We start from the raw sequence: 56999 nt of genomic DNA on the forward strand, positions 1-56999 counted from the left end.
TCGGCGGGAGCTCGGCGTGCTGTGGGCCGTCTCCACCGTGGTCCTCGTGCTCGTCTTCCTCCAGCCCCTCCCGATCGTCTTCCTCGTCATTCCGCTCGCGGTGTGGTCAGCGGCGCGGTTCCCCACGTTCTTCGCCGCCATCCACGCGCTCGCCCTGGGGGTCGGCGGACTGCTGCTGACACTCATGGGGGCGGGACCGGCACGAGCCCTGGACACCACCCCCTTCCAGGACACGCTGGTCGCGCAGGTGTTCCTCGTCTCGGTGCTGCTGACCGGACTCGCGGTCGGCACACTGAGCGATCGCATCGACCAGCTGGTGGTGCGGATGGGCGAGGCCCGGGCCAGGGCGGCCGAGCAGGCCGAGCTGCTCGCAGAGATGACCGAGAGCATGCGGGAGGGACTGATCGTCCTCGACGGCCTCGGACGCATCGAGCGCAGCAACGGCGCCAGCCGACGGCTCGCCCATCGGGTGCGTCCTGGCGCCTCCGACGCGGTGGCCCTCGCCGCACTGGTGGACCTGGTGCTCCACCCCGCGCCCGCCCACACCAGCGCCTCGCGCGCCGAGCTCGGCGTGGGCGACGTCCAGCTGCGGCTGCCCTCCGGCGACGACCTCGTGCTGGCCGTGTCGCGCGCCGACCTCGCCACCCAGCAGGGCGACGACGGACGCGCGGGCACCCTGCTGGTCCTCAGGGAGGTGACGGAGCACCGCCAGAGCATCCGGCCCCTCGTCGGTTTCGCCTCGACCGCGGCACACGACCTGCGCGGCCCCCTGACCGCGATCCGCGCCTGGCTCGAGCTCGCTGCCCTCGACCTCGATCCCGACGGTGACACCCATGCCTCGGTCACGCGTGCCGATCAGGCAGCGATCCAGATGGCCGGCCTGATCGACGACCTCCTCACCCAGGCCGTGGCCGAGGCAGGTGCCATGGACGTCAGCGACGTGCCGCTCAGCGGACCCGACAGCGCACTCGTGCGGGCCGCCGCGCTGTTGGGCCCTGATGACGCGATCGAGGTGCCTGACGAGGGCCTGCCGTCCGTGCACGCCGACGAGGCCTCCCTGCGGCAGCTCTTCGCCAACCTCGTCGGCAACTCCGTCAAGTACGCCCGCCGCGGCGTGCCTGCCTTGGTCCACGTGAGAGCGGTGCGCACGGGGTCCCGCGTGGTCGTCGAGGTCGAGGACAACGGTGTCGGCGTGGAGGAGAACCAGCGCGACCTGATCTTCGAGCGGTTCCACCGTGGTCACGTCTCGGGCGACGAGCGGCGCGGCACCGGCATGGGGTTGTCGATCTGCCAGACGATCGTGCAGCGACACGGTGGCACCATCGAGTGCCTGCCCGCCGAGCCCGGCCCGGGATCGGTCTTCCGGTTCGACCTGCCCGCCGCGGTGGGCCCCGCCGAGGTGGATCCCGTCAGCCTGCTGCCGGCGACGTCACCGGACGTCGCCGTGGCCGGCGACGAGCTGGCCACGGCCTAGCGACGTCTGCTCGGCTCAGACGTTGCGGCGGTACTGCCCCCCGACCTCGAAGAACGCCTCGGTGACCTGCTGGAGCGAGCAGACCCGGGCGGCGTCCATCAGCACGGCGAACACGTTGTCGCCGTTGATCGCGGCGTCCTTGAGGCGGGCGAGCGCCTCCTGCGCCTCGGCGCCGTGCTCGGCCTGGAAGGCGCGCACGCGGGTGAGCTGCGACTCCTTCTCGGCGTCGGTCGCGCGGGCGAGCTCGATCTCCTTGGGCTGCGCGTCGGCGGCGGACTCCTTGACGAACGTGTTGACGCCGATGATCGGCAGCGAGCCGTCGTGCTTGCGGTGCTCGTAGAGCATCGACTCGTCCTGGATCCGCCCGCGCTGGTAGCCCGTCTCCATCGCGCCGAGCACGCCGCCGCGCTCGTTGATCGAGTCGAACTCGGCGAGCACGGCCGCCTCGACGAGGTCGGTGAGGTCGTCGATGACGAACGAGCCCTGGAGCGGGTTCTCGTTCATCGCCAGGCCCCACTCGCGGTTGATGATCAGCTGGATCGCGAGCGCGCGGCGCACGGAGTCCTCGGTCGGCGTCGTCACCGCTTCGTCGTACGCATTGGTGTGGAGGCTGTTCGCGTTGTCGTAGATCGCGATCAGGGCCTGCAGCGTGGTGCGGATGTCGTTGAAGTCCATCTCCTGCGCGTGCAGCGACCGGCCGCTCGTCTGGACGTGGTACTTGAGCTTCTGCGAGCGCTCCGAGGCGCCGTACTTCTCCTTCATCGTGACCGCCCAGATGCGGCGGGCGACGCGGCCGAGGACCGAGTACTCGGGGTCCATGCCGTTGGAGAAGAAGAAGGACAGGTTGGGCGCGAAGTCGTCGATCTTCATGCCGCGCGCGAGGTAGGCCTCGACGTAGGTGAAGCCGTTGGCGAGGGTGAAGGCGAGCTGGCTGATGGGGTTCGCCCCGGCCTCGGCGATGTGGTAGCCGGAGATCGACACCGAGTAGAAGTTGCGCACCTGCTGCTCGATGAACCACTCCTGGATGTCGGCCATCATCCGCAGCGAGAACTCGGTGGAGAACAGGCAGGTGTTCTGGCCCTGGTCCTCCTTGAGGATGTCGGCCTGCACGGTGCCGCGGACGTTCGCCAGGGCGTACGCCGCCAGCGTGGCGCGCTCCCCCTCGCTCGGCTCGCGGCCCTCCTTCTCGCGGAACGCGTCGACCTGCTGGTCGATCGCGGTGTTGAGGAAGAAGGCCAGCACGGTGGGCGCGGGGCCGTTGATCGTCATCGACACGGACGTCGTCGGCGAGACGAGGTCGAAGCCGTCGTAGAGCGCCTTCATGTCGTCGAGCGTCGCGACGCTCACGCCCGACGTGCCGACCTTGCCGTAGACGTCGGGGCGCGGGTCGGGGTCACGGCCGTAGAGCGTCACCGAGTCGAACGCCGTCGACAGGCGGGTCGCGTCGTTGCCGTGGGACAGGATCTTGAAGCGGCGGTTGGTGCGCGCCGGGTCGCCCTCGCCCGCGAACATCCGGGCGGGGTCCTCGTTGTCGCGCTTGAACGGGAAGACGCCGGCGGTGAAGGGGTAGTAGCCCGGCAGGTTCTCGTTGCGCCAGAACGTCACGAGCTCGCCGTGGTCGGTGAATCGCGGCAGCGAGACGCGCGGGATCTTGTTGCCGCTGAGCGACTCCTTCGTCAGCTTCGTGGTGATCTCCCGGTCCCGGACCTTCACCACCTGCTCGTCACCGGAGTACGCCTCGACCACCGCCGGCCAGCGCTCGATCTGGTCGGCGACGTCGTGCGGCACGGCCCTGCGCGCGGCCTCGAGCAGCGCGGTCAGCCCATCGGTGGTCGAGTGCCCGGCGAGGGACGAGCCGGGTGTATCGAGACCCAGCTGGTCGGCGACGTACTGCACGCGTTGGAGGTTGCGCGCCGCCTCCGCCAGCTCCACCGTCTGCGCGTGGTAGCCGCGGACGGTCTCGGTGATCTCGGACAGGTAGCGCACCCGGTCGGCCGGGACGACCTGCCGGATGCCGGACGAGTGGCGCACGTCGACGTGCGGGAGCGTGCCCTCGACGACCGGCAGCCCGACCTCGGCGAGCTCGGCGCGCAGGTGCTGGTAGAGCGCGGTCACGCCGTCGTCGTTGAACGTCGCGGCGCTGGTGCCGAAGACCGGCATGTCGTGCGGCTGCTTGCCGAAGGCCTCGCGGTTGCGGACCAGCTGGCGGCCGACGTCCCGCAGCGCGTCCTTGGCGCCGCGGCGCTCGAACTTGTTGATCGCGACGGTGTCGGCGAAGTCGAGCATGTCGATCTTCTCGAGCTGCGAGGCGGCACCGAACTCCGGCGTCATGACGTAGAGCGAGTGGTCGACCAGCGGCACGATGCCCGCGTCGCCCTGGCCGATGCCGGGCGTCTCGACGATCACCAGGTCGTTGCCTGCGGCCTTGAGCACGTCGATCACGTCGGCGAGGTGCTCAGGCACCTCGTGGGCTCCGCGGGTCGCGAGGGAGCGGAAGAAGACCCGGTCGCCGTCGAGGGAGTTGGCGCGGATCCGGTCGCCGAGCAGCGCGCCGCCACCCTTGCGGCGGGTGGGGTCGACGGCGATCACCGCGATCCTCAGCTTGTCCTGCTGGTCGGTGCGGAAGCGTCGTACGACCTCGTCGGTCAGCGACGACTTGCCCGAGCCGCCGGTGCCGGTGATGCCGAGCACGGGCACGACGCGGCGCGTGGCGGCGGCGCGGATCTCGGTGAGCATCGCCTCGTCGAGGCGACCGCCCTCGGCGCCGGTGATCGCGCGGGCGACGGCGAACCGGTCGCCGGTCAGCACCTGCTCGACGGAGACCGCGCCGTCGGCCCAGAGATCGACGTCGCAGTCGGCGACGACGGAGTTGATCATCCCGACGAGGCCCATCTTCTGGCCGTCCTCGGGGGAGAAGATCGTGACGCCCGACTCGCGCAGCCGGGTGATCTCGGACGGCACGATCACGCCGCCGCCACCGCCGACCACCTTGACGTGACCCGCGCCCTGCGCGCGCAACGACTCCACGAGGTACTCGAAGTACTCCACGTGCCCGCCCTGGTAGGACGACACGGCGACGCCCTGGGCGTCCTCCTCGAGCGCGGCGTCGACGACCTCCTGCACGGAGCGGTTGTGCCCGAGGTGGATCACCTCGCAGCCCTGGCTCATGAAGATCCGCCGCATGATGTTGATCGACGCGTCGTGGCCGTCGAAGAGCGCGGACGAGGTCACGAGGCGGATCGGGTTCTTCGGGGTGTGCAGATCGGGGCGGGGCAGGTCGGCCATGGACAGATACTAGGACTTCCAACTATTACGCGCGAGTAGCCGGCTGGCGGCGGCTGGAGTCACCGGATATCCGGTGACCGCCATGGTTGTCAGCCCAGATCCAGGCCGCCAACCATGGAGCTGGGGTGCAAAGGTCAGTCGGAGTCGCCGAGCCCGGTCCGCAGCGCGGTCAGCCGCTCGGTCAGGTCGCGTACGTCGCCCTCGGGCAGGCCGGGGGTCTCGAAGACCTCGCCGTTGAGGGCCGCCGTCGCCTCCTCGACCGCCTCGCGGCCGGCGTGGGTCAGCACCGCGCGGACGACGCGACGGTCGGCGACGTCGCGGACGCGCTCGACGTACCCCTGGGCCACCAGCCGGTCGACGGCGCTGGTCACGCTGGTCGGGTGCACCTGCAGCAGCGAGCCGAGCCGCGACATCGGCATCGCCGCCTCGCGGGCGAAGGACAGCAGCCGCAGCACCTCGTAGCGGGCGAACGTCAGCCCGCGCGGGCGCAGCACGGTGTCGATCCGCTCCATCAGCAGCTGCTGCGCGCGCACGACCGACGTCACCATCGCCATCCCGTCGGCGGCGTCGGGCCAGCCGTGCGCCACCCACTGGCGGTGGGCCTCGCCGATCGGGTCGCGGGTCATGGCTGGACCCTAGGGCAAGGCCGCGAGCATCCCGTGCGCCTCGACCATCGCCGGGCCGTACCACGTCAGCAGCCGCCCCGACACCAGCCGCGTCGGCGTGCGCAGCGCCTCCGGGCCGTCGGATTCGGTGAAGACATACGGCTCGTCCGGCAGCAGTACGACGTCCGCGCCGGCGTCGTCGATCTCCGCCGGCGTGACCGTCGGATAGCGCCCGTCGTGCTCTGCCGGTCCGTGGGCGAGCACGTTGACCAGCCCGGCCCGGGCGAGCAGGTCGTCGGTGTAGGTCGAGGAGCCGACCACCATCCAGGGATCGCGCCAGATCGGGACGGCGACGCGGAGGCGGGGAGTGGCGGGCTCCGACCAGAGCGAGCGTGCAGCAGCCAGCCACGGCGGCTCGTGCAGCCCGAGCGCCTCGGCGAAGAGGCGCGACATCGACCCGAGCGACTCCTCGACGGTCTCGATCCGGGTGACCCAGACGGCGACGCCGGCCTCGCGCAGGCGGCGTACGTCGAGCTCGCGGTTCTCCTCCTGGTTGGCGACCACGAGGTCGGGGGAGAGCGCGCGGATGGCCGCGAGGTCGGGGTTCTTGGTGCCACGCACCCGCGACGCGCCGAGGTCGGCGGGATGGGTGCACCAGTCGGTCGCGCCGACCAGGACGTCGGGCGCGGAGGCCGCGAGCGCCTCCGTCAGCGACGGCACGAGCGACACGACCCGCGTCGCCGGCGCGGTCAGCGGGACGTCATGTCCGAGGTCGTCACGCATGACACGAAGGCTAAGCCGTGCGGGTGATGGGTGTCGGACCCGCGACGTGGTGGAGTTGCCCTCATGAGCAAGCGTTTGCGGTCCGCCGCGGTGCTCCCCGTCGACGGCGTGGAGCAGGCGACCGCCGAGGAGCGGACCTTCGCGGCCCTCGACCCGGCGACGGGCGAGGTGCTGTGGCAGGTGCCGGACGCGAGCACGGCTGACGTCGTCACCGCTGCCACCGCGGCCCGCCGGGCGCTGCTCGAGACCCCGTGGAGCACCGACACCCGGCTCCGCGTCGACGCGCTCCGCCAGCTCCAGTCCGTCCTCCGCGACCGGTCCGACGACCTGGCACAGCTCGCGGCGGCCGAGACCGGCGTCCCGGTGTCGCTGCGTGCCGAGCACCTCGACGCGCCCATCGCGCGGATGCTGGCCGATGACCGCGATCAGGCGGCGGTCGTGACCGCCGTGATCACTCCCGGGACCTCGCCGTTCGCGGTCGCCCTCGAGGAGGTCGGCCGGGTGCTGGTCGCCGGTGGCACGGTCGTCCTCAAGCCCGCTGTCGAGGCGTCGAGCGCAGCGCTCGAGCTCGGCCGCATCGCGCTCGACATCCTGCCGCGCGGCGTGCTCAACGTGCTCACGTCCCGCGACGTCGACGTCGTGAGCGCGCTCACGAGGGATCCCCGCATCGACGCGGTGTCGTTCACGGGCTCCTCGGTCAACGCCGAGCGCGTCCAGATCAGCGCGGACCGGGCCGGCAAGCACGTCCGGGTCGACGCCGGCGGTCCGACCCTCGCCCAGGCCGGCGACGACGACCTCGCCGAGGTCGTCGCGCGTGCCGCGACCACGCTCGCCGCCAACGCCGGACAGGGCTGCCGGCTCCCGGCGACCGTCCTGGTTCCCCCGCACCGCTACGACGAGGCCCTCCGCGTGGCCGTCGAGGCGATGGAGGCGGTGGTCGTCGGCGACCCGGCCGACCCCGCCACCCGGTGCGGACCGCTCCGCTCGCGGGTCGCCCGCGACCGGGTCGTGCGCTACCTGGCGCTGGCCGAGGCCGAGGGCGCCACGATCGCGCTCGGTGGCCAAGTGCCGGACCGGCCGGGGTGGTGGGTGGCGCCGACGGTGGTGGGCGGCCTGTCGCCGCAGTCACGCCTGGTGCGCGAGGAGATCCTGGGGCCCGTGCTCATGGTCGTCGCGGACGACGCATCGGCACGTGCATGACGCCGTCCTCGTCGAACTCCGGACCCGTCACCTCGAAGCCGTAGCCCTCGTAGAACGCGGTCAACCCGGTCTGCGCGTCGAGCCGGACCTCGCGGTCACCGCACAGCGCCATCGCCTCGTCCATCAGCACCGCGGCCAGGCCCCGGCCCCGCGCCGAGGGTGCGACCACGACACGGCCGATGCGCGCCCAGTCGCCGTCGTCCAGCACCCGCAGGGTCCCGATGACGGCGTTCTCCCGTTCGTGGGCGTCGTCGAGCAGCACGACGTGGCGGGTCGCCGGCTCGAGGTCGCGGCCGTCGAGGTCGGGGTAGGGACAGTCCTGCTCGACCACGAACACCTGCTGCCGCAGCCGCCACACGTCGTACGCCGTCCGCACCCCGAGGCCGTCGACGTCGGACGTGACGACCCTCATCGGACGAATCCCACGACCTGGCGGAAGGCGCGACGCGCCTCGGGGGCGAGGGGGAGGAGGCCGTAGACGTGGATCAGGTCCGGCTCCTCGATGGCCGTGAGGTCCCAGCCGGCCTCGGCGGCGCGACGGACGAGCAACCGGCAGCCGGGGAAGAGCAGGTCGCGGGTGCCGTAGAGCACCATCGCCCGTGGCAACCCGGCCAGGTCGGCGAGCGCGGGGGAGACCTCGGGTCGGCCGAGGTCGTCGGGCGAGCCCGCCCACCACAGGCCGTACGCCTCCAGCTTGCCGAGGAACAGCCACGGGTCGATCGCGTCGACCTCGCGCGTCTCGGGAGTCGAGGTGGTGAGGTCCACCCACGGCGCGTGCATCACCAGGTGCGTGGCGGGCCTCAGTCCGCGGTCGCGCATGGAGAGCGCCATCGCCAGGGCGAGGCCACCACCGGCAGAGTCGCCAGCAAGCACGACACCGCCGTCCTCGCCCGCCCAGTGGGCCGCGTCGGCGACGAGGGCCTCGTGGGAGTCGGCCCAGGTGTGCTCGGGCGCGAGGGGGTAGTCGGGCAGCACGAGGCGGGCGCCGATCGCGTCGGCGAGCCGGGTGGCGTAGCGGACGTGCATCGGGTCGATCGGGGCCATGAAGGCGCCGCCGTGGACGTAGTAGAGCGTGCGGGTGACGCGCCGCCCGCGCGGCGTGAGGACGTAGGTCGGGAACCCGATGTCCTCGACCGTGACGTCCCACCGTTGCGCGAAGCGCGGCACCGCGCGGGTCGGGAGGCTGCGGTCGAGGGTGCGGTGCCAGGCCTCCACGCGGGACCGCTCGGCCGGCTCGCTCTCGAGCTCGCGCGCGCGTCGCACCTTCGGGATCACCGTCGCGAGCAGCTGGTGGCGGACGCTGGGCATGGGCAGAGCGTAGGGGGCGGCCGGGGCCGGGCTAGGGTGGAAGCACAAGACAGGGGAGCACGCGCAGGCGTGCTGAGAGTGCGGACCAGCCGCAGACCCTACGAACCTGATCCGGTTAGCACCGGCGATAGGGAGTCACCATGCACCAGTCATCCGTCCGCGCTGCCCTCACGACGGGGGTGGCCGCGCTCGCCCTCGCCGGCTGCAGCCTCACCGGCGGTGACCCGTCGGAGCCGACGACCTCGGCCTCCGACGGAGCCGGCGGCACGACCGGCGGCACCGTCGTCCTTGCCACGCACGAGTCATTCACCCTTCCCAAGAAGCTCGTCCGCCAGTTCGAGCAGGAGAGCGGCTACACCCTCGAGGTCCGCGCCGCCGGCGACGCCGGCACGCTCGCCACCAAGCTCAGCCTGACCGCCGACAACCCGATCGCCGACGCCGCCTTCGGCATCGACAACACCTTCGCCTCGCGCCCGCTCGGCGAGGGCGCCTTCGCCGAGCTCTCGCCGTCCACCGCGCCGCCGGAGGAGTACGCCCTCGCGGACGGCGGCGACCGTCTCGTCCCGATCGACTCGGCGAGCGTGTGCGTCAACGTCGACACCGCGTGGTTCGAGGCGGAGGGGCTCGAGCCGCCGCAGACGCTCGACGACCTCACCGACCCCGCCTATGCGGGCCTGCTGGTGACGCCAGGCGCCTCGACCAGCAGCCCCGGGATGGCGTTCTTCCTGGCCACCGTCGCCGAGCACGGTGACGACTGGCCGGACTACTGGACCGACCTGCTGGCCAACGACGCCAAGGTCGTCGACGGGTGGGAGGACGCCTACTACGGCGACTTCACCGCCGGCTCGGAGAACGGCACCCGCCCGATCGTGGTGTCCTACGACTCCTCGCCGGCCTTCACCGTCACGGACGGACGGACGACCACCGCGGCGCTGCTCGACACCTGCTTCCGCCAGGTGGAGTACGCCGGCGTGCTGGCCGGCGCCGACAACCCCGACGGCGCCGAGGCGCTCATCGACTGGATGCTCAGCGACGAGGTGCAGAGCGCACTGCCGGAGTCGATGTACGTCTTCCCGGTTATGCCGGGCGCGACCGTGCCGGACGACTGGGCCGAGTTCGCGCCCCAGCCCACCGACCCCTACGAGGTCACGCCCGACGAGATCGCCGCCAACCGCGAGCAGTGGCTGACGGAGTGGACCGACGTCGTGTCCCGATGAGGTCGGGCGCTGTGAGGCGCATCGCCGCCCTCCTGCTCCTGGCCGCCGGCCCGGTGCTGGTGCTCGGCGTCCTCTTCGTGCTGCCGGTGACCGGCATGGTCGCGGAGGGCTTCGTGGCCGACGGCCGCTTCGCGCCGGGCGCGGTCCTCGACGTGCTCGCCCGCCCGCGCGTGCACCGGGTCGCGTGGTTCACGGTGTGGACCTCGGGGGTCGCGACGCTGCTGTCGGTCGTCCTCGGCCTGCCGGCGGCGTACGCCCTGCACCGGCTCGCACTGCCCGGCCGGGCCGCGGTCCGGGCGGCGCTGCTCGTGCCGTTCGTGCTGCCGACGGTCGTCGTCGGCGTGGCCTTCCGCCAGCTGCTCGGGGAGGGCGGTCCGCTCGGCTCGCTCGGCCTCGACGGGACACCGGTCGCGATCATCTGCGGACTGGTCTTCTTCAACGTCGCGGTGGTGGTCCGCACCGTCGGCGTGGCCTGGGAGTCCCTCGACCCCCGCCCCGGCCAGGCGGCGGCGGCGCTCGGCGCCTCGCCGTGGCAGGTGCTGCGGACGGTGACGCTGCCAGCGCTGCGGCCGGCGATCGTCGGCGCGGCGAGCATCGTCTTCCTCTTCTGCGCGACGGCGTTCGGCATCGTGCTCACCCTCGGCGGCGTGCGCCACGCGACCGTCGAGACAGAGATCTACCTGCTCACCACCACGGTCTTCGACCTCCGAGCGGCCGCCGCGCTGTCGGTGCTCCAGATTGTCGTCGTGGTCGGCCTGCTGGCGCTCGCTGCCCGCCTGCGCGCGGTCCCCGACCCGACGGCCCACCGCACGGTGACGCCCGTGCGGGCCGTACGACGCCCTGACGCGCCCGTCGTCCTCGCCACCCTCGCGGTGCTGGCCGCGATGCTCGTGCCGATCCTCACCCTGGTGCTCGGGTCGCTGCGCGTCGGCGGCGAATGGGGTCTCGGCAACTACCGCGCGCTGTCGGGCACCGGTGACAACCAGGCGCTGCTCGCGCCCGTGACCTCGGCGCTCGCCACCAGCCTGCGCACCGCGGTCGACGCGACCTGGATGGCCCTGCTCGTCGGCGTCCTCGTGGCCACGATCGTCACCCGCCGCTCGCACTCCCTCGCCGAGCGCCGCGTGCGCTCCACCCTCGACGGCTTCTTCATGCTGCCCCTGGGCGTGAGTGCGGTGACGCTCGGCTTCGGCTTCCTGATCACCCTCGACCAGCCCCCGCTCGACCTGCGCGACTCACCGCTGCTGGTGCCGATGGCGCAGGCGCTCGTCGCCCTGCCCCTGGTCGTGCGCACCCTCACGCCCGTGCTCGGCGGCATCGACGACCGGCAGCGGCAGGCGGCCGCATCGCTGGGAGCGTCGCCCTGGCGCACCCTGCTCACCGTCGACCTGCCGGTGACGTGGAAGCCGATGCTCGCGGCGAGCGGGTTCGCCTTCGCGGCCTCGCTCGGGGAGTTCGGCGCAACCTCGTTCCTCGCCCGCGACGACAGCCCGACCCTTCCGGTGGTGATCTTCCGGCTGCTCGGCCACCCCGGTGCGATGAACTACGGCATGGCCCTCGCCGCCTCCGTCGTCCTCGCCGTCGCCACGGCCGTGGTGATGCTCGCGGTCGAGCGGCTGCGGGTGCCGGGCGTGGGAGCGTTCTGACGTGCTGACCCTCGACGACGTGACCGTCCGCTACGGCGACACCGCAGCGGTGGACGACGTGTCCCTCGAGCTCGCCACCGGCCAGGTGCTCGCCGTCCTCGGGCCCTCGGGCTGCGGGAAGTCCACCCTGCTGCGCGCCGTCGCCGGCCTCGAGCCGCTTGCGGCCGGCTCGATCTCGTGGGACGGCACCGACCTCGCCGGCACCCCCACCCACAAGCGTGGCTTCGCGCTGATGTTCCAGGACGGCCAGCTCTTCGCCCACCTGACCGTCGCCCGCAACGTCGCCTACGCGCTCCGCCTCCGTCGTACGCCGTCCGCGCGGGTCGCCACCCGTGTGCGCGAGCTGCTCGACCTGGTGGGCCTGAGCGGCTACGACGAGCGCCTCCCCGGCACCCTCTCCGGGGGCGAGCGCCAGCGGGTCGCGCTGGCGCGGGCGCTCGCGGTCGAGCCGCGGCTCATCCTGCTGGACGAACCCCTGTCCGCGCTCGACGCGACGCTGCGCGAACGGCTGGCCGGCGACCTGCGCTCCATCCTCCACGCGGCCGGGACGACGGCCCTGCTGGTGACGCACGACCACGAGGAGGCGTTCGCGCTCGCCGACCGGCTCGCCGTGATGCAGTCGGGCCGCGTCGTGCAGAACGGCGCGATCGACGAGGTCTGGCGCGAGCCGGTCGACGAGGAGACCGCCCTCTTCCTCGGTTATGCCCGCGTGCTGCGGGACGAGTCAGCCGCCCGGGTGCTGGCCGCGGCGGGTCTGCGGTCGTCGTACGCCGTCGCCCTGCGCCGCTCCGCACTGGTCGCCGACGCCGACGGTCCGCTGCGCGCCCGCGTCGAGCAGGCCCGGGTCACGCCGGAGCAGGTGCGGCTCGTGGTCGACGTGGACGGCATCGGCACGGTCGACGCGGTGGCGCCGCTGGGCAGCCGGGTCTCGCCGGGCGACGAGGCCGGGCTCCGCGTCGATGTGACCAGGCTCGCGGTCCTTCCGATCACGCCGGGCTCTTGACCCCTCCCTAGACTGACCCCCGTGCACCGTCCGGCCTATGCCCTGCTCGTCGGCGTCGCCGCCACCATGGGCGTGCTGGCGCTGACGGCGTCGTTCGCGCTCGACCGGCCGCTCGTGGACCCCGAGGGCTTCCTCGGCCCGGCGTGGCTGAGGCTGCCGCTGCTCGTGCTCGGCGCCTTCCTGCTCGACCTGCTGCCGCGCGCCCTGTGGGGCTCGCGCTTCAAGCCGGCGCTGATGCCGGACATCGCGCGCGAGCGGATCCGCACCCACTGGGACCGCGAGCGGATCACCCTCGTGGTGCTCGGGCTGGTGTCGTTCTACATCACCTACGTCTGCTACCGGAACCTCAAGTCGTTCCTCCCCTTCATCATGGGCGAGGACAAGTACGACCGGGAGCTGCACCTCGTCGACCGGGCGCTGATGTTCGGCCACGAGCCGGCCACGATCCTCCACACCATCTTCGGCACCGGGGTCTCCGCGCACTTCCTGTCGACGATCTACCTCTGGTTCCTGCCGCTGGTGCCGCTGGCGCTCGCCGCCTGGCTGGTGTGGTCGCGCAACATCACCTTCGGCTACTGGTTCGCCACCTCGCAGTGCCTGGCCTGGAGCATCGGCACCGCGTCCTACTACGCGTTGCCGACCCTCGGTCCCGGCTTCCAGTACAGCTACCTCTACACCGACCTCGCGCCGACCGGCTCCACTGCGCTGATGGAAGCCCTGTCCTACGGACGCGACGGCGTGCTGCGGCGCGGCCTCGAGGGCTCGGTGCAGTCCGTGGCCGGCTTCGCGTCCCTGCACGTCGCGATCACGCTGCTGGTGGCGCTGATGGTGCAGTACACGCTGCAGAACCGGATCCTCCACATCGTCTTCTGGGCGAACTTCGCGATCACCGTCGTCGCGACCCTCTACTTCGGCTGGCACTACATCGCCGACGACCTCGCAGGCGTCGTCATCGCCCTCTTCTCCTTCTGGCTCGGCGGGCTCGCGAGCGGGCAGAAGTTCGATCGGCACGGGCTCGCGTCGCACCCGACGTCGACCACGTCCCAGGTCCCCGTCGACGCCGACTGAGGCGCTGCACCTGTTCTGGAGTCACCGGATGTCCGGTGACCGCCATGGTTGTCAGCCGAGATCTGGGCTGACAACCACGAGACTCGGGTGCAAACGTCGTCACGCAACGCCGCTCTTGCGTGCTGCCATCACCTTCCGGATGCGGCTGGCGACCAGCTCTGGCCGCGCAAGGTCGGCCCACGTGATGCGTACGCACGTCCAGCCGGTGAGCTGGCAGACAAGCTCCTCGCGCGCCTTCTCCCTCATCAGGAAGTCATCGAGCGTCTCCCCGTCGCGCCGGTAGCGCTCGTACTTGACCTTGCCGTCGAACTCGACGAACACGCCCAGCTCGGGCCATGCGAAGTCCACACGCGCGACGAGCGTTCCGAGCTCGTCGAAGATCTCGAACTGCGGCTCGGGCCGCACCAACCCTTGCTTGAACACGAGATAGCTGAAGCGGTCCTCGCCGACGGATTCCAGTCGTGCATCGGCGAGGTGGACCACGAGGTTGGTGGTCAGGCTCCCTGGCCAGTCGCGATGCGCGTCGGCCTGCTCCTTGAACTCGATCATCGTCATCGCCTTCGCGTGCAGCAGGCGGTTGACTGCCACCAGCGCGCGTTCGACGCCACCCAAGGTGGTCAGCTCGAAGGCCGACCGCGGCGCGGTGCTGACCACCACGCCGTTGAGTTCCTCGCGATCCTCGGCTTCCAGGATGCTGCGATGAGGTACCCAGTCCTTCTGGCGCCGCCCGGCGCGATGGTCGCCACCGGTACGAGTCGTGTGGACGACGTCCAGCGGGAAGCCCCACAGCGAGATGCCGCGCTCGATGAGCGACGACACGTGGGTCAGAGCGGTAGCACTGTGCGCCCGTGCTCTCACGGCACGAGCGAGAAGCCGGTGTCGGTCCTCGGGAGACAACTGCTCCCAGAGGTCGTACTGGACGTAGGCGCCGTACCGAATGCGCTTCAGGACCTTCGCGCGCACCAGCCGATCGATCTGTGGGTCCGTCATGCCGCTCGCGAGGAGGTCGCGGCGAAGCCGCACGAGACCCTCGAGATCCACCTGTGACTCGGTCATGCCGAGCCCCTGCCCGCTCGCCGGCGCCGTAGTCATGGCAATCGCGTGCCTGTGGACAACTCTGGTCGTGCGAGCTTTGCGGTTGAGATGCTCGCTTTGCTACCCAGATCTAGGCCGACAACCATCGCGGTCACCGGACATCCGGTGACTCAAAGCCCCAGGCACCGAGAACTACATTGTTGTAGTTTGCAAGCCGACACGCCGGTGCAAGGTGAAGAATCTGGGAAAAGTGTTCCCCGTGTGACGAAAGTTCACTAGCGTGCCTCGAGTTGCCCGTGCGATGGGGAAGTCGCACGGTCTACCGAGACCCGTGAGGGGAACCCCCGTGCCCGTCGCTCCACCGCTGGACCGCGCTGCCGCGCCACGTCGTACGACGTCGCGCTGGGCGACCGCGGTCGTGCTGGTCGCCGGGCTCGCGCTGGGCAACGGCGCGGCGTTCGCGGACGGCGACGACGACCGGGTGCCCACCGAGGCCGACGTCGCGGCAGCGGAGCAGGACGCGGCCGACAAGGGGCGAGACGTCGCCGCGGTGCAGGCCGACCTGATCCGCGCGAACCTCGCCCTCGACGGTGCCGGCGACACCGCCGCCCAGGCGGCCGAGGCGTGGAACGGCGCCCGGTGGCGTGCCGACGAGGCACGGCAGGCGGCCGGCGAGGCCCAGGGGGCCGCAGACGCCGCCCGCGCCGACGTCGCGACGCAGCGCGACCTCTACGCCGCCACGGTCGTCCGCTCCTACGAGGAGGCCTCGCAGATCCAGGGCCTCGCCGCGGTGGTCGAGTCCGACGGCATCGCCGCGCTCATCGACCGCAGCATCACCGTCGGCAACACCTCGCAGGTCCTCGACCAGCAGTACGACTCCTTCACCGCCGCCTCCGCCGTCGCGGACGTCACCGCCGCGGCCGCCGGCCGGGCCATGGAGCGGGCGAGCCAGGCCGAGGCCGAGGCCGAGGAGGCCAGGGACGCCGCCGCGCAGGCCCAGGCCGACGCCGGCTCGCAGGCCGAGGCGATCGCGGCCGACAAGGCCGACCTGATCGCCGAGCTGGCCGAGCTGGAGGGCATCAGCGTCCGCCTCGCGGAGAAGCGCCAGAGCGCGCTCGAGCAGGCAGCGGCCGAGGCCGCGGCGGCCGCCGCCCAGGCCGAGGCGGAGGCCCAGGCGCAGGCAGAGGCGGAGGCGGCAGCACTGGCGGCGGCGCAGCTGCTCGCCCAGCAGCAAGCACAGCAACAGGCCCAGCAGACGCCGACACCCAAGCCGACCCCGACACCCAAGCCGACCCCGACACCCAAGCCGACCCCGACGAAGACCCCCACCCAGGCGCCGACACCCACGAGCACCCCCACCGCGACCCCCACCGCAACGCCGACCAGCACGCCGACGCCGACGCCGACCCCCGTCCCGACCCCGACGCCCGTCCCGACCCCGACGCCGGTCCCCACGACCGGGGACGCGGGGGCGGCCATCGCCTTCGCCCAGTCGCAGATCGGCAAGCCCTACCGCTACGGCGCCGCCGGCCCCGACGCGTGGGACTGCAGCGGCCTGACCGCGGCGGCCTGGGCCAGCGGCGGCACGACGCTTCCCCACTATTCCGTCGCGCAGTACACCCAGTCGACGAGGATCACCGCCGCCCAGCTGGCGCCCGGTGACCTGGTGTTCTGGGGCTCGTCGAGCAGCCCGTCATCCATCTACCACGTCGCCCTCTACATCGGCGACGGCCAGATCATCCACGCCCCCCGCACCGGGCGGGACGTCGGCCAGGAGTCCATGTACTACTGGCGCACACCCAACTTCTTCGCGCGCCCCTGAGGCCCGCTTCGCACCCCAGTCCCATGGTTGTCAGCCGAGATCTGGGCTGACAACCATGGCGGTCACCGGACATCCGGTGACTCCAGAGCAGCGGGTCACCTGACCTTGCGGGCGAACCTCGCGGCGAGCTCGCCGGGGTCGAGGTCGCCGTCGAGGACGAGCCGGGTCGGCCAGGCGGACGTGTCGATGTCGGACAGCTCCTCGAAGAGCGCCAGGTCGCGGGCGTAGACCTCGGCGATCCGGGCCACGTCGTCCGCGGTCGGCGCGGTGCCCGGCACCTGCTCGGCCCCGGCGTGCCAGTTCCGCAACGGCGGCACCGTCTCGAACCGCGGCAGCTCGAGGAAGTCGGTGGTGCGGTCGACCGTCGCGGGGAAGTCGGCCAGCATCGCGCGCATCTCGATCAGGAGCCACTGCTGGCGGCCGAACAGCTCGAAGCCGCGCTGCAGCTGCTCGCCGTAGAAGCCTCGGGCGAGCCCGGTCATGTGCCGCCACCGCATGGTGCGTACGACGTCGGGGTCGGGCACCTCGTCCGGCAGCGAGGTGTGCGGCCACTCGGTCAGGAAGTCCGGCCAGTCCGGCCACGCCAGGTTGCGCGAGCGCAGCATCACCCAGTGCGAGAAGAGCCGCTCGAGCGGGTCGCGGAAGACCGCAACCAGCGGCATCCCCGAGTCGTAGGCGTGCATCCGCTCGAGCGCGTGCGGCCAGTAGAGATAGGTCGGTGACGCGTCGCCGACGAGCCTGTGGATCGGTGCGCGACGGGGTGCGCTGTAGTCGCGGGCATAGTTCGGCGCCGACCAGTCGACGTCCTCGTCGTCGAAGTAGTGGCGCTCCTTGTCGGGCGGCTGGCACACCAGCCGGTGCTGGTTGAGCGTCACCGCCAGCGTCGACGTGCCACCCTTCTGCACGCCGACGACCGCGTAGTTGTACGCCATGCTCCCCAGGCTCTCGCCCGCCGGGGTGGCCTCGGACACGTTCATCGCCGCGAACCTACCGGCAGGGCTACTTTTGGATGCATGGCCACCGACCAGGTTCCCCCCATCACCGACGAGATGCCGACGCCCGTGCCGGAGAAGTCCGCGGAGACCGCGGTCACGGGTGACGACGCGGCCCACGTGACGAACAAGGGCTACCGCCAGCCCGAGGTCGACGTCGCAGCACTGCGCACGCTCCTCGACGGCCGCTACGCCGAGGTCCGCGACCTCGTGCGCGACAACCTCGCCGAGCACGCGCAGATCCTCCTCGACGAGGAGGAGATGTCGACCGCCGACTTCCGCGAGCGGGTCAAGGACGTCGTGGTGATGATGGCCGAGACCGGCCAGACCGGCATGGGCTTCCCCGAGGAGTACGGCGGGGGCGGGGACATCGGCGCGTCCATCGCCGCCTTCGAGACCCTCGCCATGGGCGACCTGTCGGTGCTCGTCAAGGTCGGCGTGCAGTTCGGCCTCTTCGGCGGCGCGATCCTCCAGCTCGGCACGAAGGTGCACCACGACGCGTACCTCGCCGACCTGGTGAGCGGCCGCACGATGGGCTGCTTCGCGATGACGGAGAGCGGCCACGGCTCCAACGTGCAGGCGCTCGGCACCGTGGCGGCGTACGACACCGCGACCGAGGAGTTCGTCATCACGACTCCGGACGACGCGAGCCGCAAGGACTACATCGGCAACGCGGCAGCGCACGCCGAGCTCGCCGCGGTGTTCGCCCAGCTCGAGGTCGACGGCGAGCGTCACGGCGTGCACGCCTTCGTCGTCCCGATCCGCGAGGGCGGGCGGGTCGTCGACGGCGTACGCATCGAGGACTGCGGACCCAAGATGGGCCTCAACGGCGTCGACAACGGCCGCATCTGGTTCGACGGCGTGCGGGTGCCGCGCACCGCGCTGCTCAACCAGTTCGCCGAGGTGACGCCCGAGGGTCGCTACCTGTCGCCGATCGACAACCCCAACAAGCGCTTCTTCACGATGCTCGGCACCCTCGTGCAGGGCCGGGTCTGCGTCGGCGGCGCCGGCATCAATGCCGCGAAGGTCGCACTGACCATCGCGACCCGCTATGCCGTGCGCCGCCGCCAGTTCGAGGCGACCTCGCCCGACGAGGAGCAGGTGCTCCTCGACTACGGCATGCACCAGCGCCGTCTCCTGCCGCTCATCGCGAGGACGTACGCCCTCCACTTCGCGCAGGAGGTCGTCGCCGGCCAGCTGCACGACGTCTTCTCCGGCCCCGGTCCGACGGAGGAGGGTGGAGACGAGCACGGCCGCCGGATGCTCGAGTCGCGGGCCGCGGCGACCAAGGCGCTCGGCACCTGGCACGCGACGCGGACCATCCAGGAGTGCCGCGAGGCGTGCGGCGGCGCGGGCTACATCAGCGAGAACCGCTTCACCGCGCTCAAGGCCGACACCGACGTCTTCACCACCTTCGAGGGCGACAACCACGTGCTGCTGCAGCTGGTCGCCAAGGGCCTGCTCACCGACTACGCCGGCGAGTTCGAGGACATGGACCAGCTCGGCATGGCGCGCTTCGTGGCGGGGCTCGCGGTCGAGACCGTCGTCGAGCGCACGTCGGTGCACAAGCTCGTCCAGTCGGTGCGCGACCTGCTGCCCGGCGGCGACACGTGGGACCAGGAGGCCGGCCTGCTCGACCCCAACTACCAGCTGGCGATGCTGCGCTTCCGCGAGGAGCACATGATCGGCGGCGTCGCCCGGCGCCTGAAGCGGGGCATCGACCAGGGCATGAACCCGGGTGCGGTCTTCTCGCGCGTGCAGGACCACGTCATCGCCGCTGCTCGCGCGCACGCCGAGCGGCTGGTGCTGGAGGCCTTCGTCGCCAAGGCAGCTGCGCTCCCCGACGGCGACCTCAAGGTCGCCGTCAACCTGCTCTGCGACCTCCACGCGCTCAGCACGATCGAGGCCGACCGCGCCTGGTTCATGGAGCACGGCCGGCTCTCCAGCGCACGCTCGAAGGCGATCAGCCGCGAGGTGGGCTCGCTGTGCCGCAAGGTCCGGCCGCTGGCCGTCGACCTCGTCAACGCCTTCGGCGTGCCGGAGGAGATGCTGCGCAGCCCCGAGCTGCTGACCTGGACGGAGACCGGGCCGGCATGAGGTTGCCCGGGCTGGGCGGCTGGAACGAGGACCCGCTGTGGTCCTACGTCTACCCCTGGCTCGTCGAGCACCCCGAGGTCGGGCGTCCCGCGTGGCGCGTCGGCACGGGCAGCGACCTGCGGCTGATCGACGAGGCCGCCGCCGAGCTCGGCACCCTCCCCGCCGGCGCGAGGGTGCTGGACGTGCCGACCGGGTCGGGCGTCGCGCTGCGCGGCGTACTACCCGGGCAGGGCCTCGACGTGGTGCTCGCGGACATCTCACCGACCATGCTCGGCCGCGCGCTGGCGACTGCCGCGCGGCGAGGGGTCGCCGACCAGGTCCGCACCGCCGTCGCCGACGTCGGTCGCCTCCCCTGCGACGACGGGACCTTCGACCTCGTCGTGTCCTTCACCGGCCTGCACTGCTTCCCCGACCCTCGCCTGGCGATCGGCGAGATGGTCCGCGTCCTGAAGGACGGCGGCGCGATCACCGGGAGCTCGATCCTCACCGACACCGGCGCGCGCTACGAGCCGCTGCGCCGTGCGGGCACCCGCGCCGGCATCCTCGGACCGATGTGCACTTCCCACGAGGCAATCCGGTGGCTGCGCGCCGCCGGGTGCGACACGGTGGACCTCCAGCTCCACGGGGCGCTGGGCTACTTCCGGGCCACGAAAGGGGACACACGATGACCTTCGGGGGACTTCCCACGCGGTGGGAACCGACGGGGGAGAGCCGCGGTGTGGCGCTGGTCGCCCCGGGCCGCGCGTACTCACCCGCCGCACCCTTGCTGGAGTTCTCCCGCCGGGCGCTGCTCCAGCACGGCTTCACCGTCCAGCAGCTGTGGTGGGACTCCACGACCCGCGGCGAGGACGAGGAGCCCGAGCAGTGGGTACGCCGTCACGTCGAGGCAGCGCACGCCGAGGAGGAGGCAGACCACGTGCTGGTCGTCGGCAAGTCGCTGGGCACCCGCGCCGCGTCGTACGCCGCCGAGCGCGGGCTCGACGCGATCTGGCTGACCCCCCTCCTGGTCGACCCGGTGCTGGCCGAGGGCATCGCCGCCAACGCCGGTCGCCAGCTGCTCGTCGGCGGCCTGGTCGACGAGCTGTGGGACTCCGCGATCGCCCGCGAGCTCTCCGACAACGGGTGCGACGTGCTCGAGATCGCCGACGCCGACCACAGCATGGGCACCGACGACGCGGTCCGCACCGCCGAGATCCACCTCGAGGTCGCGCGGGCCGTCGAGGCGTTCCTGTCACAGATCTGAGGCGGCCGGTGTCTCCATGTCACCGACCACCCAGGAGGAGACATGCCCAGCCAGTTCCGGATCCCGAAGGCCCGACTCGACGGCGTCTACGGCGCGGTGATGACCCGCGTCGCGCGGCGCATGTGGGGTGAGGTCCCCGACAACGCCTACGTGCTGTGGCACAACCTGCCCGTCGCCAAGGCCGTCTTCGGCTTCGAGCAGAAGGTCGCGAAGTGGTCGGCGCTCGACCCGCACCTCAAGGCGTACGCCGAGATGGCGAGCGCCGGCGTCATCGGCTGCTCGTGGTGCCTGGACTTCGGCTACTTCATGGCGCACACCAAGGGCCTCGACGAGGCCAAGGTCCGCGAGGTGCCGCGCTGGCGAGAGTCGGAGGTCTTCACCGACCTCGAGCGCGACGTGATGGCGTACGCCGAGGCGATGACCGCGACCCCGCCGACCGTCACCGACGAGATGGTGGCCGCCCTCGACGAGCGGCTCGGCCACGCCGCCGTCGTCGAGCTGACGATGATGGTGGCGATCGAGAACGAGCGCTCGCGCTTCAACTCCGCGATGGGACTGGCCAGCCAGGGTTACAGCGAGGTGTGCGAGCTGCCGCTGGCGGAGGCTGGGACGATCAGCAGGTGAGCGAGACCGACCCCTTCTCGGCGCACCGCAGCCTGCTCTTCACGGTGGCCTACGAGATGCTCGGCTCCGCGACCGACGCCGAGGACGTGGTGCAGGAGGTCTGGCTGCGGTGGGCCGACAGCGACCGCGACGACGTCCTCGACCCGCGGGCCTACCTCGTACGGATCACCACCCGGCTGGCCCTCAACAAGCTGCGCGGCAACGCGCGGCGCCGCGAGGACTACGTCGGCCCCTGGCTCCCCGAGCCGCTGCTCACCTCTGCCGACGTCGCCGACGACGTCGCGCTGGCCGACAGCGTCTCGACCGCGATGCTGCTGGTCCTGGAGACGCTGCCGCCCACCGAGCGGGCGGTCTTCGTCCTGCGCGAGGTCTTCGACGTGTCGTACGCCGAGATCGCGCAGGCCGTCGAGAAGTCCGAGCCGGCCGTGCGGCAGATCGCCAGCCGCGCCCGCACGCACGTGGCCGAGCGCCGCCCGCGCACGTCCGTGACCGCACGCGAGCGCGACGCCGTGATCGAGAAGTTCCGCTCGGCCACCGAGGGTGGCGATCTGCAGTCGCTGATGGACGTGCTCGCACCGGACGTGGTGCTGATGACCGACGGCGGGGGCAGGGTGCAGGCGGCGCTCAACCCGATCCACGGCCGCGACAAGGTCTTCCGCTTCCTCACCGCGGTCGCGCCGGACGCGCTCGAGCTCCAGCCGGTCTGGCTCAACGGGTCGCCGGCGATCCAGTTCGTCGTCGGCGGGCAGCGCGACGGCGTCGGCACGATGCTCGTCGAGGACGGCCTCGTGACCCGCCTCTACCTCGTCCGCAACCCCGACAAGCTCGGCGCCGTCATCGCCCCCGTCGACCTCCGCCGCACGCTGTAACGCCGGGTTAGGTGCTGTACCCACCCGGATATATCCCAGTGGGTACAAGCAGTAACCCGGCGTTACAGGGGCCGGTGGCCGGCGTTCGCGGTGGGCGAACCCCGAACCGGAACACGTCTCCGGTTCCTGCGCGTTGTGCCGGACATGACGCAGAACCTCTCGCTCCCGGTGGTGTTCCTCCACGACACGGTCGTGCTTCCCGGCATGGTCGTGCCCATCGAGCTCGACGACTCCGCCCGCGCGGCGATCGACGCGGCCCGCCTCGCGCACGACGCCGACCCCGGCGACGAGCCCACCCGGGTGCTCGTCGCACCGCGGCTCGAGGACCGCTACGCCACCCACGGCGTCGTCGCGGTCGTCGACCGGGTCGGCCGCTTCGCCGGTGGCAAGCCCGCTGCCGTCCTGCGGGCCGAGCGTCGGGTCGCCATCGGCGCCGGCGTGACCGGTCCCGGTGCTGCCCTGTGGGTGGAGGCCGAGCCGGTCGCCGACACGGACGTGACGGACGAGCTCCGCGACCTCGCGGAGGACTACCGCACGCTCGTGGTCTCGATCCTGGAGCGCCGGGAGGCGTGGCAGGTCATCGAGAACGTACGCCGCATCGCCGACCCCGGCGCGCTCGCCGACACCTCCGGCTATGCGCCGTACCTCTCCGAGGACCAGAAGCGACAGGTGCTCGAGACCCCCGATGTGGGCGACCGGCTGCGCCTGCTCCTGGAGTGGACGCGCGCGTACGACACCGAGGACGAGGTCAACGACAAGATCGGCCAGGACGTCCGGGAGGGCCTCGAGAAGAGCCAGCGTGAGTTCCTCCTCCGCCAGCAGCTCGCCGCGATCCGCAAGGAGCTCGGCGAGGGAGAGCCCGATGGGTCCGACGACTACCGCGCCCGCGTGGAGTCCGCGGACCTCCCCGACGCGGTCCGCGACGCGGCGCTGCGCGAGGTCGACAAGCTCGAGCGATCCAGCGACCAGAACCCCGAGTCCGGCTGGATCCGCACGTGGCTCGACACCGTCCTGGAGCTGCCGTGGAACGAGCGCACCGAGGACTCCCACGACGTGGCCGCCGCCCGCGCGGTGCTCGACGCCGACCACCACGGACTCGACGAGGTCAAGGACCGCATCACCGAGTACCTCGCGGTGCGCGCCCGCCGCGCCGAGCGCGGCCTCGAGGTGGTCGGCGGTCGCGGCTCCGGCGCGGTGATCCTGCTCGCCGGTCCTCCCGGCGTCGGCAAGACCTCGCTCGGCGAGTCCGTCGCCCGGACGCTGGGCCGGACGTTCGTCCGGGTCGCCCTCGGCGGCGTACGTGACGAGGCGGAGGTCCGCGGTCACCGTCGGACCTACGTCGGTGCGCTCCCCGGCCGCATCGTGCGGGCCATCAAGGAGGCGGGCTCGATGAACCCGGTCGTCCTCCTCGACGAGGTCGACAAGGTCGGTGCCGACCACCGCGGCGACCCTGCTGCGGCGCTGCTCGAGGTGCTCGACCCGGCGCAGAACCACACCTTCCGCGACCACTACCTCGAGCTCGACCTCGACCTGTCGGACGTGTTGTTCATCGCGACCGCCAACGTCGTCGAGCAGATCCCGTCGGCCCTGCTGGACCGCATGGAGCTGGTCACCATCGACGGCTACACCGAGGACGACAAGGTCGCCATCGCGCGCGACTTCCTGGTCCCGCGCCAGCTCGAGCGGGCGGCCCTCACGGCCGAGGAGGTGACCATCTCCGACGACGCGCTCGGCGAGATCGCCGCCAACTACACCCGCGAGGCCGGCGTACGCCAGATGGAGCGGTTGCTGGCCAAGGCGTTCCGCAAGGCCGCGACGCGGCTCGCGACAGGCCAGGTCGAGCGGATCGAGATCGACCGGGCCGGCCTCGTCGACCTGGTCGGCCGGCCGCGCTTCACGCCCGACAGCCACGAGCGCACCGACGTGCCCGGGGTCGCCACCGGCCTCGCCGTGACCGGGCTCGGCGGGGACGTGCTGTATGTCGAGACGTCGGTGGCCGAAGGCACTGCGGGCCTCACCGTGACGGGCCAGCTCGGTGACGTGATGAAGGAGTCGGCCTCCATCGCGCTGTCGTGGGTGCGGGCGCACGCCGCGGACCTCGGGATCGAGCCGTCAGCGTTCGAGCAGTCGATCCACGTCCACTTCCCGGCCGGTGCCGTCCCCAAGGACGGCCCGTCCGCCGGGGTCACGATGGTGACCGCCCTCGTCTCCCTGCTCACCGGTCGCCCGGTGCGCTCGGACGTCGGCATGACGGGCGAGGTGTCGCTCTCCGGCCGGGTGCTGCCGATCGGCGGGCTCAAGCAGAAGCTGCTGGCCGCCCAGCGCGCCGGGCTGACCACGGTGTTCGTCCCGGAGCGCAACCGTCCGGACCTGGACGACGTACCGGCCGAGCTGCTCGGGGAGCTCGACGTCCGCCCCGTCGGCCGCGTGACCGACATCCTCGCCGAGGCCCTCGAGCCGGCGGCGAGCAGCACGACCGCGGCAGCGGCCTGAACGCTGTAACGCCGGGTTGGTTTCTGTGCCCACCCCCGAGGAAGGGGGTGGGTACAAGCACCAACCCGGCGTTACAGGGGGAGAGGCTGGGAGGTCAGGCGTCCTCGCCGAGGCTCTCGTCGGCGATGTTGTCGAGGTCGTTGCCGTGGCCCTCGGTCTTGAACCGCTCGAACGAGGCGTGCACCTCGGCCTCGGCCTCGACGCGGCCGACCCAGTCGGCGCCCTCGACGGACTTGCCGGGCTCGAGGTCCTTGTAGACCTCGAAGAAGTGCTGGATCTCGAGCCGGTCGTACTTCGAGACGTGGTTGATGTCGCGGAGGTGCTCGAGGCGCGGGTCGTGGCTCGGCACGCAGAGGACCTTGTCGTCGCCGCCGGCCTCGTCGGTCATCCGGAACATGCCGATCGCGCGGCACTCGATGAGGCAGCCGGGGAACGTCGGCTGCTGGAGGATCACCAGCGCGTCGAGCGGGTCGCCGTCCTGGCCGAGGGTGTTCTCGATGAAGCCGTAGTCGGCCGGGTAGGCCGTCGAGGTGAAGAGCATGCGGTCGAGGCGGATCCGCCCGGTCTCGTGGTCGACCTCGTACTTGTTGCGCTCACCCTTGGGGATCTCCACCAGCACGTCGAACGTCAGCACGTCTTCCTCCACACTCTCCGGCACGCCATCGGGCCGGCTCCACATCGGATGAGTCGTGTCCGGCGGTGGGCCCGACACGTCCTGCTGGGGGCAGTGTCGCGCACAATGGCCCCGATGCGCGAAGCGAGACGGTCCGAAAAGAGGGGACGTGAGGTACGCCACCTCGCGAGCCGCTGGCTTCCCGTCGTCCTCGTCCTCGCCATCCTCGGCGCCGGCGTCGGGGCGTACCGCTTCGAGTGGGGCCAGCGCTACCTCCCGTGGCTCGCCGCCGACCCCGTGACCGAGCCCGAGGCGGTGCTTCCTCCGGCAGGCCTCGACCTGCCCGAGTGGGACCCGGCCGTCGACGACGCTGCTCCAATGGTGCAGGGCGCGGACATCGCGCCCGACAAGGTGGCCGCCGCCGTCACCCCCGACCTGACCGATCCCGACCTCGGGAAGCACGTGGTCGGCGCGGTGAGCTCGCTGACGCCGGGATCACCCGTGTGGACGACCGGCGACGGCCGCTACCTGCCGGCCTCGACGACGAAGCTGCTGACCCTCGGCGCCGCCCTCGCCACCCTCGGCCCCGACCACACGTTCACGACCCGGGTCGTCCGCGGGGAGGCGCCGCGCGAGGTCGTGCTCGTCGGCGGCGGCGATCCCCAGCTGGCGAGCCAGCCGGTCGCCCTCGCGGAGGCCGAGTCGACGTACCCCGCCCGTGCCGACGTGACGACCCTCGCCCTCACGGCCGCCAAGGCCCTCGGCGGCCGGGGCAGGGTGAAGGTCAGCTTCGACGACAGCCTCTTCACCGGGCCGACCGACAACCCGGCCTGGCGCCGCGACTACGTCCCCGACGACATCGCCAGCCCGATCACGGCGCTGATGGTCGACAGCGGGATCGCGCCCGACCGGCTGTCCCGGTCCGACGACCCGTCCCTCGCCGCCGCCCAGGTCCTCGCGTCGGCCCTGGGCGCCGCCGGCCTGAAGGTGGTCGGCGAGCCGCAGCGGGTCGTCGTACCCTCCGGGACCGAGGAGCTGGCCTCCGTCGAGAGCGCGCCCCTGTCGCAGATCGCCGAGCGGATCCTCGACGTCAGCGACAACGAGGGCTCCGAGGTCATCGCCCACCAGGTCGGGCTCGCGGTCTCGGGGGAGGGGTCGTTCGAGGGCGGCGCCGAGGCGGTCCTCCAGACCCTGGGCGGCATGGGGATCGACGTGACCGGCGACGAGGTGTACGACGGCTCCGGCCTGTCGCGGCGCAACCGGGTCTCGACCGCCACGCTGCTCGCCCTGCTGCAGCGCGCCGCCGGCCCGGACGGCGAGGCGATGCGCAACATCGTCACCGGCCTGCCGGTCGCGGGGTTCACGGGCTCGCTGACCTACCGGTTCGCCGAGGGGCCGCCCGTCGCGCGCGGGCTGGTGCGCGCCAAGACCGGCACCCTGACCGGCGTGCACGCACTCGCCGGGATCGCGGTCGGCCGCGACGGCGAGCCGATGGCCTTCGTCTTCGGCGCCGACAAGTCGCCGGACGCGAAGAAGCTCGACGCCCAGCAGGCGCTCGACCGCGCCGCCGCGGCCCTCGCGGCCTGCCGCTGCTCACAGCCCACTGGCTAGGGTCGCCACATGAACATGGTCGACTGGGACTTCGCGGTGACCGTCGGGTCCAGGCTGGCCGGACCGGGCCCGGTGGTGGCGGGCGACGAGGCCCTCGCCGCCGTCGCCGAGCTCCGCGAGGGAGCCGACCGCTCGACCCCGCTCGTCCAGGAGTTCACCGGCCTGCGCACCGAGTCCGGCACCGCTCCGGTCCTCGTCGTCGACCGCGGCGGCTGGATCCAGGCCAACGCCGACGGCTTCTCGAAGATCCTCGCGCCGATCGTCGACAAGCTCGTCGAGAAGAAGGGTGAGCCCGGCCCTGTCGCGAGCGCGATCGGCTCGCGGGTGACCGGCGCCGAGGTCGGCCTGATGCTGGGCTTCCTCGGCACCAAGGTGCTGGGCCAGTTCGACCCGTTCCACGACCCGAGCGGCCGCCTGCTCCTCGTCGCCCCCAACATCGTCCACACCGAGCGCGAGATCGGCGCCGACCCGACCGACTTCCGGCTGTGGGTCTGCCTCCACGAGGAGACGCACCGCGTCCAGTTCACTGCGAACCCCTGGCTCGGCGAGCACCTGCTCGCCCAGATGAACGAGGTCGCCGGCACGATCGAGCCCAGCGCCCTCGTCGACGGCCTGCGCCGCGGCGCGGAGGCGATCCGCAGCGGGGACGGCAGCGTCCTCGACATGGTCTCGTCGCCGGAGCAGAAGGAGATCCTCGACCGGGTCACCGGCGTGATGTCGCTGCTCGAGGGTCACGCCGACGTCGTGATGGACGGCGTCGGACCGACCGTCATCCCGTCGGTCGCGCAGATCCGCAAGAAGTTCAACCAGCGTCGCCAGGGCGTCGGCACCCTCGACAAGCTGCTGCGTCGCCTGCTCGGCCTCGACGCCAAGATGGCGCAGTACCGCGACGGGGCCGTCTTCGTCCGCCACGTCGTCGACAAGGTCGGCATGGACGACTTCAACGCCGTCTGGAGCGGGCCCGAGACACTCCCGTCGAAGGCCGAGATCACCGACCCCGACGCCTGGATCACCCGCGTCCTGTGACGCTCCACCCGTCCGTCGCCGCGGTCCGGGTGCCGGTCCGCGCCACCCTGTCCGCGCTCGACCCCGGTGATGTCGTGGCGGTGGCGTGCAGCGGCGGCGCCGACTCGCTGGCGCTCGCCTCGGCAGCGGTCTTCGAGGGCCACAAGCTCGGCCTGCGGGTCGTCGGTGTCACGGTCGACCACGCCCTCCAGCCCGGGTCCGCGGGGCAGGCCGACCGCGTCGTGACCCAGCTCGCGACGATCGGCGTCGACGAGACGCTGACCGCCCGCGTGCAGGTCGACGGCTCCTCGGGCCTCGGCCCCGAGGCCGCCGCCCGGGAGGCGAGGTACGCCGTCCTGGAGGAGGTGGCCGACCGGCTCTCCGCCCGCCTCGTGCTGCTCGGGCACACGCTCGACGACCAGGCCGAGACGGTGCTGCTCGGCCTCACCCGCGGCTCGGGCGGGAGGTCGCTCCAGGGGATGCGCCCCGCCTTCGGCGTCTTCGCGCGCCCGCTGCTCGGCGTACGCCGTGACGACACCGTGACCGCCTGCCAGGTCGAGGGCCTCGAGGCATGGGACGACCCGCACAACGACGACCCCGGCTACACCCGCGTGCGCGTACGCCGCCGGGTGCTGCCGGTCCTCGAGGACGAGCTCGGGCCGGGGATCGCCGAGGCGCTCGCCCGCACGGCCGACCAGCTCCGCGACGACACCGCCCTGCTCAACGAGCTCGCCACGGCAGCGCTCGACGCCGCTCGTCGGCCCGAAGGCCTCGACGTCGAGGTCCTCGCCGCCCAGCCCCCCGCGCTGCGCCACCGGGCGATCCACGCGGCCGCCCTCGGCGCCGGCGTACCCCCCGCCGAGCTGACCCGCCGCCACGTGCTGGAGGTCGACCGCCTCGTCGTCGCCTGGCGCGGCCAGCAGTGGGTCGACCTGCCCGGCCATGTCCGTGCCCTGCGCCGCGACGGCCTGCTGGTGATCGAGGGCTCCTGAGGGTCCGGCCCGATGGATTTCCACTCGTAGGAGTGGAACTCCATCTCGGCCCGAGCGTGCAAGGACGACCCACCCGATGAACTTCCACTCGTGAGAGTGGAACTCCATCGGCGGCTGACTGGGAGCGTGCGCGCAGCCTGTGGATGACGTACGACGTCGAGGCCCCGCGCCCGGCACCCTGAGCTGGTGCACCACCGACGTCCGTTCAACCCACGCGAGCCGTTCCCTCGGTTCCGAGCCCTGCAGGCTGGGCTGCCGCGAGCCACGGTCGACTCGCCCGCCTTCCGACGTCTGCTCCACGGGATCATCGTCGATGCCGACGTGCCCGACTCGGCCGTGCTCCGCGTCAAGGCCGCGCTTGCCTGCTACTTCGACAGTGCCCACGCCAGTCATGCCTCGGCGGCCCGCGTCTGGCGGGTGCCGGTGCAGACGCGGCCGGGCGAGCACGTCACGGTCCCCGACGAAGGGCACCGGCTCCGGCGCACCGGCGTCACGACGCACCATCGGGCCGACGCCGCGACGGTCGTACGCGACGGGGTGCGGGTGTCCGTCCTGGTGGACCTGTTCGTCGAGCTGGCCGAGGAGCTCTCGCTGGTGGAGCTCGTCGTAGCCGGCGACTGGATGGTCCGACGCCAGGGCGTGCGGCTGAAGGACCTGCGCCGGGTGGCGATGCGAGCGACAGGGCCGACCGCGCGGCTGGCTCGGAAGGCGGCGCTCCACGTCCGGGCCGGGGTCGACTCGCCGATGGAGTCGCGGCTGCGGATGCTGATCGTGCTCGCGGGGCTGCCCGAGCCCGTCGTGAATGCGACGGTCCGTGACGTCGACGGGGAGGTCGTCCGCCGCTTCGACCTCAGCTGGCCCGATGTTCGCGTGATCGTCGAGTACGACGGGCGCCACCACGTCGAGCGCGTCGAGCAGTGGGAGGCCGACCTCGATCGCCGCGAGGAGATCGACGACGAGGGGTGGCGGATCCTCGTCGTGGTCGCCTCCGGCATATACACCGATCCCGCGCGCACGGTCCGACGCATCTTCCACCTGCTGCGCGCCCGCGGTCTCGAGGGCCTGCCCGACTGGCCGAGCGAGGACTGGCGTCCACACTTCCCCGGCAGGCTCGCTGCCTGAAGGTCCACCCGTACGAGTGGAAGTTCATCCGCCCGCGAGCGTGAGGCCACCGGTCGACGGATGAACTCCCACGCGTACGAGTGGAAATCCATCGAGGCGGGGCGGACGACTCCCGGACCGAGCCCTAGGCTGCAGCCCATGGACTCGTCCCACGTGGAGCACGACCTGGTCAACATCCTCTTCACCGAGGCGCAGATCCAGCAGCGGCTGGGCGAGATGGCGCTCCAGATCACCGAGGACTACGAGGGCCGCGACCTGCTCGTCGTGGGCGTGCTGCGCGGTGCGGTGATGGTGATGGCCGACCTGGCGCGGGCGATGCCGGTCCACCTCGAGATGGACTGGATGGCGGTCAGCTCCTACGGCTCGGGCACGAAGTCGAGCGGTGTCGTGCGGATCCTCAAGGACCTCGACACCGACATCAGCGGGCGCGACGTGCTGATCGTCGACGAGATCATCGACACCGGCCTGACGCTCAGCTGGCTGGTCAACAACCTCTCGAGCCGCAACCCCGCCAGCGTCGAGATCGCGACCCTGCTGCGCAAGCCCGAGGCGCTGTCGATGCCCGTCGAGCCGAAGTACGTCGGCTGGGACATCCCCAACGAGTTCGTCGTCGGCTACGGCCTGGACTACCGCGAGCGCTACCGCAACCTGCGCGACATCGGCACCCTCGCCCCCCACGTCTACTCCTGAGGAAACCCGAAGAGGCCCCCGCCGCTTCACCCCTCCTGAAAGAATGTGGGTCCGCGCGGCCTGTAGCGTCGCCCCACCAACTCCGAACCGGTGAAAGTTACCTGTGAAGCGCATATTCAAGGGTCCCTGGCTGTGGATCGTCCTCTCCGCCTTCGCGGTGCTGCTGGCGATCCAGCTGTTCGCTCCCAGTGACGGCTACGACGAGGTCAACACCTCGACCCTCTCGAAGTACATCGCCGACGGCGACGTGAAGAAGATCGAGATCAACGGCGTCGACTTCGAGGCGCGTGCCGAGCTCGACGACGGGGTCCGGGACGACGGCAACAAGGTCGTCGCGTCCTACGTCGCCGGCCAGGAGGAGACCCTCGTGGCCTCCGTCCAGGAGCAGGTCGACGCGGGCACCATCGAGTCCTACAAGTCGGAGACCCCGAGCCCCAGCTTCATCGGGTCGCTGCTGGCGACGCTCCTGCCCTTCGCGCTGATCATCCTGCTGTTCATCTTCCTGATGAACCAGGCCCAGGGCGGTGGCGGCCGCGGCGTCATGCAGTTCGGCAAGTCCAAGGCCAAGCTGATCACCAAGGACATGCCGAAGACGACGTTCAGCGACGTCGCCGGCTGCGAGGAGGCGATCGAGGAGCTCGGCGAGATCAAGGAGTTCCTCACCGACCCGGCCAAGTTCCAGGCCGTCGGCGCGAAGATCCCCAAGGGCGTCCTGCTCTACGGCCCGCCCGGCACCGGCAAGACGCTGCTCGCCCGCGCGGTCGCGGGTGAGGCGGGCGTCCCGTTCTACTCGATCTCCGGCTCCGACTTCGTCGAGATGTTCGTCGGTGTTGGTGCGTCCCGCGTGCGCGACCTGTTCGAGCAGGCCAAGGAGAACCCTCCGGCCATTGTCTTCATCGACGAGATCGACGCCGTCGGCCGCCACCGCGGGGCCGGCATGGGCGGCGGGCACGACGAGCGCGAGCAGACGCTCAACCAGCTGCTCGTCGAGATGGACGGCTTCGACGTCCGCGGTGGCGTCATCCTCATCGCGGCCACCAACCGTCCCGACGTGCTCGACCCCGCGCTGCTGCGGCCGGGCCGCTTCGACCGCCAGGTGCAGGTCGACGCCCCCGACCTCAACGGTCGCCACCAGATCCTCAAGGTGCACTCGCGCGGCAAGCCGATCGCCCAGGACATCGACCTGCTGAGCATCGCCCGGCGCACGCCCGGCTTCACCGGTGCCGACCTGGCCAACGTGCTCAACGAGGCCGCGCTCCTCACGGCCCGCGGCAACCAGAAGCTGATCACCGACGAGACCCTCGACGAGGCGATCGACCGCGTCATCGCCGGTCCGCAGCGGCGTACGCGCCTGATGAGCGAGCGCGAGAAGCTCATCACCGCCTACCACGAGGGCGGCCACGCGCTGGTCGCCGCGGCGCTGCCCGGCACCGACCCGGTGCACAAGGTCACGATCCTGCCGCGTGGTCGCGCGCTGGGCTACACGATGGTGCTGCCCGACCGCGACAAGTACTCCCAGACGCGTAGCGAGATGCTCGACAACCTCGCCTACATGCTCGGCGGGATGGCCGCGGAGGCGCTGATCTTCCACGACGTCACCTCCGGTGCCGGCAACGACATCGAGAAGGCGACCAACCTGGCGCGCGCGATGGTGACGCAGTACGGCATGACCGAGCGCCTCGGCGCCGTCAAGCTCGGCGACAGCAACTCCGAGCCGTTCCTGGGCCGCGACATGGGCCACACGCGCAACTACTCCGAGGAGACCGCCGCCGCGGTCGACGGCGAGATCAAGGCGCTGCTCGGCCACGCCCACCAGGAGGCGTTCGAGATCCTCGACCGCAACCGCGACGTGCTCGACGCGCTCGTGCTCGAGCTCCTCGACAAGGAGACGCTCGACAAGGCCGAGATCGCCGAGATCTTCGAGGCGCTGCGGATGAGCCCGGCCCGTCCGTCGTGGACCGGCTCGCCCGACCGGGTCGGCTCGACGATCCCGCCGGTCGACATCCCGCAGGAGATCCGCGACCGCGTGACCGCCGGCGCGGCCGCCCAGGAGGAGGAGACCCGCAGCGGTGTCATCCTGACTCCGCCGGGTGCCGGTGGCGACGTCCACGGCGCGCCGGATGTGCACCCCGACACCCCGACGCCTCCGTCCCCGGACTCCCCGTGACCGACCCGATCACCGTGCCGGAGCGTCCGGTCGAGGACGTGCCCGAGTTCGACCACGCGCGCGCCGAGGCGGCCGTCCGCGAGCTGCTGGCCGCGATCGGCGAGGACCCCGACCGTGAGGGCCTGCGGGACACGCCGGCGCGGGTCGCGAGGGCGTACGCCGAGCTGACGCAGGGCCTGCGCCAGACCGCGCAGGAGGTGCTCACCACCACCTTCGACCTCGGCCACGACGAGATGGTGCTCGTCCGCGACATCGAGCTGTGGTCGATGTGCGAGCACCACCTGGTGCCGTTCACAGGGGTGGCGCACGTCGGCTACATCCCCGCCGACACGGGCAAGATCACCGGGCTCTCCAAGCTCGCCCGGCTCGTCGACGTCTACGCCAAGCGTCCGCAGGTGCAGGAGCGGCTGACCACCCAGGTCGCCGACTCGCTCATGGAGATCCTCGGGGCCCGCGGGGTGATCGTGGTGATCGAGGCCGAGCACCTCTGCATGACGATGCGCGGCGTGAAGAAGGCCGGCGCCCGGACGATCACCTCGGCCGTGCGTGGCTCCTTCCTCACGCACCAGGCCACCCGCGCAGAGGCGATGGCTCTGATCCACTCCGGCACCAGGTGACCGTGGCCCTCCGGCCCCCGTCGCCCCGGGTCATGGGGATCGTCAACGTCACTCCCGACTCCTTCTCCGACGGCGGACGCTTCGCCACCACCGAGGCCGCCGTCGCCCACGGCATGCTCCTGGTCGGCCAGGGTGCGGACCTGCTGGACATCGGTGGCGAGTCCACCCGTCCCGGCGCGGTCCGGCCCGTCGTCGGCGACGAGCTCGACCGGGTCGTGCCCGTCATCCGCGAGCTCGTCGCGGCCGGCGCGGTCGTCTCGGTCGACACGATGCGGGCCGAGGTCGCGGCGGCCGCTCTCGAGGCGGGCGCCGTGGTCGTCAACGACGTCTCCGGCGGCCTCGCCGACCCGGCCATCCTCGACGTCGTCGCCGCGAGCGGCGCGACCTACGTCGCGATGCACTGGCGGGCCCACGCCGACCGGATGCGCGACTTCTCCGACTACGAGCCCGACGGCGTCGTCGCGTCCGTACGCCGTGAGCTGGGCGAGCGGCTCGCCGCGGCCGAGGCCGCCGGCATCCCGCGCGAGCGGATCGTGCTCGACCCCGGGCTGGGGTTCGCCAAGACGCCGACCCACAACTGGGAGCTGCTGCGCGCGCTCGACGAGCTCGCCGCGCTGGGGTGTCCGCTGCTCGTCGGGGCGAGCCGGAAGTCCTTCCTCGGCACCCTGCTGTCCGACGACGACGGCCCGCGGTCGGTCGACGAACGCGAGCACGCGCACGCGGCGCTGGTGGCGCTCCTGGCCTCGCAGGGTGTCGACTACCTGCGCGTGCACGACGTACGCGCCACTCGCGACGCCCTTGCGGTCGTCGCTGCGATGGAGGATCTATGACCGACGAGCTCGCCGTGACGGGCATCGAGTGCTTCGCTCACCACGGCGTCTTCGACTTCGAGAAGCGTGAAGGACAGGTCTTCGTCGTCGACCTCGTGCTCGGCATCGACACCCGCCCCGCGGCGGCGTCGGACGACCTCGAGCACACCGTGAACTACGGCACGTTGGCGCTCGACGTGAAGGCCGCGGTGGAGCGCGATCCGGTCGACCTGATAGAAACCGTGGTCCAGCGCATCGCCGATGTGTGCCTGTTGGACAGTCGTGTTGAATGGACGCGAGTCACGCTCCACAAGCCTGATGCACCCATCGACGCGACGTACTCGGACGTCGCGCTGACGATCACCAGAACGCGAGGCAACGCTCATGACTGAGACCCCCAATCCCAACATCGTGGACACCGACTCACTCACCGGCGAGATGCATCCGATCCGTCGGGTGGTCCTCTCCCTCGGCTCCAACCTCGGGGAGCGGCTGGCGTCGCTCCAGGGCGCGGTCGACGCGCTCGCCGACACCCCCGACTTCTTCGTCACCGGCGTCTCGCCGGTCTACGAGACCGACCCCGTCGACAGCCCGGAGGGCGCTGGCCCGTTCCTCAACGCGGTGCTCCTGGCCGACACCACGCTGCCGGCGGCGCGCCTCATGGAGCGCGCGCTGGCCGTCGAGGACGCCTTCGAGCGCGAGCGCAGCGACGTGCAGAACGCGCCGCGCACCCTCGACGTGGACCTGATCGTCGTCGGCGACCGCCGCTCCAACGAGGACTTCCTGCGCCTGCCGCACCCACGGGCCCACGAGCGCGCGTTCGTCCTCCAGCCGTGGCACGACCTCGAACCCGACGCCGTCTTCCCCGACCGTGGTCCGATCAGCGAGCTGCTGTCCGCGACCGACTCGACGGGCGTCCGGAAGCGCGAGGACATCGCGCTCGACGTCAATTGAGCGAGTCCCCTCCGGAGGAGCCTCCGGAGCCGCGGGGTTCGCTCCACCCCACCTCGGCGCGCGCTCTCACGGTGTGCGCCGTCGTCGGGCTGGTCGGGGGCTGGGCCATCCACCCGGTGCTGAGCAGCGTCACCGGCCGCCCGCCACTCGTGTCGTGGACGCAGGCGCTCGCCGTCGTGCTCGTCGCCGTGATCATGGGCTTCCTGGCCTGGCAGACCTGGCAGACCGTTCAGGTGCGCGGTGAGCGCCTCGAGCTGCACCAGGCGATGAACCGGCTGGTCCTCGCCCGCGCGTGCGCCCTCGGCGGCACGCTCATCGCCGCCGGCTACGTCGGGTACGCCGTCAGCTGGCTCGGCGACGCGTCCCAGTACGCCGACCGCTGGATGCTCCGCTCGGCGGTTGCGGCCCTCGGCGGGGCCGGCGTGGCGCTCGCCTCCCTCGCCCTCGAGCGTGCGTGTCGCACGGACGGGGGTCGGCCGCGGCCCTAGTCTGACCGCATGCCTTCCCAGCAGCCCCAGCAGTCACAGGCGTCACGTACGCCCGCTCGCCGGCGCCAGCGCAGCACACGCCTGGTCGTCGCCATCGCCCTGCTCGCGGTCGCTGCCGCGATCGTGCTCGGCGCCCTTGCCTCGTCCTCCTCCCTCTTCACGGCGGTCGCCGCCGTCCTGGCCGTCCTGGCCGGTGCCGCCGCGACCCGCATCACCCACTCCGAGCTGATGGCCGCCCGGGTCGAGGCCGCGCAGGACCGCGCCGTCCAGGCCCAGGAGTACCGCGCCCTCACCGAGCGTCGTACGAACGAGTCGGCAGCCTTCGCCGCCGACATGCGCCGCAAGATCTCCGAGCGCGAGGAGGCCATCGACGTCCTCGAGCGTGCCCTCTCCTCCGCCCAGAAGAACGCCGCCGAGCAGTCCCTGAAGCGCACCCAGGAGTCCCGTCGTGCCGACGCCGCCGATCGTGGCCGTGAGGTCGCCGAGCGCGGTCGCGACGCCGCCGACGGCCGCGCCGCCGAGGCGATCGTCGCGGTCGCCGAGCTCGAGGCCGAGCTCGACGTGCTGCGTGCCGAGGTGGACTCGCTCCGCGCCGCCGCGGCCCGCCGGGACCACCGCAGCGCCTGATCGCACCTAGCCCGACCACCCGAGCGGTGGTCCACCCACATTCCTGACTCCGGGAACGTGGGTGGACCACCGCTCGTGCGCGTGTCGGAGCTGGGCGCGCCCGGTGGCGGTGGCCCAGCCACCTTCGGGACGTACGAACTGTCGCTGGACCACCGCTCCCGTGCGACCCCGAGCCGCGTGCGGAAGAATGACCGACCGTGATCCCCGACGACAACCGGTTCGAGAGCGACCCCGCCGACCTGCTGCCGCCGGACCCCGGGCTGCCGGAGGGCTGGAGCGCCGAGGCGCCCGACGGCGCCGACCCGGGCACCGTCGAGCGGCTCACCGAGCTGCTCCGTGCCCACGAGCGAGCCGGTCGTGGCTGGGCGAGCGCCGGTGAGGACGACGTGCTCGTCGAGGTCTCCGGGCTGACGACGCGCGAGAACCTCGTCGTCCGCGATCCCGAGGGCCGGATCCAGGCCTGGGGCAGCGTCCACGACCGGGCCGAGGGCCGGATGCTCTTCGTCCACGTCGTCGACCGCGAGATCGACGAGCGGCTGGCCGATCGCTGCAGCGACGTGCTGTTCGAGTGGGCCGAGGCGCAGGCGCGGTCCGTCGGGGCGGCGCGCGGCCTGGCGGTGCAGCAGATCGACACCGGTGCCTTCGCCGACGACGAGCGCCAGCACGGCTGGCTGGCCGACGCCGGCTTCGACCGCGTACGCACGTGGTGGCAGATGAGCCGCTCGGTCGAGGCCGCGGAGGCCGAGCTCGTCCCCGACCCGACGCGGTGGGAGCGCAACGGCGTGGTCTTCCGGCTCGTCGAGCGCCAGGGGGACGGCCTGCCCGACGTGGCCGACCTGCGCGCGGTGCACGACGTGCTCGAGGGCGCCTTCACCGACCACTTCAACTCCGCCGAGGAGACCTTCCACGAGTTCATCCACCGGCTCCGCGAGGACCCCGGCCACCGCTGGGACCACTGGTGGATCGCCGAGATCATCGACGGGGGAGGGGCCGAGCCGGCCGGTGCCCTCGTCGGCACGGTCAGCGAGTCGGCCACCGGGCCCGACGGGTCCTACGTCTCCTACCTCGGCGTCCTCGAGTCCGCCCGCGGCCGCGGCGTGGCCACCGGCCTGCTGCGCACGATCATCGCCGACGCCGCCTCCCGCGACCGGGACCGCGTCGGCCTCGAGGTCGACGCCGACTCACCCACCGGCGCCGACGGCCTCTACACCTCGATGGGCTGGGGCACGAAGTACGTCACGGAGTCCTGGCACCGGGACGTCACGGTCTAGCGGAGCGACTCCCGCAGCGCCCGGTGCACCCCTGCCGGAGTGAGTACGCCGACGAACGTCGGGCCGCGACGCACCCCGACCATCGGCTTGTCGTCACGCAGCATCGCGGCGAGGGCGTCCTCGAGCGAGGAGTCGATGTCGATCGCCGAGCCCAGGTCGCCGGTGTTGACGCCGTCGAGCGGCTCGAGGTGCTCCTCGCGGAGCCGGGTGACGGTCAGCGTCCGCAGGCCGCCCGCACCGACGAAGTCCGCGACCTGCTCGTCGGCCGGGTGGGCGAGGAGGTCGGCCGGGGTGGCGTACTGGCTGAGCACGCCGCCGCCCGCGAACACCGCCACCCGGTCACCCATCCGGATCGCCTCGTCGATGTCGTGGGTCACCAGCACCACGGTCTTGCCGAGCTCGGCCTGGAGCCGGCGGAACTCGTCCTGCAGCCGGCCGCGCACGACCGGGTCGACGGCGCCGAAGGGCTCGTCCATCAGCAGCACGGGCGGGTTCGCGGCCAGTGCGCGGGCGACGCCGACGCGCTGGCGCTGACCACCGGAGAGCTCGTGCGGGTAGCGACGGGCGTACTTGCTCGGGTCGAGCCCGACGGTGTCGAGCAGCTCGTGGGCGCGCTCGCGGGCAGTCGACTTCGACTCGCCGTAGAGCAGCGGCACCGTCATCACGTTCTGCTCGATGCGCTGGTGGGGAAACAGGCCGATCTGCTGGATGACGTAGCCGATGCCGCGGCGCAGCTCGACGGGGTCGGCGTCGGTGACGTCCTGGCCGTCGAGCCAGATGCGGCCGGTGGTCGGCTCGATCAACCGGTTGATCATCTTCAGCGTCGTGGACTTGCCGCACCCCGACGGACCGACGAGGCAGACCATCTCGCCGCGCGCGACATCGAGGTCGAGCTCGTGCACCGCGACCGTCCCGTCGGGGTAGGTCTTGCCCACACCTTCGAGCCTGATCATCGACTCGCCGCCCCGTGTAGCGTCCATGCGTGTGACCTTACTGGGAGCCGCCGAGGAGCCGAGCTGCTACAGCCGCCTCGTCAACGACTGGGTCTGCCTGGACTACGTGTCCGACCGGCAGCAGGAGATCGTCGACGCGACGGTCCAGCACATCGGCATCACCGTCGTCTCGGTCCTGGTCGGCCTCGCCATCGCCTTCCCCCTCGCGCTGCTCGCCCGCCGGCTGCCGCGCCTGGAGTCCACGATCCTCGCCGTCACCACCGGCATCTACACGGTGCCGTCGCTGGCGCTGTTCCCGCTGCTGTCCCGTTCACCGGGCTCACGGCGACCACGGTCGTGATCGGGCTGGCCCTCTACGCGCTGACGATCCTCGTGCGCAGCCTGCTCGAGGGCCTGCGCTCGGTGCCGGACGACGTACGTGAGTCGGCGACGGGCCTCGGCTACGGCCGCGGGCAGCTGCTCCTCAAGGTCGAGCTGCCGCTGGCGCTGCCGGTCGTGATGGCCGGCCTGCGGGTCGCCACCGTCTCGACGGTCGCGCTGACGACGGTCGGGTCGCTGGTGGCCTACGGCGGCCTCGGGAACCTGATCAAGGACGGCGTGCTGACGAACTTCCGCGCCGAGCTCTTCACCGCATCCCTGCTGTGCGTGGTCCTCGCCTTCGTGCTCGACGCGCTGCTGGTGCTGGCCCAACGGATGCTCACCCCCTGGACGAGGGGAGTGCGCGCATGAGGGTCTTCGCCGACATGTGGGCCTACCTGTCCGACGGCGCCAACTGGTCGGGCAGCGACGGGATCGCCGCGCTCCTGGGCCAGCAGCTGCTGCTCACGGTCACCGCGCTGCTGATGGCGATGGTCATCGGGCTCCCGATCGCGCTGTGGCTCGGCCACCTCGGCCGCGGCGGCTTCCTCGCGATCAACATCTCCAACGTCGGCCGCGCCATCCCGACCTTCGCGCTGCTCGCGCTCCTGGTCGTCGCGCCGTGGCCGGGCACCGACCAGCTCGGCCCCTACGGCCGTGCCGGCCTCGCGACCCTCCTCGCGCTGACGCTCTTCGCGCTGCCACCCATCATCACCAACTCCTACGTCGCCATGCGCGAGGTCGCGCCCGACGTGCGGGAGGCCGCCCGGGGGATGGGGATGACGGGGCCGCAGCGCTTCTGGCGGGTCGAGCTCCCGCTGGGCCTGCCGCTCGTGGTGTCCGGGCTCCGGCTGGCGCTGGTGCAGGTGTGGGCCACCGCGACGATCGCCGCGCTCGTCGCGGGACCGGGTCTCGGGCAGATCATCACGGACGGCTTCTTCCGCTCCAACTACGGCAAGGGCATCGCCGGCGCACTCGTGGTCGCAGCCGTCGCGCTGGTCCTCGAGCTGCTCGCCGCGCTGGTGCAGAGGGCGGTCGACCCGTCGCGTCGCGGCACCCCTTCAGGTGGTCACACGGACGCGTTGTCGGTGACCGGGGCTACCGTTGACCCGCCCGCCGAATCCGTCGGCTGACACGCTCATCCGGACACGCGCAGCCACGCTGCGGGACACAGAAGGAACATCATGCACCTGTCACGCACGCTGGCCGCGGTCCTCGCAGCCGGCGCACTCGCCCTCACCGGCTGCGCCGGTGACGACCTCCCCAGCGACAACGCCTCCGACGACTCGAGCTCCTCGGGCGGCGGGGACAAGGGGTCGGTGACCATCGCCGGCCAGAACTTCCCCGAGGCCACGCTCGTCGCCTCGATGTACGAGCAGCTGCTCGAGGACGCCGGCTACACCGTCGAGACCAAGCTCGTCGACTCCCGCGACGCCTACATGCCGACGTTCCCGGGTGACGTCGACATCGTCCCGGAATACGTCGGCGGCATCGTCAACTTCCTCAACAGCCAGGAGAACGGCGACTCCGCCGAGCCGTTCGAGGCCGGTGACGGCCAGCAGCTCGCCGACGACGGTGCCGACCTCCTCGAGGCCGCCGGGATCGAGCTGCTCGACATCTCTCCGGCCACCGACACCAACGCCTTCTTCGTCACCCAGGAGTACTCCGAGGCCGAGGGCGTCACCACGCTGTCCGACCTCGAGGGCAAGAGCGTCGTCCTGGCCGCGGCCCCCGACTGCGAGGGTCGCCTCGACTGCGAGGGCGGCCTGTCCGACGAGTACGGCATCGACGTCACCAAGGTGCTCGAGCTCGGCTACGCCTCCGACCAGACCTACCAGTCGGTGCTCGACGGCGAGTCCCAGCTGGGCGAGACCTCCACCACCGACGGCACCCTGGAGTCCCAGGGCCTGGTGGTCCTCGAGGACGACAAGGAGATCCAGCCCGCGCAGAACCTCGTGCCGGCCGTCTCCGCCGACTTCCTCGCCGACAACGAGGACGTCGCCGACATCCTCAACCCGCTGATGGCGGCGCTCACCACCGAGAACCTCACGGAGATGAACGGCCAGATGGCCGTCGACCGGGCCAAGCCCGAGGACGTCGCCCGTGAGTTCCTGGAGGCCGAGGGCCTGCTTTGATCTGACTGTTCACCATGGGATGTCGGTGAACCTGCACTTCCCCGGGTCAGTTGACCTGGGGAAGTGCTCATTTCCCGACATCCCATGGTGGCGCGGCGGGCGCGACGACATCAGACCTCGTGGTCCCGGAGTGCCAAGGCCTCCGGGGCCACGGTCGTCTCGTCGACCACCGAGTGCGGCACGGACAGCCGCCAGGCACCGGTCGCCACGTCCTGGGCCCGCGGGGCCGGCCCGTCGAGCGTCGCGACCCACTCCATCAGCGCGACCACCTCGGGCCGCCGGTCCTCGGCGACGAGCCAGCCCGCCAGCCGGTGCACGGGCGGCAGCCCGCTGTGCACGAGCGACCGGGTGCCCCAGAGCTCCAGCACGCCCGCGCGCAGCAGGCGCCACCACTCCTCCGGTGCACCCGGAACGAGCAGGAAGTAGCGCCACAGGTCGCCGGCGAGCACCCGGTCGACGAAGACCTCCTCGACCTCCGCCGAGCCGTAGGCCTGCACCGACGCGAGCGACTGCCGCTTGGTCTCCCAGCGGTCGGCGAGGTCCTGCACCGACGAGGCGCGGGTCTGGGTGATCGAGCCCTCGCGGATCCGCCAGTTGTAGACGACCTCGTCGAGCACGTCGAACGACCCGCGCAGGAACGACCGCGTCGTCGTCGGCTGGTCCTCGTAGCGCACGCCCTCCGGCCACTCGAGCCCTGCGTCGTCCCAGAACCCCCGCCGCCAGACCTTGTTCCACGCGAACACGTCGCCGAGGATCTCGGGCCGGTCGTCGATCCGCGCGCCACGGAGCGGTCGGTGGAGCCGGCGCATCCAGGGCGGCTCGACCAGCCCGTCCGCCTCCCAGAGCACGATCGAGCCGGTCGCGAAGTCGGAGCCCGACCCCTCGAGCGCGCCCACGAGGTCGGCGTACGCCGTGGGCGGGAGGACGTCGTCGGAGTCGAGGAAGGCGAGGTAGTCGCCCCGGACGTGCTGCATCCCGAGGTTGCGCGCGGCGCCGAGCCCGCCGTTGACGGAGTGGATGACGCTGATCCGGTTGTCACGGTGCGCCCACTCGTCGGCGATCTCGCCGGTGCGGTCGGTCGAGCCGTCGTCGACGATGACCGCCTCCCACCGGCGGTGGGTCTGCGCGAGCAGCGAGCGGACGCAGTCGTCGAGGTAGTCCTCCACGCCCCACGCGGGGATCACCACGCCGAGGAGGGGAGCCCTGGAGAACAGCCGCTTCACGGTCCCCGACCCTAGTGCCGGGGAGCGAGGCAGGGTCGCCGGTAGGCTGCGCGCCGTGACTGAGCAGGCCAGAGCGATCGACGAGATGAACCCCGACGGTGTGCCGCGGAAGGTCCTCTTCGTCGCCGGCGCCGGCCGCAGCGGCACCAGCACGCTGGCCGGCATCGTGTCGAGGCTCGGCATGCACGTGCCGCTGCCCGAGGTCCCGCCGGACGACTCCAACCCGCGCGGCTTCAGCGAGCCGCAGTGGGTCGTCGACGTCCACGACGAGTGGCTCTCCGAGGCGCTGGTGCAGGTCAGCGACTCGCGCCCCCAGGCGTGGTTCGAGACAGGCAAGATCTGCAGCCGTGAGCCCGCGCGGATCCGGGTCAGCGAGTGGCTCGAGCCGCACTTCGGCGAGCACCCCGAGCTCGTCATCAAGGACCCGCGGCTGAGCTGGTTCCTCGGCCTGTGGCGCGTCGCCGCGATCCGTACGGGCGCGACCCCGGTCTTCGCCACGATGCTGCGCCCGCCGGCCGAGGTCGTCGGCTCCAAGCAGAAGTACTACGCCAACAAGCTCGGCTCCGCCCACCTCGCGGCCAGCTGGGTCAACATGCTGCTCCACACCGAGCGCGCCACCCGGCCCGCCCAGGGTGACGGCGGCCGCGTCTTCGTGCGCTACGAGGACCTGCTGACCGACTGGGTAAAGACCACGACGGCGCTCGGGCACGCGCTCGACCTCCAGACGATCATCCACACGCGCAGTGACCAGATCCGCGAGGTGCACCGCTTCATCGACCCGCACCTGCGCCGCGTCACCTCCACACTCGACGACCTCGCGCTCCCCAAGCGGCTGCACGAGCTCACCGCCGAGACGTGGGAGCAGCTCAACGACCTCGCCGACGAGGGCGGTGACAACGCCCGGGCGCACGCGACGTTCGACCAGCTGCGCGAGGCCTACGTCGAGCTCTACGAGGAGGCCGAGGCGATCAGCCGCTCGACCGCCGAGCACGCCCGCCTCCAGGCCCGCCGACGTGCGCTCGCCGAGGGACGCGCCGAGACCCGCACGCTGGCCGACCGGGTGCCCCACGACGTACGCGCCGCGATCCCGCCGTCCGTGCGCCGGGGCGTGCGCAAGGCGCTGGGACGCGAGCGGGACGAGCAGTGACCATCCCGATCGGATCGGGCCACGGCCTGACCAACCTCGAGGGCCACGAGGAGTTCGACATCGTCTGGCCGTGGAACCAGCCCGGCGGCCTGCGCCGCGGCGCCACCGCCGTGCTGCGGGTCAAGAACGAGGCGCCCGGCCTGCGCTTCGTCCTCCCTCCGCTGCTGCGGGCCTGCGACCACGTGCTGCTGGTCGACAACGGGTCCGACGACGGCACCGGCGAGGAGGCGCTCCGCGTCGCCGCCGAGCACGGCCTGTCGGACCGGTTCACCCTGAAGGAGTACCCCTTCCAGGTCGCCCGCGCCGGCGGGGAGCACCTCTCGGTCAACGAGCGCTCGGTCCACTCGCTCGCGTACTTCTACAACTGGTGCTTCTCCCACGTCCGCACCCGCTACTCGTGGAAGTGGGACGGCGACATGGTCCTCACCACCGAGGGCGAGGTGTCGATGGCCGACCTGTCGTGGCAGGTCGGGATGGCCGAGGCGGTCATCCGGTTCCCGCGCCACGGGCTCTACATCGAGTCCGACCGCAAGGCCTTCCTCGACCTCGGGCTGCGCAACATCGAGGAGTGGGGATTCCCGATGAGCCCCGACTACGTCTACACGAAGGCGCCGGAGTGGGAGATCCGCACGACGCCTGACCGGATCGAGCAGTTCGCCCTGCCGCAGGGCCTCTGCGTCGAGCTCAAGTGGCTCGACGGCGACGAGTTCGCCCACTGGACCAACCCCGAGTCGTTCGCGACCTCGATCCGCAACCGCCGCAAGCGCCGCGAGTGGCTCGTCTGGAACGCCCTCCACGACGGCGAGGTCCCCGAGGGCGTCGTCGAGATCGTCGCGCCCGAGGGAGAGCACGTGGTCGACCACGTCACCCACACCTGGCTGCCCCGCGCCCCCCGCCCGTTCGTGGTCGACGACCCCGACCACGCGCAGCTGCACCTGCGCGCCTGAGCCCGTCCGTACGACGCCGAGTGGCGTGCGTCACCCCTTCGGACCGTTCCCTCCGCGGAATCCGCGGGCGTAGGCTCGATGTTGATCGCAGTAGATCGGTACCCGCGAGGGACTGAAACGAAGAGGTCGACATGACGAAGTACTCCATTGGCGTGATCGGCGCAGGCCGCGTCGGCGCCGTCCTGGCTGCCGCGCTCCGCTCGGCCGGCCACGAGATCGTGGCCGCCGCCGGTGAGTCCGACGCCTCGCGTCGTCGCATCGGCGAGCTCCTCCCGGGCGTCGAGGTGGCCAAGCCCACCGACGTCGCCCGCCGCAGCGACCTCCTTCTGCTCACCGTCCCCGACGACATGCTGTCCAACGTCGTCACCATGCTCAGCGCCAGTGGCGCGATCCGCGAGGGCCAGGTCGTCGTGCACACCAGCGGCCGCCACGGCCTCGCCGTGCTCGACCCGGCCCACGAGGTCGGCGCCCGCACGATCGCGATGCACCCGGCGATGACCTTCACCGGCACCGAGGTCGACCTGCCGCGGCTCGAGGGCTGCGTCTTCGGCGTCACCGCCGACGCGGCCGACCGCGAGCTGACCGAGGGCCTCGTCGCCGACCTCGGCGGACGCCCGATGTGGGTCCCCGAGGACCGCCGCACGCTCTACCACGCCGGTCTCGCCCACGGCGCCAACCACCTCGTCACCCTCGTCGCCGAGGCGATGGAGATCCTGTCCGCCGCCGGTGCCGACGACCCGGCCGCCACCCTGCGCCCGCTGCTCACCGCCGCGCTCGACAACGCGCTCGACCAGGGCGACGCAGCCCTGACCGGCCCGATCGTCCGCGGTGACGTCGAGACGGTCCGCGCCCACGTCGCCGACCTGACCGCCAACGCGCCGCAGACGCTCCCGTCCTACCTCGCCATGGCGCACGCCACCCTCGACCGTGCCGTCACCGACGGCCGGCTGCTGCCGATCCGCGCGGCGAAGATGCTGCGCGTGCTCGACGCGGCCGAGGTCGACGCCCCGGTGGACCACCACACACGATGACCTCGAGCCCCGTCCTCGCGCACACCCGCGAGGAGCTCTCCGGCCTGCTCGCGGACGCCCGGCGCTCCGGTGAGAAGGTCGCGTTCGTCCCCACGATGGGCGCCCTCCACGACGGGCACGCCAGCCTGATGCGTACGGCCCGCGAGGCCACGACGGGTCCCCTCGTCGTCAGCATCTTCGTCAACCCGATGCAGTTCGCCCCGACCGAGGACCTCGACCGCTACCCCCGCACGCTCGACGCCGACCTCGAGGTCTGCGCGGCGGAGGGGGTCGACGTGGTGTTCGCCCCCAGCGTCGAGGAGATGTACCCCGGCGGCTTCAGCCACGACTCGGTCCACGAGGGCGTGACCGTCGCACCCGGCGCCCTCGCCACGATCCTCGACGGGGAGTCACGCCCGGGCCACTTCGACGGGGTGCTCACCGTCGTCGCCAAGCTCTTCGGGCTCGTCCGACCGGACGTCGCGGTCTTCGGCCAGAAGGACTACCAGCAGCTCACCCTGATCCGCCGGATGGTGCGCGACCTCTGCATGGGCATCGAGGTCGTCGGGGCGGAGACAGTCCGCGAGCCCGACGGGCTCGCCCTCTCGAGCCGCAACCGCTACCTCGACGCCGAGCAACGGCAGGCCGCCGTGGCCCTCAGCAGGGCGTTGCGGGCGGCGCAGGAGCGGGCACCGTACGGCGTACCTGCCGCGCGCTGGGCCGCGATGTCGGTCCTCAAGGACGAGCCGGGCCTCGAGCTCGACTACCTCGCGCTCACCTCGCCCGACCTCGGCGAGGCGCCGGAGACCGGCGAGGGCCGGGTCCTCGTGGCGGCCAGGGTCGGCACCACGCGACTGATCGACAACATGGCGATCGGCTTCGGTCGGATCGTCGCACCGGCGGGGACCGCGTCCGCGGCCTCGACCACCTCGGAAGGGAACACCTGATGCTGCGCACCATGATGACGTCCAAGATCCACCGGGCCACGGTCACCCAGGCCGACCTGCACTACGTCGGGTCGGTGACGGTCGACGAGGACCTGCTCGACGCCGCCGACCTGCTGGCCGGCGAGCTCGTGCACATCGTCGACGTCACCAACGGCGCCCGCCTCGAGACGTACACGATCGCCGGCGAGCGCGGCTCCGGGGTGATCGGCATCAACGGCGCCGCCGCCCGTCTGGTGCACCCGGGCGACACCGTGATCCTCATCGCCTACGGCCAGATGGAGACGGCGGAGGCCAGGGAGCACCGGCCGCACGTCGTCTTCGTCGACGCGGCCAACAAGGTGATGGCCACCGGCCACGACCCCGCCGAGACGTTCGGCGACCAGGCCCTCACGCGCGGCGACCTCATCGCTCGGTAGCCTCCAGCAATGACTGCACACCGGCCGGTCCCGGGTCGCCTCCGCGCACCCACGCCCGGCTGGACCACACGCGCCGACGTCGTGGTGGTCGGGTCCGGCATCGCCGGGCTCACCGCCGCGCTGCGGATCCACGCCGCCGCTCCCTCGCTGCACCTGCTCGTCGTCACCAAGGACGTGCTCGCCGCGGGCTCGACCCAGTGGGCCCAGGGCGGCATCGCGGCAGCCCTCGGCCCCGGCGACACCCCCGAGCAGCACGAGCGCGACACCCTCGTGGCGGGTGCGGGGGCCTGCGACGTCGAGGCCGTACGCATCCTGGTGACCGAGGGCCCCGACGCGGTCCGCGAGCTGATCGCCCTGGGCACCCAGTTCGACCACCACCCCGACGGCGAGCTTTCGCTGACCCGCGAAGGTGGCCACCACGGTGACCGCATCGCCCACGCCGGCGGCGACGCGACCGGCGCCGAGATCCAGCGAGCCCTCATCGCCGCGGTCGAGCGGGCGCCGGAGATCGAGGTCGTCCAGCACGCGCTGGCCGTCGACCTCCTCCTCTCGGCGGACGGCGGGATCGCCGGGCTGACCCTCCACGTCCTCGGCGAGGGCCAGCACGACGGTGTCGTTGCCGTGCACTGCCGGGCGGTCGTGCTCGCCTCCGGCGGGCTCGGCCAGGTCTTCAGCCAGTCGACGAACCCGAGCGTGTCCACGGGCGACGGGATGGCGGTCGCCCTCCGCGCCGGCGCCCGGCTCCGCGACCTCGAGTTCGTCCAGTTCCACCCGACGGTCATGTGGCTCGGCCCCGACTCGCAGGGACAGCAGCCGCTCATCTCCGAGGCCGTCCGCGGCGAGGGCGCCTTCCTCGTCGACTTCGAGGGCACCCGCTTCATGCAGGGCGAGCACGAGCTGGCCGACCTCGCTCCGCGCGACGTCGTCGCCAAGGCCATCACCCGCCGGATGATCGAGTCGGGCAAGCCGCACATGTGGCTCGACGCCCGCCACCTCGGGCAGGACTTCTGGGAGCGTCGCTTCCCGACGATCCTCGGCGTCTGCCGCGAGCACGGAGTCGACCCGGTCACCGAGCTGATCCCGGTCGCGCCCGCCCAGCACTACGCCTCGGGCGGCGTCGCCACCGACCTCGTCGGACGCACGTCCGTGCCCGGCCTCTACGCCACCGGCGAGGTCGCCTGCTCCGGCGTCCACGGCGCCAACCGGCTGGCGTCCAACTCGCTGCTCGAGGGCCTCGTGTTCTCCCGCCGGATCGCCGACGTGCTGCCCGGCGAGCTGCGGCCGTGGGCCGAACCGGCGGCCGACGACCGCCCCGAGGGCCTGGTCGACGGCGACCGCCGTCGCGCGATGCAGGACGTGATGACCACGCGTGTCGGGGTGCTGCGCCACGCGACCGGCCTCGCCGAGGCGATCGACTTCCTCGGCACCCTCGACCCCGGCGACCCTGACGTGGGCCCGCCGGCGTGGGAGACCAGCAACCTCCACACCATCAGCACCGCCCTCGCCGCCGCTGCGGCGATCCGCACCGAGACCCGCGGCTCGCACTGGCGCGAGGACTTCCCCGAGCGCGACGACGCGAAGGCCGGCCACATCGACTCGTGGGTCGAGGCCGACGGCAGCATCCGCGCCGAGTGGACGTACGCCCCCTCGACCGACCCGTCGACCCCTGAGGTGGTGGCATGACGAGCCTCGACGACGTACCCGTCGAGCTCCGCGACGAGCTCACCGCCGCCGGCCTCGACCTCGACCACGTCTGGGACACGATCGGGCGCGCGCTCACCGAGGACCTCCCCGAGGAGCCGCGCGAGGACCCGACCAGCTCGTCGACGGTCCCGCTCGACGCCCGCGGCGAGGCGGTCTTCGCCGCCCGCGAGGCCGGCGTGGTCGCCGGTCTCGGCGTCGCGGCCGTCACCTTCTTCATGCTCGGGGCCGATGCGACCGTCACCGACCGGCTGCCCGACGGCACCCGCGTCGCCAAGGGCGACGTCGTCATGCGGGTCTCGGGGCTGACCCAGCGGATGCTGGTGGCCGAGCGCACCGCCCTCAACCTCGCGTGCCACCTCTCCGGCATCGCGACCGCGACGTCGCGGTGGGTGGAGGCGCTCGAGGGCTCGCCCACCCGGGTCCTCGACACCCGCAAGACGCTGCCCGGCCTGCGCGCCCTGCAGAAGTACGCCGTGCGCTGCGGCGGCGGCGTCAACCACCGCACCAGCCTCCAGGACATGGCGATGGTGAAGGACAACCACGTCATCGCTGCCGGGGGCGTCGTTCCGGCGTTGGCGGCCATCCGTGGCGGTCACCCCGGTCTGCCCGTCGAGGTGGAGGTGACGACGCTCGACCAGCTCGACGACCTCCTGGCCCTGCCCGACCCGCCGGAGCGGATCCTGCTCGACAACATGACCGACGAGCTGATGACGGAGGCCGTACGACGTACGGCCGGGCGGGTGCCGCTCGAGGCCAGCGGTGGGATCACCCTCGAGCGCGCCGCACGCATCGGCGCCACCGGTGTCGACTTCGTCTCGGTCGGCGCCCTGACCCACTCGGTGGTGGTCTTCGACCTCGGCATGGACCTCACGGCATGAGCCTGCTCGCGGCCGACATCGGCAACAGCCACACCTTCGTCGGCCTGCTCGACGGCGACGAGGTCACCGCCCACTGGCGGGTCAACACCGACGAGCGCCGCACCGCCGACGAGTGGGGCGTGCTGCTGCGCGGCCTGCTCGCCGAGCGCGTCGGGGACGTCGACGGCATCACGGTCTGCGCGACCGTCCCGTCGGTGCTCCACGAGTGGCGCGAGATGCTCGATCGCCACTTCGGCGGCGTCACCGCGATCGTGGTCGAGCCCGGTGTGAGGACGGGCATCCCGGTGCTGATGGACAACCCGCGCGAGGTCGGCACCGACCGCATCGTCAACTCGCTCGCCGCCGCCACGCTGCACGGCGGCCCGGCGATCGTCGTCGACTTCGGCACCGCGACGACGTTCGACGTGGTGAACGCAAAGGGCCAGTACGTCGGCGGCGCCATCTCGCCCGGCATCGAGATCTCGCTCGAGGCGCTCGGCCGGCGTGGCGCCCAGCTGCGCAAGGTCGAGCTCGCCCGCCCGCGCTCGGTGATCGCGAAGAACACCGTCGAGGCACTGCAGAGCGGAATGATCTTCGGCGTCGCGGCGCAGGTCGAGGGCCTGGTGGCGCGGATGATCGCCGAGCTCGGCGAATCGACCGAGGACGTCACCGTCATTTCGACCGGGCACCTGGCTGCGCTTCTCGTCGACGATTGTTCGTGCTTCACGGTGCATTCGCCGTGGTTGACGCTTCAAGGTTTGCGGTTGGTGTTCGAGCGCAATTCCTGACGCGTGGCAATTGCGTTCGTTGAATGGTGGCGAAAGGGCGACGTCAGGGCCGGCTTGACCCCATTGTGCCTTTGCCAATCCAATTGAATTCCTGCCACACTGCATTCGACGCGTTTAGCCCCGAACGCTCACGAAGGAAAAGGAATTCGACATGGCACAGAAGGTCAACATCGTCCTGGTCGACGACCTCGACGGCACCGAGGCCACCGAGACGGTCACGTTCGGCCTCGACGGGACGTCCTACGAGATCGACCTCAACGACGCCAACGCGGCGGCCCTGCGCGAGGCGCTCAGCGGCTACGTGGGTCACGCCCGCAAGAGCTCCGGCGGGTCGCGCCGCCGCAAGTCGGCCGGTTCCGCGTCGTCGTCCAACACCAAGGACGTCCGCGAGTGGGCCAAGTCCCAGGGCATGGAGGTCTCCGAGCGCGGCCGCATCTCCGCCGACGTCCAGCAGGCCTACGACGCCGCCCACTGAGCGACGTACGCCCGGCCCCGCACCCTCTGAAGGGTGCGGGGCCGTTCGCTGTCAGCGGACGACCTCGATCCGTGGGCGGGAACACGTAGGCTGATCCCGGGCGTTGAGCCCAGTGTCCGCAACCCGGCGACTGCGCCGACCCGTGGACCACGCAGACGTAGAGGAGCGCACATGTTCGAGCGGTTCACCGACCGAGCCCGGCGAGTTGTCGTGCTGGCCCAGGAAGAGGCCCGCATGCTCTCCCACAACTACATCGGGACCGAGCACATCCTGCTCGGCCTCATCCACGAGGGCGAGGGCGTCGCCGCCAAGGCCCTCGAGTCCCTCGACATCTCCCTGGAGGCCGTGCGCGCCCAGGTCGAGGAGATCATCGGCCAGGGCCAGCAGGCGCCCTCCGGCCACATCCCGTTCACCCCGCGCGCCAAGAAGGTGCTCGAGCTCTCGCTGCGCGAGGCGCTCCAGCTCGGCCACTCCTACATCGGCACCGAGCACATCCTGCTCGGACTGATCCGCGAGGGCGAGGGCGTCGCGGCCCAGGTCCTGCAGAAGCTCGGCGCCGACCTCAACCGCGTGCGCCAGCAGGTCATCCAGCTCCTCAGCGGCTTCCAGGGCAAGGAGTCGGCCGCTGCCGGCGCCCAGACCTCCGGCTCCGGTGGCGAGGCTCCGTCGAGCTCGCTGGTCCTCGACCAGTTCGGCCAGAACCTCACCCAGGCCGCGCGCGAGGGCAAGCTCGACCCCGTCATCGGGCGCGAGCAGGAGATCGAGCGCGTGATGCAGATCCTGTCGCGCCGCACGAAGAACAACCCCGTCCTCATCGGCGAGCCCGGCGTCGGCAAGACCACGATCGTGGCCGGCCTCGCGCAGGACATCGTCAAGGGCAACGTGCCCGAGACGCTCAAGGACAAGCAGATCTACACGCTCGACCTCGGCGCCCTGGTCGCCGGCTCGCGCTACCGCGGTGACTTCGAGGAGCGCCTCAAGAAGGTGCTCAAGGAGATCCGCACCCGCGGTGACATCGTGCTGTTCATCGACGAGATCCACACCCTCGTCGGCGCCGGCGCGGCCGAGGGCGCGATCGACGCCGCCAGCATCCTGAAGCCGATGCTGGCCCGCGGCGAGCTGCAGACCATCGGTGCCACCACGCTCGACGAGTACCGCAAGTACCTCGAGAAGGACGCCGCGCTCGAGCGCCGCTTCCAGCCGATCCAGGTGCAGGAGCCCTCGATCGCGCACACCATCGAGATGCTCAAGGGCCTGCGCGACCGCTACGAGGCGCACCACCGCGTCACGATCACCGACGAGGCCCTGGTCTCGGCGGCGACGCTGGCCGACCGCTACATCTCCGACCGCTTCCTGCCGGACAAGGCCATCGACCTCATCGACGAGGCCGGTTCGCGACTGCGCATCCGCCGGATGACCGCACCGCCGGACCTGCGCGAGTACGACGAGAAGATCGGTGACGTGCGCCAGCGCAAGGAGGCGGCGATCGACGGGCAGGACTTCGAGGCCGCGGCCCGCCTGCGCGACGAGGAGAAGCAGCTCTCCGCCCGCCGCTCCGAGCGCGAGAAGCAGTGGCGCGCCGGTGACCTCGACGAGATCGCCGAGGTCGACGAGGAGCTGATCGCCGAGGTCCTGGCCGTCGCCACGGGCATTCCGATCGTCAAGCTCTCGGAGGAGGAGTCCACCCGTCTGCTCAAGATGGAGGACGAGCTCCACAAGCGCGTGATCGGCCAGGAGGAGGCCGTCAAGGCGCTCTCCCGCGCCATCCGACGCACGCGTGCGGGCCTCAAGGACCCGAAGCGCCCCGGCGGCTCGTTCATCTTCGCCGGCCCGTCCGGTGTCGGTAAGACGTGGCTGTCCAAGACGCTCGCCGAATTCCTCTTCGGTGACGAGGACGCGCTGATCCAGCTCGACATGAGCGAGTTCTCCGAGAAGCACACCGTGTCGCGCCTGTTCGGCTCGCCGCCCGGATACGTCGGTTACGAAGAGGGCGGTCAGCTCACCGAGAAGGTGCGCCGCAAGCCGTTCTCCGTCGTCCTCTTCGACGAGGTCGAAAAGGCCCACCCCGACATCTTCAACAGCCTGTTGCAGATTCTCGAGGAAGGCCGCCTGACGGATTCGCAGGGTCGCGTCGTCGACTTCAAGAACACCGTCATCATCATGACGACCAACCTCGGCTCGCGCGACATCGCCAAGAGCGTCAACCTCGGCTTCGGTGCCGTCGGCGCCGACCCGGCAGGCTCCTACGAGCGGATGAAGAGCAAGGTGTCGGAGGAGCTCAAGCAGCACTTCCGCCCCGAGTTCCTCAACCGTGTCGACGAGATCGTCGTGTTCCCGCCGCTGTCGCAGGAGCAGATCGTCTCGATGGTCGACAACATGATCGCTGCCGTCGAGCTGCGCATGAAGGACCGCGACATGTCGCTCGAGGTCACCACGCCCGCGAAGGCGCTGCTGGCCGAGCGTGGCTTCGACCCGGTGCTCGGCGCCCGGCCGCTGCGCCGCACGGTGCAGCGCGAGATCGAGGACGTCCTCGCCGAGAAGATGCTCTTCGGTGAGGTCGGCCCCGGCCAGATCGTCCTGGTGGACGTGGAGGGCGAGGGTCCGACGGCGACGTTCACCTTCAAGGGCCAGAAGAACTCCGAGGTCCCCGACATGCCGCCGTTCGAGACCGCCGACCTGGCGATCGAGCCGCAGCGTGACGACGAGGGCAACCTCGAGGGTCCGGACGACTCCGAGGGTCCGGTCGACATCCCGCGCGACCCGGCCTGACGTTCAGCCAGATCGCCTGATCACCCCGGGAGCGCCCAGCGCCCCGGGGTGATCTGCGTCAGGAGGCCGTCGTCGACGAGCCCGCCGAGGCAGCGCTCGCGCTGCTCGGTCCCGGGCCAGGCCGCCTCGACCTGCGCCTGGGTGACCACGTCGTGCTCGCGGGCGAGCGCCAAGATGCGCCCGCGGCACTGGCGGTCGGTGCCCGCCCAGGCCTGGCCGCGGCGGGGTGGGCCGTCGTACGCCGGGAAGCCGGCGCCGCGCCACGCGCACGACTCGGCGATCGGGCAGGCGCCGCAGTCCGGTCCGCGGGCCGTGCAGACGAGTGCGCCGAGCTCCATCGTCGCCACCGCCCAGGTCGCGGCGGTCGCGGGGTCGTCGGGCAGCACGTCGGTGGCGACGTCCCGCTCGGCCCGGGTCACCGCGGGCGCCGGGAACTCGACCCCGGAGACCGCTCGGGCGAGCACGCGCCGCACGTTGGTGTCGAGGACGACGTGGCGCTGGCCGAAGGCGAAGCTGGCGATGGCCGAGGCCGTGTAGTCGCCGACGCCGGGGAGCGCGAGCAGGTCGTCGTACGTCGTCGGCACCGCGCCGTCGTGGCGCTCGACGATCGCGACGGCAGCGGCGTGCAGCCGGAGCGCGCGGCGCGGGTACCCCAGCCGGCCCCACATCCGCACGGCCTCGCCCGTGGAGTCGCCGGCGAGGTCGGCCGGCTCCGGCCAGCGGTCGAGCCACGCCTCGTGCACGGGCAGGACGCGCGCGACGGGCGTCTGCTGGAGCATGAACTCGCTGACCATCACCGACCACGGCGTGGCCTGCGGGCCGCGCCACGGCAGCTCCCGCGCGTGGTCGTCGTACCAGTCGAGCACCGCCTCGTGGAGCGCAGCGGGGGAGGGAGTGTCCATCGCGGCGATCGTAGGTCAGCCGGTGCGCCTCCGCCGTGACGGGCTGCTCGCTACCTAACCTGACGACATGGCGTCGACCGTACGACCTCGCGGGCCGCTCCCGGCCCGGGTCTACTGGATCCGACGCGCCGTCGTGCTCGCCGTGCCGATCCTCCTCGTCGTCGTGCTGGCGCGCCTCCTCGGCGGCTCGTCGGACGCCAAGGAGACCGCAAGCGGTACGGCGACCCAGGCCGGGGCGAAGGTCGAGGCGAGCACCGTCCCGACGGTCGGCCCGACCGCCGGCGAGAAGGTGCGCACCGGCAAGGGCAAGAAGGGCAAGAAGGGCAACAAGGGCACGACGGATGTCCCGGTGGAGACGACTCCGCCCGCGCCCGTGCTGCCCGAGCCCACCGGGCCGTGCGCCGACTCCGACATCGTCGCCACCCCCGTCATCACGTCTGCCCCGGGCGGCTCGGACGTGGCGATCACGATCAACCTGCGGACGAAGTTCGCCGAGGCGTGCACGTGGCAGGCGTCGCCGGAGACGATGACGGTGACCATCACCTCGGGCGAGGACTACATCTGGAGCACCCGCGAGTGCCCGGTCGGGATCCCGCCGCAGGACGTCGTCATCCGCCAGGCCGTCGACGCGCCCGTGGTGGTGACCTGGTCGGCGAAGCGCTCCGACGAGACCTGCTCCGACCGCACCCAGTTCGCCCTCCCCGGCTTCTACCACGTCGAGGCGGCCGCGCTCGGTGGCGACGGCACCGACGTCCAGTTCGAGCTCGTACCTCCCCAGCCCGGAGTGATCACCAAGACCGCCGAGCCGGAGCAGCAGGGCGCGGGCAAGAAGAACGGCGAGACCGCCCACACCCCCGGCGAGGACGGCACGGGGAACTCCGCCGGCTGAGCGCTATATGTAGCGCTCGGTGATGCTCGACTCGGCGAGGCGGGACAGTCCCTCGCGCACGCTGCGGGCGCGGAGCTCGCCGACGCCCTCGACGGCCTGGAGGTCGTCGATGCCGGCGGACAGCAGCTGCTGGAGACCGCCGAAGTGGTCGACCAGGCGGTCGACGACGGCGGCGGGGAGGCGCGGGACCTTGGCCAGCAGGCGGTAGCCGCGCGGTGCGACGGCAGCGTCGAGGTGCTCCGGGCCGCCGAGGCCGATGACCCGCGCCACGGCGGCGGGGTCGACCAGGTCGGTGGGGGAGAGGCCCTCGAGCTCGGCGAGGTGCAGCTCGGGGCTGGTGGACCGGCGCTTGCCGGCCGGCAGGTAGTCGCGCACCACGAGCTCGCGCTCCGCGTCGACGCCGGTGACGAGCTCCTCGAGCTGGAGGGACAGCAGCCGGCCGTCGGTGCCGAGCTCGAGCACGTAGTCCTCGATCTCGCGCGCGATCCGGATGACCATCTCGAGCCGCTGGGCCACCACCGCGACGTCGCGCACGGTGACGAGGTCCTCGATCTCGAGGGCCGACAAGGTCGCGGACACCTCGTCGAGGCGCATCTTGTAGCGCTCGAGCGTCGCCAACGCCTGGTTGGCGCGGGACAGGATCTTGCCGGAGTCCTCCAGCACGTGGCGGATGTCGCCGACGTAGGCCGCGATGATCTGCATCGACTGGCTGACCGAGATCACCGGGTGGCCGGTCTGCTTCGCGACCCGCTCGGCCGTACGGTGCCGGGTGCCGGTCTCCTCCGAGGGGATCGTGTGGTCGGGCATCAGGTGGACCGCGGCGCGGTGGATGCGGGTGATGTCCTTGTCGACGACGATCGCGCCGTCCATCTTCGCCAGCTCGCGCAGGCCGGTGGCGGTGAAGGGGACGTCGAGGGTGAACCCGCCGGTCGAGATTGACTCGACGGTCTTGTCCAGGCCCAGCACGATCAGGGCGCCGGTGCGGCCGCGCAGGATCCGCTCGAGGCCGTCGCGCAGCGCCGTACCGGGTGCGATCGAGGCCAGGGTCGCGCGCAGGCGCAGCTGCTCGTCGATGCGCTCGGCCACGGGTCCTCCACTGTGTGTGCTGGCCCGCCCCCGGGCACCCCGCTGAAGTGTAGGGCGCGAGAGGCCGATCGAGCGTTCCGTCACAAAGCCGTGACCTTCTGAGTGCTTGGGGCGGTGGCTGGCCTAGAGCGGAGGCGTCAGCTCCAGGGTGAGCAGGGCGCCGAAGACGTCGTCCACCTCGACCACCGTGAGGCCGTCGACCACGCGCCGGCTCGGGATGCCGCGCTCGCTCTCGAGCGGACGTCCACGCGGGACGACGGCGACCTTGAAGCCCTGCCGGGCGGCTTCCGCGATGCGCTGCGGGAGGTCGCGGACGCGGCGCAGCTCCCCGGCCAGGCCGATCTCGCCGATCGCCACCGCGCCACGCGGCGCGGGCACCCCGAGGTGGGAGCTGGCGACGGCAACCGCGATCGCCAGGTCGGCGGCCGGGTCGTGGAGCTTGGCGCCGCCGACGGTCGCGACGAACGTGTCGGCGCCGGCGATGCGCAGCCGGGCGTGGCGGGTGAGCACGGCGAGCACCATGTCGACGCGGGACGACTCGACCCCCGAGACCGTACGTCGTGGGCGCTCGAGCGGCGACGGAGTGAGGAGCGCCTGCACCTCGGCCAGCAACGGCCGCCGACCTTCCATCGTCACTGCCACGCACGTGCCGGAGACGTCCTGC

Annotated in this window: 54 protein-coding genes and 1 riboswitch (2 of these 55 only partly in view); of the genes, 41 read left to right on the forward strand and 13 right to left on the reverse strand. The window is 71.8% G+C overall.

What is annotated here, in order from left to right:
• Nucleotides 1-1474: the 3' portion of an ATP-binding protein gene (locus EUA06_RS12715; protein WP_165354379.1), read on the forward strand. The gene continues 584 nt to the left of window position 1, outside the view; only the last 1474 of its 2058 coding nucleotides appear in the window; the start codon falls outside the window, past its left edge; its stop codon occupies nt 1472-1474.
• 15 nt (nt 1475-1489) lie between these two features.
• Here the strand turns inward: EUA06_RS12715 and icmF are convergent, their stop codons facing one another.
• The 3 genes from icmF to EUA06_RS12730 all read right to left on the reverse strand — a co-directional run bounded on the left by icmF (nt 1490) and on the right by EUA06_RS12730 (nt 6147).
• Nucleotides 1490-4759, reverse strand: coding sequence for a fused isobutyryl-CoA mutase/GTPase IcmF (gene icmF, locus EUA06_RS12720; protein WP_129476192.1), 3270 nt, complete (start codon nt 4757-4759; stop codon nt 1490-1492).
• A 134-nt stretch (nt 4760-4893) separates the two neighbouring features.
• On the reverse strand, nt 4894-5385 hold the full coding sequence (locus EUA06_RS12725) for a MarR family winged helix-turn-helix transcriptional regulator (RefSeq protein WP_129476195.1): 492 nt from the start codon (nt 5383-5385) through the stop codon (nt 4894-4896).
• Nucleotides 5386-5394: 9 nt separating this feature from the next.
• Nucleotides 5395-6147, reverse strand: a complete 753-nt coding sequence (locus tag EUA06_RS12730) for a helical backbone metal receptor (protein WP_129476198.1) — start codon at nt 6145-6147, stop codon at nt 5395-5397.
• Nucleotides 6148-6210: 63 nt separating this feature from the next.
• Here EUA06_RS12730 and EUA06_RS12735 point away from each other — a divergent pair, with 63 nt between their 5' ends.
• Entirely contained in the window at nt 6211-7347 is a 1137-nt protein-coding gene (locus tag EUA06_RS12735) for an aldehyde dehydrogenase family protein (protein ID WP_129476201.1), read from the forward strand.
• Here the strand turns inward: EUA06_RS12735 and EUA06_RS12740 are convergent.
• Together EUA06_RS12740 and EUA06_RS12745 are read right to left on the reverse strand one after the other, a co-directional pair.
• Entirely contained in the window at nt 7310-7759 is a 450-nt protein-coding gene (locus tag EUA06_RS12740) for a GNAT family N-acetyltransferase (RefSeq protein WP_129476203.1), read from the reverse strand. The two genes, EUA06_RS12735 and EUA06_RS12740, sit on opposite strands and share 38 nt — an antisense overlap.
• Nucleotides 7756-8655: an alpha/beta hydrolase gene (locus tag EUA06_RS12745; RefSeq protein ID WP_129476206.1), complete on the reverse strand. Its 900-nt coding sequence runs from the start codon at nt 8653-8655 to the stop codon at nt 7756-7758. The genes EUA06_RS12740 and EUA06_RS12745 overlap by 4 nt, the downstream gene beginning before the upstream one ends.
• 41 nt (nt 8656-8696) lie before the next feature.
• Nucleotides 8697-8806, forward strand: a riboswitch (TPP riboswitch).
• Between EUA06_RS12745 and EUA06_RS12750 the strand changes: the two genes are divergently transcribed.
• The 4 genes from EUA06_RS12750 (at nt 8796) to EUA06_RS12765 (ending at nt 13589) form a co-directional block, all read left to right on the forward strand.
• Nucleotides 8796-9872, forward strand: a complete 1077-nt coding sequence (locus EUA06_RS12750; protein WP_129476209.1) for a thiamine ABC transporter substrate-binding protein — start codon at nt 8796-8798, stop codon at nt 9870-9872. Its footprint overlaps the riboswitch before it by 11 nt.
• Before the next feature lie 11 nt (nt 9873-9883).
• On the forward strand, nt 9884-11518 hold the full coding sequence (locus EUA06_RS12755) for an ABC transporter permease (protein WP_242498127.1): 1635 nt from the start codon (nt 9884-9886) through the stop codon (nt 11516-11518).
• Between the two features lies 1 nt (nt 11519).
• Nucleotides 11520-12521, forward strand: a complete 1002-nt coding sequence (locus EUA06_RS12760) for an ABC transporter ATP-binding protein (RefSeq protein ID WP_129476213.1) — start codon at nt 11520-11522, stop codon at nt 12519-12521.
• Between the two features lie 21 nt (nt 12522-12542).
• Nucleotides 12543-13589, forward strand: a complete 1047-nt coding sequence (locus EUA06_RS12765) for a phosphatase PAP2 family protein (RefSeq protein ID WP_242498128.1) — start codon at nt 12543-12545, stop codon at nt 13587-13589.
• 99 nt (nt 13590-13688) lie between these two features.
• On the opposite strand, the gene EUA06_RS12770 is transcribed toward EUA06_RS12765, so the two are convergent.
• Complete coding sequence (locus tag EUA06_RS12770) at nt 13689-14645, reverse strand: type IV toxin-antitoxin system AbiEi family antitoxin domain-containing protein (RefSeq protein ID WP_129476216.1); 957 nt, start codon at nt 14643-14645, stop codon at nt 13689-13691.
• A gap of 325 nt (nt 14646-14970) precedes the next feature.
• Here EUA06_RS12770 and EUA06_RS12775 point away from each other — a divergent pair, with 325 nt between their 5' ends.
• Nucleotides 14971-16446: a C40 family peptidase gene (locus tag EUA06_RS12775; protein WP_129476218.1), complete on the forward strand. Its 1476-nt coding sequence runs from the start codon at nt 14971-14973 to the stop codon at nt 16444-16446.
• Nucleotides 16447-16541: 95 nt separating this feature from the next.
• Here EUA06_RS12775 and EUA06_RS12780 read toward each other — a convergent pair whose 3' ends face one another.
• The gene (locus EUA06_RS12780) at nt 16542-17423 is read right to left on the reverse strand and encodes a sulfotransferase domain-containing protein (protein ID WP_129476220.1); all 882 of its coding nucleotides are present in this window, start codon (nt 17421-17423) and stop codon (nt 16542-16544) included.
• A gap of 36 nt (nt 17424-17459) precedes the next feature.
• On the opposite strand from EUA06_RS12780, the gene EUA06_RS12785 reads away from it, so the two are divergent.
• The 6 genes from EUA06_RS12785 (at nt 17460) to lon (ending at nt 24764) form a co-directional block, all read left to right on the forward strand.
• The gene (locus EUA06_RS12785) at nt 17460-19535 is read left to right on the forward strand and encodes an acyl-CoA dehydrogenase family protein (protein WP_242498129.1); all 2076 of its coding nucleotides are present in this window, start codon (nt 17460-17462) and stop codon (nt 19533-19535) included.
• Complete coding sequence (locus tag EUA06_RS12790; RefSeq protein ID WP_129476223.1) at nt 19532-20203, forward strand: class I SAM-dependent methyltransferase; 672 nt, start codon at nt 19532-19534, stop codon at nt 20201-20203. Before EUA06_RS12785 ends, EUA06_RS12790 begins: the two co-directional genes overlap by 4 nt.
• Nucleotides 20200-20778: an alpha/beta hydrolase gene (locus tag EUA06_RS12795; RefSeq protein WP_129476226.1), complete on the forward strand. Its 579-nt coding sequence runs from the start codon at nt 20200-20202 to the stop codon at nt 20776-20778. Before EUA06_RS12790 ends, EUA06_RS12795 begins: the two co-directional genes overlap by 4 nt.
• Nucleotides 20779-20820: 42 nt before the next feature.
• Nucleotides 20821-21402, forward strand: coding sequence for a carboxymuconolactone decarboxylase family protein (locus tag EUA06_RS12800; RefSeq protein ID WP_129476229.1), 582 nt, complete (start codon nt 20821-20823; stop codon nt 21400-21402).
• Nucleotides 21399-22271 (forward strand): RNA polymerase sigma-70 factor, encoded by an 873-nt coding sequence (locus tag EUA06_RS12805; protein ID WP_129476231.1) that lies wholly within the window; start codon nt 21399-21401, stop codon nt 22269-22271. The genes EUA06_RS12800 and EUA06_RS12805 overlap by 4 nt, the downstream gene beginning before the upstream one ends.
• Before the next feature lie 144 nt (nt 22272-22415).
• A complete protein-coding gene (gene lon, locus EUA06_RS12810; protein ID WP_129476234.1) occupies nt 22416-24764 on the forward strand; it encodes an endopeptidase La in 2349 nt (782 codons plus the stop codon).
• Nucleotides 24765-24858: 94 nt separating this feature from the next.
• On the opposite strand, the gene EUA06_RS12815 is transcribed toward lon, so the two are convergent.
• Complete coding sequence (locus EUA06_RS12815; protein ID WP_479724674.1) at nt 24859-25443, reverse strand: inorganic diphosphatase; 585 nt, start codon at nt 25441-25443, stop codon at nt 24859-24861.
• A 69-nt stretch (nt 25444-25512) separates the two neighbouring features.
• On the opposite strand from EUA06_RS12815, the gene dacB reads away from it, so the two are divergent.
• The 13 genes from dacB to EUA06_RS12880 all read left to right on the forward strand — a co-directional run bounded on the left by dacB (nt 25513) and on the right by EUA06_RS12880 (nt 37730).
• A complete protein-coding gene (gene dacB / locus EUA06_RS12820; RefSeq protein ID WP_165354381.1) occupies nt 25513-26988 on the forward strand; it encodes a D-alanyl-D-alanine carboxypeptidase/D-alanyl-D-alanine endopeptidase in 1476 nt (491 codons plus the stop codon).
• Between the two features lie 9 nt (nt 26989-26997).
• Entirely contained in the window at nt 26998-28014 is a 1017-nt protein-coding gene (locus tag EUA06_RS12825; protein ID WP_340640792.1) for a zinc-dependent metalloprotease, read from the forward strand.
• Nucleotides 28011-28985, forward strand: coding sequence for a tRNA lysidine(34) synthetase TilS (gene tilS, locus EUA06_RS12830; protein ID WP_129476239.1), 975 nt, complete (start codon nt 28011-28013; stop codon nt 28983-28985). Before EUA06_RS12825 ends, tilS begins: the two co-directional genes overlap by 4 nt.
• Nucleotides 28986-29171: 186 nt before the next feature.
• Nucleotides 29172-30107: a DUF559 domain-containing protein gene (locus EUA06_RS12835; protein WP_129476242.1), complete on the forward strand. Its 936-nt coding sequence runs from the start codon at nt 29172-29174 to the stop codon at nt 30105-30107.
• Nucleotides 30108-30245: 138 nt separating this feature from the next.
• Nucleotides 30246-30797 carry a hypoxanthine phosphoribosyltransferase gene (hpt, locus tag EUA06_RS12840; protein ID WP_129476244.1) on the forward strand — a complete coding sequence of 184 codons (552 nt, stop codon included), beginning with the start codon at nt 30246-30248 and terminating at the stop codon, nt 30795-30797.
• A 103-nt stretch (nt 30798-30900) separates the two neighbouring features.
• Complete coding sequence (ftsH, locus tag EUA06_RS12845) at nt 30901-32964, forward strand: ATP-dependent zinc metalloprotease FtsH (protein ID WP_129476247.1); 2064 nt, start codon at nt 30901-30903, stop codon at nt 32962-32964.
• A 38-nt stretch (nt 32965-33002) separates the two neighbouring features.
• On the forward strand, nt 33003-33581 hold the full coding sequence (gene folE / locus EUA06_RS12850; protein WP_242498146.1) for a GTP cyclohydrolase I FolE: 579 nt from the start codon (nt 33003-33005) through the stop codon (nt 33579-33581).
• A gap of 32 nt (nt 33582-33613) precedes the next feature.
• A complete protein-coding gene (folP, locus tag EUA06_RS12855) occupies nt 33614-34411 on the forward strand; it encodes a dihydropteroate synthase (protein ID WP_129476575.1) in 798 nt (265 codons plus the stop codon).
• Nucleotides 34408-34782: a dihydroneopterin aldolase gene (folB, locus tag EUA06_RS12860; RefSeq protein WP_129476253.1), complete on the forward strand. Its 375-nt coding sequence runs from the start codon at nt 34408-34410 to the stop codon at nt 34780-34782. Before folP ends, folB begins: the two co-directional genes overlap by 4 nt.
• Nucleotides 34775-35344 (forward strand): 2-amino-4-hydroxy-6-hydroxymethyldihydropteridine diphosphokinase, encoded by a 570-nt coding sequence (folK, locus tag EUA06_RS12865; RefSeq protein WP_129476256.1) that lies wholly within the window; start codon nt 34775-34777, stop codon nt 35342-35344. Before folB ends, folK begins: the two co-directional genes overlap by 8 nt.
• Before the next feature lie 71 nt (nt 35345-35415).
• Nucleotides 35416-35832 (forward strand): DUF3180 domain-containing protein, encoded by a 417-nt coding sequence (locus tag EUA06_RS12870; RefSeq protein WP_242498130.1) that lies wholly within the window; start codon nt 35416-35418, stop codon nt 35830-35832.
• A 9-nt stretch (nt 35833-35841) separates the two neighbouring features.
• Nucleotides 35842-36459 carry a hypothetical protein gene (locus tag EUA06_RS12875; protein ID WP_129476262.1) on the forward strand — a complete coding sequence of 206 codons (618 nt, stop codon included), beginning with the start codon at nt 35842-35844 and terminating at the stop codon, nt 36457-36459.
• A 197-nt stretch (nt 36460-36656) separates the two neighbouring features.
• The gene (locus EUA06_RS12880) at nt 36657-37730 is read left to right on the forward strand and encodes a GNAT family N-acetyltransferase (protein ID WP_207208335.1); all 1074 of its coding nucleotides are present in this window, start codon (nt 36657-36659) and stop codon (nt 37728-37730) included.
• Here the strand turns inward: EUA06_RS12880 and EUA06_RS12885 are convergent.
• Complete coding sequence (locus tag EUA06_RS12885) at nt 37727-38710, reverse strand: ABC transporter ATP-binding protein (protein ID WP_422879753.1); 984 nt, start codon at nt 38708-38710, stop codon at nt 37727-37729. The genes EUA06_RS12880 and EUA06_RS12885 overlap by 4 nt on opposite strands.
• Nucleotides 38711-38714: 4 nt before the next feature.
• Here EUA06_RS12885 and EUA06_RS22745 point away from each other — a divergent pair, with 4 nt between their 5' ends.
• Genes EUA06_RS22745 through EUA06_RS12900 form a run of 4 tightly spaced genes read left to right on the forward strand, consistent with a single transcriptional unit; the run spans nt 38715 to nt 41175 of the window.
• A complete protein-coding gene (locus EUA06_RS22745; protein ID WP_207208336.1) occupies nt 38715-39023 on the forward strand; it encodes a hypothetical protein in 309 nt (102 codons plus the stop codon).
• A complete protein-coding gene (locus tag EUA06_RS22750; protein WP_207208337.1) occupies nt 39020-39412 on the forward strand; it encodes an ABC transporter permease in 393 nt (130 codons plus the stop codon). The genes EUA06_RS22745 and EUA06_RS22750 overlap by 4 nt, the downstream gene beginning before the upstream one ends.
• Complete coding sequence (locus tag EUA06_RS12895; protein WP_129476265.1) at nt 39409-40173, forward strand: ABC transporter permease; 765 nt, start codon at nt 39409-39411, stop codon at nt 40171-40173. Before EUA06_RS22750 ends, EUA06_RS12895 begins: the two co-directional genes overlap by 4 nt.
• 51 nt (nt 40174-40224) lie before the next feature.
• Nucleotides 40225-41175, forward strand: coding sequence for an ABC transporter substrate-binding protein (locus tag EUA06_RS12900; RefSeq protein WP_129476268.1), 951 nt, complete (start codon nt 40225-40227; stop codon nt 41173-41175).
• A gap of 110 nt (nt 41176-41285) precedes the next feature.
• On the opposite strand, the gene EUA06_RS12905 is transcribed toward EUA06_RS12900, so the two are convergent.
• Nucleotides 41286-42398 carry a glycosyltransferase family 2 protein gene (locus tag EUA06_RS12905; RefSeq protein WP_242498131.1) on the reverse strand — a complete coding sequence of 371 codons (1113 nt, stop codon included), beginning with the start codon at nt 42396-42398 and terminating at the stop codon, nt 41286-41288.
• Between the two features lie 55 nt (nt 42399-42453).
• Here EUA06_RS12905 and EUA06_RS12910 point away from each other — a divergent pair, with 55 nt between their 5' ends.
• From EUA06_RS12910 to EUA06_RS12955, 10 genes are all read left to right on the forward strand, one after another.
• On the forward strand, nt 42454-43545 hold the full coding sequence (locus tag EUA06_RS12910) for a sulfotransferase family protein (RefSeq protein ID WP_242498132.1): 1092 nt from the start codon (nt 42454-42456) through the stop codon (nt 43543-43545).
• Complete coding sequence (locus tag EUA06_RS12915; protein WP_129476274.1) at nt 43542-44492, forward strand: glycosyltransferase family 2 protein; 951 nt, start codon at nt 43542-43544, stop codon at nt 44490-44492. The genes EUA06_RS12910 and EUA06_RS12915 overlap by 4 nt, the downstream gene beginning before the upstream one ends.
• Before the next feature lie 131 nt (nt 44493-44623).
• On the forward strand, nt 44624-45523 hold the full coding sequence (locus EUA06_RS12920; RefSeq protein ID WP_129476276.1) for a Rossmann-like and DUF2520 domain-containing protein: 900 nt from the start codon (nt 44624-44626) through the stop codon (nt 45521-45523).
• Entirely contained in the window at nt 45520-46449 is a 930-nt protein-coding gene (gene panC / locus EUA06_RS12925; RefSeq protein WP_129476279.1) for a pantoate--beta-alanine ligase, read from the forward strand. The genes EUA06_RS12920 and panC overlap by 4 nt, the downstream gene beginning before the upstream one ends.
• Nucleotides 46449-46865 (forward strand): aspartate 1-decarboxylase, encoded by a 417-nt coding sequence (gene panD / locus EUA06_RS12930; RefSeq protein WP_129476282.1) that lies wholly within the window; start codon nt 46449-46451, stop codon nt 46863-46865. Before panC ends, panD begins: the two co-directional genes overlap by 1 nt.
• A gap of 9 nt (nt 46866-46874) precedes the next feature.
• A complete protein-coding gene (locus tag EUA06_RS12935) occupies nt 46875-48548 on the forward strand; it encodes an L-aspartate oxidase (RefSeq protein WP_129476284.1) in 1674 nt (557 codons plus the stop codon).
• Nucleotides 48545-49447 carry a carboxylating nicotinate-nucleotide diphosphorylase gene (gene nadC, locus EUA06_RS12940; protein WP_129476287.1) on the forward strand — a complete coding sequence of 301 codons (903 nt, stop codon included), beginning with the start codon at nt 48545-48547 and terminating at the stop codon, nt 49445-49447. Before EUA06_RS12935 ends, nadC begins: the two co-directional genes overlap by 4 nt.
• Nucleotides 49444-50214 (forward strand): type III pantothenate kinase, encoded by a 771-nt coding sequence (locus tag EUA06_RS12945; RefSeq protein ID WP_129476290.1) that lies wholly within the window; start codon nt 49444-49446, stop codon nt 50212-50214. Before nadC ends, EUA06_RS12945 begins: the two co-directional genes overlap by 4 nt.
• A 151-nt stretch (nt 50215-50365) precedes the next feature.
• Nucleotides 50366-50689 carry a histone-like nucleoid-structuring protein Lsr2 gene (locus tag EUA06_RS12950; protein WP_129476292.1) on the forward strand — a complete coding sequence of 108 codons (324 nt, stop codon included), beginning with the start codon at nt 50366-50368 and terminating at the stop codon, nt 50687-50689.
• A 171-nt stretch (nt 50690-50860) separates the two neighbouring features.
• On the forward strand, nt 50861-53458 hold the full coding sequence (locus tag EUA06_RS12955) for an ATP-dependent Clp protease ATP-binding subunit (RefSeq protein ID WP_129476295.1): 2598 nt from the start codon (nt 50861-50863) through the stop codon (nt 53456-53458).
• A 20-nt stretch (nt 53459-53478) separates the two neighbouring features.
• On the opposite strand, the gene EUA06_RS12960 is transcribed toward EUA06_RS12955, so the two are convergent.
• A complete protein-coding gene (locus EUA06_RS12960; RefSeq protein WP_129476299.1) occupies nt 53479-54360 on the reverse strand; it encodes an HhH-GPD family protein in 882 nt (293 codons plus the stop codon).
• 67 nt (nt 54361-54427) lie between these two features.
• Between EUA06_RS12960 and EUA06_RS22475 the strand changes: the two genes are divergently transcribed.
• Nucleotides 54428-55249, forward strand: a complete 822-nt coding sequence (locus EUA06_RS22475; RefSeq protein ID WP_165354382.1) for a hypothetical protein — start codon at nt 54428-54430, stop codon at nt 55247-55249.
• A gap of 3 nt (nt 55250-55252) precedes the next feature.
• Here the strand turns inward: EUA06_RS22475 and disA are convergent, their stop codons facing one another.
• Together disA and radA are read right to left on the reverse strand one after the other, a co-directional pair.
• Nucleotides 55253-56335 (reverse strand): DNA integrity scanning diadenylate cyclase DisA, encoded by a 1083-nt coding sequence (gene disA / locus EUA06_RS12970; RefSeq protein WP_129476301.1) that lies wholly within the window; start codon nt 56333-56335, stop codon nt 55253-55255.
• Between the two features lie 123 nt (nt 56336-56458).
• On the reverse strand, nt 56459-56999 hold the 3' portion of the coding sequence (gene radA, locus EUA06_RS12975; protein WP_129476304.1) for a DNA repair protein RadA. It continues 854 nt past the right edge of the window; 541 of the gene's 1395 nt are visible here — the last part of the coding sequence; its start codon lies beyond the right edge, outside the window; the stop codon is at nt 56459-56461.

It is taken from the genome of Nocardioides glacieisoli, from assembly GCF_004137245.1.
Lineage (GTDB): Bacteria > Actinomycetota > Actinomycetes > Propionibacteriales > Nocardioidaceae > Nocardioides > Nocardioides glacieisoli.

Coding starts and splice junctions, on each gene's coding strand:
- icmF (WP_129476192.1), bottom strand. CDS start 4,759: ATGGCCGACCTGCCCCGCCCCGATCTGCACACCCCGAAGAACCCGATC.
- EUA06_RS12725 (WP_129476195.1), bottom strand. CDS start 5,385: ATGACCCGCGACCCGATCGGCGAGGCCCACCGCCAGTGGGTGGCGCAC.
- EUA06_RS12730 (WP_129476198.1), bottom strand. CDS start 6,147: ATGCGTGACGACCTCGGACATGACGTCCCGCTGACCGCGCCGGCGACG.
- EUA06_RS12735 (WP_129476201.1), top strand. CDS start 6,211: ATGAGCAAGCGTTTGCGGTCCGCCGCGGTGCTCCCCGTCGACGGCGTG.
- EUA06_RS12740 (WP_129476203.1), bottom strand. CDS start 7,759: ATGAGGGTCGTCACGTCCGACGTCGACGGCCTCGGGGTGCGGACGGCG.
- EUA06_RS12745 (WP_129476206.1), bottom strand. CDS start 8,655: ATGCCCAGCGTCCGCCACCAGCTGCTCGCGACGGTGATCCCGAAGGTG.
- EUA06_RS12750 (WP_129476209.1), top strand. CDS start 8,796: ATGCACCAGTCATCCGTCCGCGCTGCCCTCACGACGGGGGTGGCCGCG.
- EUA06_RS12770 (WP_129476216.1), bottom strand. CDS start 14,645: ATGACCGAGTCACAGGTGGATCTCGAGGGTCTCGTGCGGCTTCGCCGC.
- EUA06_RS12780 (WP_129476220.1), bottom strand. CDS start 17,423: ATGAACGTGTCCGAGGCCACCCCGGCGGGCGAGAGCCTGGGGAGCATG.
- EUA06_RS12785 (WP_242498129.1), top strand. CDS start 17,460: ATGGCCACCGACCAGGTTCCCCCCATCACCGACGAGATGCCGACGCCC.
- EUA06_RS12790 (WP_129476223.1), top strand. CDS start 19,532: ATGAGGTTGCCCGGGCTGGGCGGCTGGAACGAGGACCCGCTGTGGTCC.
- EUA06_RS12795 (WP_129476226.1), top strand. CDS start 20,200: ATGACCTTCGGGGGACTTCCCACGCGGTGGGAACCGACGGGGGAGAGC.
- EUA06_RS12800 (WP_129476229.1), top strand. CDS start 20,821: ATGCCCAGCCAGTTCCGGATCCCGAAGGCCCGACTCGACGGCGTCTAC.
- lon (WP_129476234.1), top strand. CDS start 22,416: ATGACGCAGAACCTCTCGCTCCCGGTGGTGTTCCTCCACGACACGGTC.
- EUA06_RS12815 (WP_479724674.1), bottom strand. CDS start 25,443: ATGTGGAGCCGGCCCGATGGCGTGCCGGAGAGTGTGGAGGAAGACGTG.
- dacB (WP_165354381.1), top strand. CDS start 25,513: ATGCGCGAAGCGAGACGGTCCGAAAAGAGGGGACGTGAGGTACGCCAC.
- EUA06_RS12825 (WP_340640792.1), top strand. CDS start 26,998: ATGAACATGGTCGACTGGGACTTCGCGGTGACCGTCGGGTCCAGGCTG.
- hpt (WP_129476244.1), top strand. CDS start 30,246: ATGGACTCGTCCCACGTGGAGCACGACCTGGTCAACATCCTCTTCACC.
- folP (WP_129476575.1), top strand. CDS start 33,614: ATGGGGATCGTCAACGTCACTCCCGACTCCTTCTCCGACGGCGGACGC.
- folB (WP_129476253.1), top strand. CDS start 34,408: ATGACCGACGAGCTCGCCGTGACGGGCATCGAGTGCTTCGCTCACCAC.
- folK (WP_129476256.1), top strand. CDS start 34,775: ATGACTGAGACCCCCAATCCCAACATCGTGGACACCGACTCACTCACC.
- EUA06_RS12875 (WP_129476262.1), top strand. CDS start 35,842: ATGCCTTCCCAGCAGCCCCAGCAGTCACAGGCGTCACGTACGCCCGCT.
- EUA06_RS12885 (WP_422879753.1), bottom strand. CDS start 38,710: ATGGACGCTACACGGGGCGGCGAGTCGATGATCAGGCTCGAAGGTGTG.
- EUA06_RS12895 (WP_129476265.1), top strand. CDS start 39,409: ATGAGGGTCTTCGCCGACATGTGGGCCTACCTGTCCGACGGCGCCAAC.
- EUA06_RS12900 (WP_129476268.1), top strand. CDS start 40,225: ATGCACCTGTCACGCACGCTGGCCGCGGTCCTCGCAGCCGGCGCACTC.
- EUA06_RS12920 (WP_129476276.1), top strand. CDS start 44,624: ATGACGAAGTACTCCATTGGCGTGATCGGCGCAGGCCGCGTCGGCGCC.
- panC (WP_129476279.1), top strand. CDS start 45,520: ATGACCTCGAGCCCCGTCCTCGCGCACACCCGCGAGGAGCTCTCCGGC.
- panD (WP_129476282.1), top strand. CDS start 46,449: ATGCTGCGCACCATGATGACGTCCAAGATCCACCGGGCCACGGTCACC.
- EUA06_RS12935 (WP_129476284.1), top strand. CDS start 46,875: ATGACTGCACACCGGCCGGTCCCGGGTCGCCTCCGCGCACCCACGCCC.
- nadC (WP_129476287.1), top strand. CDS start 48,545: ATGACGAGCCTCGACGACGTACCCGTCGAGCTCCGCGACGAGCTCACC.
- EUA06_RS12945 (WP_129476290.1), top strand. CDS start 49,444: ATGAGCCTGCTCGCGGCCGACATCGGCAACAGCCACACCTTCGTCGGC.
- EUA06_RS12950 (WP_129476292.1), top strand. CDS start 50,366: ATGGCACAGAAGGTCAACATCGTCCTGGTCGACGACCTCGACGGCACC.
- EUA06_RS12955 (WP_129476295.1), top strand. CDS start 50,861: ATGTTCGAGCGGTTCACCGACCGAGCCCGGCGAGTTGTCGTGCTGGCC.
- EUA06_RS12960 (WP_129476299.1), bottom strand. CDS start 54,360: ATGGACACTCCCTCCCCCGCTGCGCTCCACGAGGCGGTGCTCGACTGG.
- EUA06_RS22475 (WP_165354382.1), top strand. CDS start 54,428: ATGGCGTCGACCGTACGACCTCGCGGGCCGCTCCCGGCCCGGGTCTAC.